General features: G+C 54.2%; 57 protein-coding genes and 3 pseudogenes (2 of these 60 only partly in view). 25 read left to right on the top strand and 35 right to left on the bottom strand.

Annotated elements, in window-relative coordinates:
- The 3 genes from AC3WJP_RS13235 to AC3WJP_RS13225 all read right to left on the bottom strand — a co-directional run.
- Positions 1-268: the 5' portion of a hypothetical protein gene (locus AC3WJP_RS13235; RefSeq protein WP_493721758.1), read on the bottom strand. Its footprint begins 236 nt before the window's first position; 268 of the gene's 504 nt are visible here — the first part of the coding sequence; the start codon lies at positions 266-268; its stop codon lies off the left edge, out of view.
- Between the two features lie 23 nt (positions 269-291).
- Positions 292-546, bottom strand: a complete 255-nt coding sequence (locus AC3WJP_RS13230; RefSeq protein WP_493721757.1) for a hypothetical protein — start codon at positions 544-546, stop codon at positions 292-294.
- A gap of 863 nt (positions 547-1,409) precedes the next feature.
- Positions 1,410-1,538, bottom strand: coding sequence for a DUF2256 domain-containing protein (locus tag AC3WJP_RS13225; protein WP_493721756.1), 129 nt, complete (start codon positions 1,536-1,538; stop codon positions 1,410-1,412).
- 119 nt (positions 1,539-1,657) lie between these two features.
- Between AC3WJP_RS13225 and AC3WJP_RS13220 the strand changes: the two genes are divergently transcribed.
- Together AC3WJP_RS13220 and AC3WJP_RS13215 are read left to right on the top strand one after the other, a co-directional pair.
- Positions 1,658-1,996, top strand: a complete 339-nt coding sequence (locus AC3WJP_RS13220) for a DUF7693 family protein (protein WP_493721755.1) — start codon at positions 1,658-1,660, stop codon at positions 1,994-1,996.
- 473 nt (positions 1,997-2,469) lie between these two features.
- Positions 2,470-2,976 carry a hypothetical protein gene (locus AC3WJP_RS13215; RefSeq protein ID WP_493721754.1) on the top strand — a complete coding sequence of 169 codons (507 nt, stop codon included), beginning with the start codon at positions 2,470-2,472 and terminating at the stop codon, positions 2,974-2,976.
- A gap of 145 nt (positions 2,977-3,121) precedes the next feature.
- Here the strand turns inward: AC3WJP_RS13215 and AC3WJP_RS13210 are convergent, their stop codons facing one another.
- The 4 genes from AC3WJP_RS13210 to AC3WJP_RS13195 all read right to left on the bottom strand — a co-directional run bounded on the left by AC3WJP_RS13210 (position 3,122) and on the right by AC3WJP_RS13195 (position 5,773).
- Positions 3,122-3,715: a hypothetical protein gene (locus AC3WJP_RS13210; RefSeq protein ID WP_493721753.1), complete on the bottom strand. Its 594-nt coding sequence runs from the start codon at positions 3,713-3,715 to the stop codon at positions 3,122-3,124.
- Positions 3,708-4,616: a DUF4747 family protein gene (locus AC3WJP_RS13205; protein ID WP_493721752.1), complete on the bottom strand. Its 909-nt coding sequence runs from the start codon at positions 4,614-4,616 to the stop codon at positions 3,708-3,710. Before AC3WJP_RS13205 ends, AC3WJP_RS13210 begins: the two co-directional genes overlap by 8 nt.
- Before the next feature lie 166 nt (positions 4,617-4,782).
- Positions 4,783-5,259 (bottom strand): hypothetical protein, encoded by a 477-nt coding sequence (locus AC3WJP_RS13200; RefSeq protein WP_493721751.1) that lies wholly within the window; start codon positions 5,257-5,259, stop codon positions 4,783-4,785.
- Between the two features lie 259 nt (positions 5,260-5,518).
- Entirely contained in the window at positions 5,519-5,773 is a 255-nt protein-coding gene (locus AC3WJP_RS13195; protein WP_493721750.1) for a hypothetical protein, read from the bottom strand.
- A gap of 357 nt (positions 5,774-6,130) precedes the next feature.
- Here AC3WJP_RS13195 and AC3WJP_RS13190 point away from each other — a divergent pair, with 357 nt between their 5' ends.
- Positions 6,131-6,592, top strand: coding sequence for a PA2169 family four-helix-bundle protein (locus AC3WJP_RS13190; RefSeq protein ID WP_493721749.1), 462 nt, complete (start codon positions 6,131-6,133; stop codon positions 6,590-6,592).
- A gap of 366 nt (positions 6,593-6,958) precedes the next feature.
- Positions 6,959-7,798, top strand: a complete 840-nt coding sequence (locus AC3WJP_RS13185; RefSeq protein WP_493721748.1) for a sugar phosphate isomerase/epimerase family protein — start codon at positions 6,959-6,961, stop codon at positions 7,796-7,798.
- Positions 7,799-7,839: 41 nt separating this feature from the next.
- Here the strand turns inward: AC3WJP_RS13185 and aroD are convergent, their stop codons facing one another.
- Positions 7,840-9,444 (bottom strand): type I 3-dehydroquinate dehydratase, encoded by a 1,605-nt coding sequence (aroD, locus tag AC3WJP_RS13180; protein ID WP_493721747.1) that lies wholly within the window; start codon positions 9,442-9,444, stop codon positions 7,840-7,842.
- Between the two features lie 261 nt (positions 9,445-9,705).
- Here aroD and AC3WJP_RS13175 point away from each other — a divergent pair, with 261 nt between their 5' ends.
- Both AC3WJP_RS13175 and AC3WJP_RS13170 read left to right on the top strand, forming a co-directional pair.
- The gene (locus AC3WJP_RS13175; RefSeq protein ID WP_493721746.1) at positions 9,706-10,203 is read left to right on the top strand and encodes an SRPBCC family protein; all 498 of its coding nucleotides are present in this window, start codon (positions 9,706-9,708) and stop codon (positions 10,201-10,203) included.
- Between the two features lie 251 nt (positions 10,204-10,454).
- Entirely contained in the window at positions 10,455-10,913 is a 459-nt protein-coding gene (locus tag AC3WJP_RS13170) for an Hsp20 family protein (RefSeq protein WP_493721745.1), read from the top strand.
- Between the two features lie 261 nt (positions 10,914-11,174).
- On the opposite strand, the gene AC3WJP_RS13165 is transcribed toward AC3WJP_RS13170, so the two are convergent.
- Both AC3WJP_RS13165 and AC3WJP_RS13160 read right to left on the bottom strand, forming a co-directional pair.
- On the bottom strand, positions 11,175-11,540 hold the full coding sequence (locus tag AC3WJP_RS13165; RefSeq protein ID WP_493721744.1) for a histone-like nucleoid-structuring protein, MvaT/MvaU family: 366 nt from the start codon (positions 11,538-11,540) through the stop codon (positions 11,175-11,177).
- A gap of 38 nt (positions 11,541-11,578) precedes the next feature.
- Complete coding sequence (locus tag AC3WJP_RS13160) at positions 11,579-11,893, bottom strand: RcnB family protein (protein ID WP_493721743.1); 315 nt, start codon at positions 11,891-11,893, stop codon at positions 11,579-11,581.
- Positions 11,894-12,524: 631 nt separating this feature from the next.
- On the opposite strand from AC3WJP_RS13160, the gene AC3WJP_RS13155 reads away from it, so the two are divergent.
- A complete protein-coding gene (locus AC3WJP_RS13155; protein ID WP_493721805.1) occupies positions 12,525-13,385 on the top strand; it encodes an SDR family oxidoreductase in 861 nt (286 codons plus the stop codon).
- 37 nt (positions 13,386-13,422) lie between these two features.
- A complete protein-coding gene (locus AC3WJP_RS13150) occupies positions 13,423-14,499 on the top strand; it encodes an aldo/keto reductase (RefSeq protein WP_493721742.1) in 1,077 nt (358 codons plus the stop codon).
- Between the two features lie 20 nt (positions 14,500-14,519).
- On the opposite strand, the gene AC3WJP_RS13145 is transcribed toward AC3WJP_RS13150, so the two are convergent.
- From AC3WJP_RS13145 to AC3WJP_RS13125, 5 genes are all read right to left on the bottom strand, one after another.
- The gene (locus AC3WJP_RS13145) at positions 14,520-15,032 is read right to left on the bottom strand and encodes a phosphate-starvation-inducible PsiE family protein (protein ID WP_493721804.1); all 513 of its coding nucleotides are present in this window, start codon (positions 15,030-15,032) and stop codon (positions 14,520-14,522) included.
- A gap of 153 nt (positions 15,033-15,185) precedes the next feature.
- A complete protein-coding gene (locus AC3WJP_RS13140) occupies positions 15,186-15,611 on the bottom strand; it encodes an HhH-GDP family DNA glycosylase (RefSeq protein ID WP_493721741.1) in 426 nt (141 codons plus the stop codon).
- A 119-nt stretch (positions 15,612-15,730) separates the two neighbouring features.
- The gene (locus AC3WJP_RS13135; RefSeq protein ID WP_493721740.1) at positions 15,731-16,105 is read right to left on the bottom strand and encodes a termination factor Rho; all 375 of its coding nucleotides are present in this window, start codon (positions 16,103-16,105) and stop codon (positions 15,731-15,733) included.
- Between the two features lie 319 nt (positions 16,106-16,424).
- Positions 16,425-17,522 carry an alpha/beta hydrolase gene (locus tag AC3WJP_RS13130; RefSeq protein WP_493721739.1) on the bottom strand — a complete coding sequence of 366 codons (1,098 nt, stop codon included), beginning with the start codon at positions 17,520-17,522 and terminating at the stop codon, positions 16,425-16,427.
- Between the two features lie 73 nt (positions 17,523-17,595).
- Positions 17,596-18,735 carry a glutathione-independent formaldehyde dehydrogenase gene (locus AC3WJP_RS13125; RefSeq protein ID WP_493721738.1) on the bottom strand — a complete coding sequence of 380 codons (1,140 nt, stop codon included), beginning with the start codon at positions 18,733-18,735 and terminating at the stop codon, positions 17,596-17,598.
- 389 nt (positions 18,736-19,124) lie between these two features.
- Here AC3WJP_RS13125 and AC3WJP_RS13120 point away from each other — a divergent pair.
- Positions 19,125-19,449: pseudogene (locus AC3WJP_RS13120) on the top strand (SDR family oxidoreductase); the annotation flags it as partial.
- 41 nt (positions 19,450-19,490) lie between these two features.
- On the opposite strand, the gene AC3WJP_RS13115 reads toward AC3WJP_RS13120, so the two are convergent.
- Positions 19,491-21,248 (bottom strand): glycoside hydrolase family 15 protein, encoded by a 1,758-nt coding sequence (locus AC3WJP_RS13115; RefSeq protein WP_493721803.1) that lies wholly within the window; start codon positions 21,246-21,248, stop codon positions 19,491-19,493.
- 303 nt (positions 21,249-21,551) lie between these two features.
- Between AC3WJP_RS13115 and AC3WJP_RS13110 the strand changes: the two genes are divergently transcribed.
- The 3 genes from AC3WJP_RS13110 to AC3WJP_RS13100 all read left to right on the top strand — a co-directional run bounded on the left by AC3WJP_RS13110 (position 21,552) and on the right by AC3WJP_RS13100 (position 25,762).
- On the top strand, positions 21,552-22,451 hold the full coding sequence (locus AC3WJP_RS13110) for an SDR family oxidoreductase (protein WP_493721737.1): 900 nt from the start codon (positions 21,552-21,554) through the stop codon (positions 22,449-22,451).
- A gap of 783 nt (positions 22,452-23,234) precedes the next feature.
- The gene (locus AC3WJP_RS13105) at positions 23,235-23,510 is read left to right on the top strand and encodes a response regulator (protein ID WP_493721802.1); all 276 of its coding nucleotides are present in this window, start codon (positions 23,235-23,237) and stop codon (positions 23,508-23,510) included.
- A 350-nt stretch (positions 23,511-23,860) separates the two neighbouring features.
- Entirely contained in the window at positions 23,861-25,762 is a 1,902-nt protein-coding gene (locus AC3WJP_RS13100; protein ID WP_493721736.1) for a GAF domain-containing hybrid sensor histidine kinase/response regulator, read from the top strand.
- 21 nt (positions 25,763-25,783) lie between these two features.
- On the opposite strand, the gene AC3WJP_RS13095 is transcribed toward AC3WJP_RS13100, so the two are convergent.
- The gene (locus tag AC3WJP_RS13095; RefSeq protein ID WP_493721735.1) at positions 25,784-26,929 is read right to left on the bottom strand and encodes a sensor histidine kinase; all 1,146 of its coding nucleotides are present in this window, start codon (positions 26,927-26,929) and stop codon (positions 25,784-25,786) included.
- A gap of 503 nt (positions 26,930-27,432) precedes the next feature.
- Between AC3WJP_RS13095 and AC3WJP_RS13090 the strand changes: the two genes are divergently transcribed.
- The gene (locus AC3WJP_RS13090) at positions 27,433-27,831 is read left to right on the top strand and encodes a response regulator (protein ID WP_493721734.1); all 399 of its coding nucleotides are present in this window, start codon (positions 27,433-27,435) and stop codon (positions 27,829-27,831) included.
- A gap of 111 nt (positions 27,832-27,942) precedes the next feature.
- On the opposite strand, the gene AC3WJP_RS13085 is transcribed toward AC3WJP_RS13090, so the two are convergent.
- Together AC3WJP_RS13085 and AC3WJP_RS13080 are read right to left on the bottom strand one after the other, a co-directional pair.
- Positions 27,943-29,493 carry a sensor histidine kinase gene (locus tag AC3WJP_RS13085; RefSeq protein WP_493721733.1) on the bottom strand — a complete coding sequence of 517 codons (1,551 nt, stop codon included), beginning with the start codon at positions 29,491-29,493 and terminating at the stop codon, positions 27,943-27,945.
- 239 nt (positions 29,494-29,732) lie between these two features.
- Positions 29,733-31,781 carry a hybrid sensor histidine kinase/response regulator gene (locus AC3WJP_RS13080; RefSeq protein ID WP_493721732.1) on the bottom strand — a complete coding sequence of 683 codons (2,049 nt, stop codon included), beginning with the start codon at positions 31,779-31,781 and terminating at the stop codon, positions 29,733-29,735.
- A 405-nt stretch (positions 31,782-32,186) separates the two neighbouring features.
- On the opposite strand from AC3WJP_RS13080, the gene AC3WJP_RS13075 reads away from it, so the two are divergent.
- Positions 32,187-32,573, top strand: a complete 387-nt coding sequence (locus AC3WJP_RS13075) for a response regulator (RefSeq protein ID WP_493721731.1) — start codon at positions 32,187-32,189, stop codon at positions 32,571-32,573.
- 248 nt (positions 32,574-32,821) lie between these two features.
- Here AC3WJP_RS13075 and AC3WJP_RS13070 read toward each other — a convergent pair whose 3' ends face one another.
- The 3 genes from AC3WJP_RS13070 to AC3WJP_RS13060 form a co-directional block, all read right to left on the bottom strand.
- On the bottom strand, positions 32,822-33,103 hold the full coding sequence (locus AC3WJP_RS13070; protein ID WP_493721801.1) for a hypothetical protein: 282 nt from the start codon (positions 33,101-33,103) through the stop codon (positions 32,822-32,824).
- Positions 33,104-33,367: 264 nt separating this feature from the next.
- Positions 33,368-33,592, bottom strand: coding sequence for a DUF2188 domain-containing protein (locus tag AC3WJP_RS13065; RefSeq protein WP_493721730.1), 225 nt, complete (start codon positions 33,590-33,592; stop codon positions 33,368-33,370).
- A 230-nt stretch (positions 33,593-33,822) separates the two neighbouring features.
- Positions 33,823-34,113 (bottom strand): hypothetical protein, encoded by a 291-nt coding sequence (locus AC3WJP_RS13060; RefSeq protein ID WP_493721729.1) that lies wholly within the window; start codon positions 34,111-34,113, stop codon positions 33,823-33,825.
- Between the two features lie 644 nt (positions 34,114-34,757).
- Here AC3WJP_RS13060 and AC3WJP_RS13055 point away from each other — a divergent pair.
- Entirely contained in the window at positions 34,758-34,994 is a 237-nt protein-coding gene (locus AC3WJP_RS13055; protein ID WP_493721728.1) for a DUF6555 family protein, read from the top strand.
- Positions 34,995-35,052: 58 nt separating this feature from the next.
- Positions 35,053-35,256 (top strand): hypothetical protein, encoded by a 204-nt coding sequence (locus tag AC3WJP_RS13050; protein ID WP_493721727.1) that lies wholly within the window; start codon positions 35,053-35,055, stop codon positions 35,254-35,256.
- A 67-nt stretch (positions 35,257-35,323) separates the two neighbouring features.
- Here the strand turns inward: AC3WJP_RS13050 and umuC are convergent, their stop codons facing one another.
- The 6 genes from umuC to AC3WJP_RS13020 form a co-directional block, all read right to left on the bottom strand.
- Positions 35,324-36,607, bottom strand: a complete 1,284-nt coding sequence (gene umuC / locus AC3WJP_RS13045; protein WP_493721726.1) for a translesion error-prone DNA polymerase V subunit UmuC — start codon at positions 36,605-36,607, stop codon at positions 35,324-35,326.
- Positions 36,591-37,022 (bottom strand): LexA family protein, encoded by a 432-nt coding sequence (locus AC3WJP_RS13040; protein WP_493721725.1) that lies wholly within the window; start codon positions 37,020-37,022, stop codon positions 36,591-36,593. Before AC3WJP_RS13040 ends, umuC begins: the two co-directional genes overlap by 17 nt.
- A gap of 353 nt (positions 37,023-37,375) precedes the next feature.
- The gene (locus AC3WJP_RS13035; RefSeq protein WP_493721724.1) at positions 37,376-38,311 is read right to left on the bottom strand and encodes an ankyrin repeat domain-containing protein; all 936 of its coding nucleotides are present in this window, start codon (positions 38,309-38,311) and stop codon (positions 37,376-37,378) included.
- 130 nt (positions 38,312-38,441) lie between these two features.
- The gene (locus AC3WJP_RS13030; RefSeq protein WP_493721723.1) at positions 38,442-41,564 is read right to left on the bottom strand and encodes a type I restriction endonuclease subunit R; all 3,123 of its coding nucleotides are present in this window, start codon (positions 41,562-41,564) and stop codon (positions 38,442-38,444) included.
- Positions 41,565-41,675: 111 nt separating this feature from the next.
- Positions 41,676-42,887 (bottom strand): restriction endonuclease subunit S, encoded by a 1,212-nt coding sequence (locus tag AC3WJP_RS13025; protein WP_493721722.1) that lies wholly within the window; start codon positions 42,885-42,887, stop codon positions 41,676-41,678.
- Between the two features lie 94 nt (positions 42,888-42,981).
- Positions 42,982-44,712, bottom strand: a complete 1,731-nt coding sequence (locus tag AC3WJP_RS13020) for a class I SAM-dependent DNA methyltransferase (RefSeq protein ID WP_493721721.1) — start codon at positions 44,710-44,712, stop codon at positions 42,982-42,984.
- A 1,008-nt stretch (positions 44,713-45,720) separates the two neighbouring features.
- Between AC3WJP_RS13020 and AC3WJP_RS13015 the strand changes: the two genes are divergently transcribed.
- A complete protein-coding gene (locus AC3WJP_RS13015) occupies positions 45,721-46,089 on the top strand; it encodes a histone-like nucleoid-structuring protein, MvaT/MvaU family (RefSeq protein WP_493721720.1) in 369 nt (122 codons plus the stop codon).
- A gap of 85 nt (positions 46,090-46,174) precedes the next feature.
- On the top strand, positions 46,175-46,435 hold the full coding sequence (locus AC3WJP_RS13010) for a hypothetical protein (RefSeq protein WP_493721719.1): 261 nt from the start codon (positions 46,175-46,177) through the stop codon (positions 46,433-46,435).
- Between the two features lie 439 nt (positions 46,436-46,874).
- Here AC3WJP_RS13010 and AC3WJP_RS13005 read toward each other — a convergent pair whose 3' ends face one another.
- Positions 46,875-47,549: a YEATS-associated helix-containing protein gene (locus AC3WJP_RS13005; protein WP_493721718.1), complete on the bottom strand. Its 675-nt coding sequence runs from the start codon at positions 47,547-47,549 to the stop codon at positions 46,875-46,877.
- A gap of 696 nt (positions 47,550-48,245) precedes the next feature.
- On the opposite strand from AC3WJP_RS13005, the pseudogene AC3WJP_RS13000 reads away from it, so the two are divergent.
- Both AC3WJP_RS13000 and AC3WJP_RS12995 read left to right on the top strand, forming a co-directional pair.
- A pseudogene (locus AC3WJP_RS13000) lies at positions 48,246-48,475 on the top strand (IS3 family transposase); the annotation flags it as partial.
- A gap of 314 nt (positions 48,476-48,789) precedes the next feature.
- On the top strand, positions 48,790-49,338 hold the full coding sequence (locus AC3WJP_RS12995; protein ID WP_493721717.1) for a hypothetical protein: 549 nt from the start codon (positions 48,790-48,792) through the stop codon (positions 49,336-49,338).
- A 348-nt stretch (positions 49,339-49,686) separates the two neighbouring features.
- Here AC3WJP_RS12995 and AC3WJP_RS12990 read toward each other — a convergent pair.
- Positions 49,687-49,971, bottom strand: a pseudogene (locus AC3WJP_RS12990) (hypothetical protein); the annotation flags it as partial.
- Between the two features lie 265 nt (positions 49,972-50,236).
- On the opposite strand from AC3WJP_RS12990, the gene AC3WJP_RS12985 reads away from it, so the two are divergent.
- Positions 50,237-50,569, top strand: a complete 333-nt coding sequence (locus AC3WJP_RS12985) for a hypothetical protein (protein ID WP_493721716.1) — start codon at positions 50,237-50,239, stop codon at positions 50,567-50,569.
- 340 nt (positions 50,570-50,909) lie between these two features.
- Positions 50,910-51,173 (top strand): hypothetical protein, encoded by a 264-nt coding sequence (locus AC3WJP_RS12980; protein ID WP_493721715.1) that lies wholly within the window; start codon positions 50,910-50,912, stop codon positions 51,171-51,173.
- A gap of 92 nt (positions 51,174-51,265) precedes the next feature.
- On the opposite strand, the gene AC3WJP_RS12975 is transcribed toward AC3WJP_RS12980, so the two are convergent.
- From AC3WJP_RS12975 to AC3WJP_RS12955, 5 genes are all read right to left on the bottom strand, one after another.
- Positions 51,266-51,436 (bottom strand): hypothetical protein, encoded by a 171-nt coding sequence (locus AC3WJP_RS12975; RefSeq protein ID WP_493721714.1) that lies wholly within the window; start codon positions 51,434-51,436, stop codon positions 51,266-51,268.
- Positions 51,433-51,723 carry a hypothetical protein gene (locus tag AC3WJP_RS12970; protein WP_493721713.1) on the bottom strand — a complete coding sequence of 97 codons (291 nt, stop codon included), beginning with the start codon at positions 51,721-51,723 and terminating at the stop codon, positions 51,433-51,435. Before AC3WJP_RS12970 ends, AC3WJP_RS12975 begins: the two co-directional genes overlap by 4 nt.
- Before the next feature lie 46 nt (positions 51,724-51,769).
- On the bottom strand, positions 51,770-52,165 hold the full coding sequence (locus tag AC3WJP_RS12965) for a hypothetical protein (protein WP_493721712.1): 396 nt from the start codon (positions 52,163-52,165) through the stop codon (positions 51,770-51,772).
- 87 nt (positions 52,166-52,252) lie between these two features.
- Complete coding sequence (locus AC3WJP_RS12960; protein ID WP_493721711.1) at positions 52,253-52,699, bottom strand: hypothetical protein; 447 nt, start codon at positions 52,697-52,699, stop codon at positions 52,253-52,255.
- A gap of 58 nt (positions 52,700-52,757) precedes the next feature.
- Positions 52,758-53,153 carry a DUF6957 family protein gene (locus AC3WJP_RS12955; RefSeq protein ID WP_493721710.1) on the bottom strand — a complete coding sequence of 132 codons (396 nt, stop codon included), beginning with the start codon at positions 53,151-53,153 and terminating at the stop codon, positions 52,758-52,760.
- Between the two features lie 252 nt (positions 53,154-53,405).
- Here AC3WJP_RS12955 and AC3WJP_RS12950 point away from each other — a divergent pair, with 252 nt between their 5' ends.
- The 3 genes from AC3WJP_RS12950 to AC3WJP_RS12940 form a co-directional block, all read left to right on the top strand.
- Positions 53,406-53,879, top strand: a complete 474-nt coding sequence (locus tag AC3WJP_RS12950; protein ID WP_493721709.1) for a helix-turn-helix domain-containing protein — start codon at positions 53,406-53,408, stop codon at positions 53,877-53,879.
- Positions 53,880-53,976: 97 nt separating this feature from the next.
- Entirely contained in the window at positions 53,977-54,342 is a 366-nt protein-coding gene (locus AC3WJP_RS12945) for a hypothetical protein (protein WP_493721708.1), read from the top strand.
- 140 nt (positions 54,343-54,482) lie between these two features.
- Positions 54,483-54,707 carry the 5' portion of a hypothetical protein gene (locus AC3WJP_RS12940; RefSeq protein ID WP_493721707.1) on the top strand. Its footprint extends 144 nt past the window's final position, so only the first 225 of its 369 coding nucleotides appear in the window; it begins with the start codon at positions 54,483-54,485; its stop codon lies beyond the right edge, outside the window.

Here is a 54,707-nt window from a genome sequence, read left to right as displayed (position 1 = left end):
GCGCATCAGAGCAAATCTCCAGTGAGCCATCGAGGCCGTTCAAGAAGGTCTTCAGCGCTACCTGAGCATCGATGAGAGAGACCCCGTGAGCTCGCAGGTCGAGCTGCGGGAGGACGTTCCCGATGACGAAGTCACTGCAGTCCTCGACTTGATACGTGTCTGTGAGCTCCACATAGAACTCGTCGTCGGCTTCTGATACCAACGCCAACGAGATCAGCTTGGTGCTTTGGTTTAGCTGAGTGAACTCGCAGTCTAGAAAAAGCTTCATTGCCGGAACCTTTTGGCTTCAAATCACACGTCGAAATCTGCAGAGGTGCCAGTTGCCAGCGGGTGGGTGTCGTAGGCTGCATCAGCTTGGTCGAGCAGGTTCACCAGAGAGGTTTCCGAAATCACGTATAGGTCGGCGGCAGCTGAAATGTAAGCAGTTGCCGCACCATAGCGGAATATCACATTCTGGGCTGTGTCGGCGCTGGTGATGGCGTCGATCCGTAAAAGCGACATTCTTGTAACGAACTCCGTGCTTCCAAGTGTTTCAATCGAGTCCACGGGTGCTCCTTCCGACCAAGCCTTGGGGTGCTAAGAATAGCCTCAGGTTACGGGGCGGTGCATCGCAAAAAACCGCCATCGGCTGAGTCGCTAGAGTTGTTTGGTCAGACTCGGTGATCTGAGCAAAGGGGTAACTGATGGATGAATCACGACGAGTGGAGGGTCGCGTCGATCAGGAAACACACCATCCTGAAATCCTCCTGATCAGTGGATGGCCCGGCGATGGACACAGAAAAGATCATCATCGCGGCAAAAGTGAGACCACATAGGCGCCGGATCAAATGTTAACCGCGCCGGCGGTGAACGTCGAAGGTTCAGCCTCTGATCCTAGGGAGCATGGCTGAATTCGGTTTCGCCGCTACACTCAGCCAACCCTATTTGGTCTGGCCTGCGAAAATGCATGATGATCAGCTTCCTTCAATTCCTGGCAACGTGCCCATTGATGAATGGAAAGCTGCTTGGGCTATCGACCATGACATGCTTCACTGCACTGAGTGCTTGGCGGGTCAGTTCGTCCACTTGTCGAATCACGATTTCACCCACGACCAGGAATGCTCACTGTTCGGGTTTGGGCAGAGGCCATGGGAAGACCTCGCGCGGTTCATAGCTGATTCACGCTACACATGGAGCGAGTGATGCCAATGCCATTGAGCCCTAAATGGACAGATTTATGGGTGCTAGCCGGCGACATGCTGAATTGTGCCGAATGCCGCGCCCCGCAGTTTATGCAGCAGCGCAACATGGATTTCATTCACGTAAAGGGCTGCTCGAGAGAAGGCCCTGGTCAGCGGCCATACATGGAGCTACTCGCGATCCTGCAAGCTGATCAAAAATCGTGGAAGTAGCTAACAACGACGACGGTATCATTTCTGACGTCTACAGCGCTCAGAGCAATACCGAACTTCATCCCAGCACCGAGCCCATTTCTTGCGCCAAGTGAATGGCCTGCCGCAGGTTGAGCAGTCTTTGACAGGTAATTGGCTCTTCTTCATTGATGCCTCCATAGCAAACTACGTTTTGGACTATCAAATGGATCACCATGGCGCTGACCTACAGGAGCCTTCTCTGACGTTGTATGCTTGATCAACGATCCGTTAACTAGGCTTAGGACATGACAGCAGGTACTGAGCCTGAAAGCTCTTCCGGTCGCCTCACGGCAAGGGAAGTATGCCAGGTACTTCGGGAAGTCGTCTTCGAGCGCCTGACAATGACCAAAGTCGGTGGCCAAACTTGGGACAAGGTCTATGCGTGCCACTTTGTCGTCGATGTCGAGGGCTGGCGTATCACTCTGTACAACGATTGTGATGAGCTTGATTACTGCGAAGAGTGCACTAGCCCGGATGGCCGGCGCTGGCGCTTTGATCCTGGTGCTCGATTCGGAACAGACCCGGTCGCGCTGCTGAGCACCTGGGAACACCAGACCCTTGAGCGGCTCCTGAAAGCAGTGTGAGATGGCCGGCTCGGTGCGTGCCCATCCGGGACGGCTGTCGTGAACCAAGCCTCGCCGTGCCGACGAGTCTTGGCCCTCCGGGCTTTCATCCTCACGCCTGGCGCGCTCCGCTTTCCTGCGATACCCCGCATAGCCATTGCTCTCCCATGAAGCCCGGCTCATCTCTGTACCACCTAGGTTGTGGTGACGATTGCCTGTTGGCCATAGAATCCATGGTGTACGACGGGCTGGCCAACACCGACGGCGCGACTACCGACGAATCCGAAATGTGGACACCTGACCAGGCCACCTACGCAAGCTTCGCTGTTAGATGCCGGAATTTAGTTGCAAACAACCAGGCAGAGACTGACATCGAATTCGTGCGTGAACGCTAGGTTGATGGCGTGCCGACCGCACTGGCCGTGGAAGAATTGATCGTCCGCAGACGAGGCCTCAAAGTTGCTTCAGAGTAAGCAGAAAAATGGGAAGGTGGCATGACGACGAACATTTCCGGGCTCAGCGTTGGCGAGCAAATCGCTTACCTGAGAGAGGCGCTGGAACTGCAGGTCATTGTGGTATCAGACGTAGTGCATTGGGCAGATGACCAGATAGGTAGCCAGACGGATCCTGCCTACGAGCTGATAGACCTCGCTCTGAAGACCGGCTCAAACCGGTACGACACTGCAAGTCAGTTACTTCGAGTCGGGATGCCGTCCCTAAGCCGCGCGGAGGTATTGCCCTACGTGCTCGCCGAATCGCACAAGAGGCTCATTGCAGATCCGGCTTTTGGAAAGACCCTAGCGGAAGGCCTGTATCATTCCTGGTTCAAGTTCAACTATGACTTCCCTGAGAATTTGAACCTGTGTGGCTACTTCGAGGATGCTAACGCCCTGGCTGAGAGCGGTGCAGTTGGAAAGATTGACCAGATCGATAGAGAGCTGCTTGAGTTTACTGCCCAGTTTCAAGGCTGTGATCGATTCGGGAGCATGCCTGGCCTATAGCGTTCTGTAATCCGCAAATACCAAGATAGTGGTATTATTGGAGCGATTTTACCAGGCGACGGATTAATACTTTAATAGCTCATTCGTATCTCGGAATATAATAACCAAATATTCCGCCAGTTTTTTTGTGACGGGCTACAGCTAATTATGGTTTAGAATCGCTATCGTCGGCGGCCGCCATAAACTCATCGAACCAGCGGCTGGCTGTAAATATGGCGAAGGTAGCTGCAAGCATGGAAAAAACTGCATACACAAACAACAGGAAGCCAACGAACCAAAGTACCGGTCTTCCAATACTGACAATCTCGTAAAAAATATGCGGCATTCCCGGGACTACAAAAAATGTCGATTTTGCCACCAATGCATAGGCCAAGGCCAAAACTTGCACTACTACGAAATGGACGAATGCCGCTATCATTAACAGAAACGGTGACGGATCTTCATCTGATCCCCCAGCTATTACAGAGCTGAACTTTGAATCCATACCCAGAAACACAGCGAGCCCGGCAAGAGTGAACCCCAACATGGTCGGAACAGCGGATATTACGATATCCCACCATCCTGGTGACACCCAGATATAGAAGCACGCGATACTTAATATCACGGAAAAAAAGAAGTAAAGAGAGGACGCAACTGCTGTGACACCTCCATACAACTTCCAATAGGCTTCCCATAGCCTGAAAGTTTCGCCATAGGATTTTCTCAGCCTTGAAAAGGCCGACGAAACTAGATTAACCATTTAACATGTCCTCTCTCATGGTTCGTGCCGCATCTTCAAGCGCGTCTTGTTGGGTTTGGACGTTAGGGTTATAGGTCACCGGCTCAGCCAGGGGGGTTGCTATCGTGGACTCGGTGACTATTTCTCCGCTCTCATTTCGGCCCCTAACTTCGACCTTACCGTTGGAAGCAGCAATTTTGGCAATGGCCATTAATTCAGTGTCCGGCTTCAGCCCCCCGTCATTCTCTTCTGTGTAAATGACTGTTTGTTTTTTAGCGTTTAGCTTTTGCAATCTTGCTTTAAATTTTGCATCTAGCCCAGACAGATCATCGGGGTTTGGTTTGCTAAGTTCCATCTCGATGCGTGACAACCTAGGCAAAGAAAAGAGTTCCTGCACTGTTCCTATTTGCGGTTCAATAGTAACTGTCAGCCGTCCCGAATTAGCCAGCTTCGAGTGCTCTGATACTCGCTCGAAAAACTTTTTGAGCATCAAAGCGGAAAGCGAGTCAGATCCAGACTTAGAAATGAAAAACAGGCGATGCCCTTTTGGGAAAAATACAAATGAGTATTTTTTGAAGTGCGGCTTAAGGTTTTCAGGGATTTTCACTGAGCCAACTTCGTTCCGTGTGGCGGCAGTCATTGCCTCGATATTGAACCAGTCAGCGGTTGCGTCAAGATTGAGGTACTTATAGAACTCACCAACATAGACGTCGTCCCTTTGGCCTTTGATAAAAGACCCTACTAACAGAACATCATCCCCTCTTACCTTTACAGCCAGCCCTTCTTTTTTCAGGGTTGTCAGATAATCTACATATGCATTGGCCTTATGGGGATGGAGTACGATATTTATGCAGCCAACGTAAAAGCGCTTATCTCTTTCGTAGCCATGCCCGCTTTCTACTACGTATTTATCCTTTGCCATCGCGCCATGATCCTTATGTTTGATTCTCAGGAAGCATGTCAGATCTAATGACTAATTGCACCACTCACGATGCAAAGCGCTTAGGCACAGCTTGTCTCCGTAGCAGTCATCCTGCCCGACGAAGGCTCAGATGCAAATCCGCTCAACGCTGCTCTCAGCTGTCGATTCAGAAACTCAGATTCAGAGCCAGATATCGGATGGTGGCAGCTTTGAGTTCGTTCGCGTCAGCAAGCGCCCGGTGTCTGCACACGGAGGATAATGATCGGTAGATATGTCCAGCCGCATACCGCCCAACGAAGCTCTCCAATGGCAACAAGGCAAATGAAGGATCTACCCCCGCAGCTTCGTAAAGCGTGTCTAGCCAGAAGCAATCCTGCGGTGAGCCAGAGCAAAGCGTAACGCCTTCGAATCGTGCGTTCAGCTCAGCAGCAATCAGACTCGGCTCCAAGCCGTCAGCCAGCAATGTCTCTCTTGAGATCCCATGCATGTCTTGTGCATCGAATGACCAATGAGTCCAGTAATAAACCGGACGGATCAATGCCTGGTACTCGAAGTCGGTGGACACGACGGCGATCTCGATGGGGTAGCTGTCTGGAGCGATTCCAGACGCCTCGAAATCGACAAACCACTTCGGACATTCCAACTGCTTTGGCCTCCGAATCAGTCGACGTCACCTGGGACGACGAGGCGTAACGGAGTGGGAAAGCGTGCGGCCACCTGATGCGGTGCTGCGCGCCCTTGAGATGAGCTAGATCCAGTCTTCTTCGCGAATACGCATGGGGTACACCTCGAGTTGGTTTACACCTCAAGCTAGCTCATATGCCATGCGTGGTCAACGGAGCGATAGAGCTGGCTGATCGCGAGCAGGTTGAACTCACCAAGCGCGGCTATCGCTCGCGAAGTCATTCACCGCGCCAGGCAACGATCCCGGAAGTCACAGTGAGCTCTGCGATCCCCTGCGCGATAAATTCAGCATTCTGATTCAGGGTATCGAGCGCTCCATTGATGTTGCCCGCGATGTCCTCTGAGCCACGTTGGCGTATCCACAATGAGACCTCTTCCAGGGCGGCTTGGAGCGCCATCTGATTAGTGTCCAGCTTGGATATTAGCTGAGTAATGAGCTGTACTTGGGTCATCAGGTGGGCATCCAAAAACATTGGCAAGCGCTCAGTATGGCTAACTGAGCGTGGTTTACCCGTCACTCAATAAATTGATTACGCCCTGCCAACCCCGCAAAAACAATTTGCAGGCAAGCCGCCGCGAGCAGCATCCACATTGATACCTGCCAGGTGCCGAAGAGTCCGTGGAGCCATTCCGCCAGAATTGGGGCAATTGACCCGAGCCCTACTCGCAGTTACACATGATCGCATCAGCGGTCATCCCCGTGCGCACGCCTCACGAAAACTTTGAACCATCGTCCTCATTCGCTTACCCAACCAGAGCGGGTGCACTGAGCGCCACGCATTGGCTGCCTCCTGGGCCTGAGCCAGGCCGTCCACTACGAGATTATGAAAATGACCGACGTTCATAAAGAAACCATCAAGGTACTGAATGACCTCATCGAGACCTCGAAAGATGGTGAGGCTGGCTTCAAAGATTTGGCTGAACATACCAAGAACGAGCATCTGCGTTCGGTGTTCACGAGCCGAGCCGCTGATACAGCTAGTGCCGCCGCTGAACTGCAGGGCCTGGTACGTAACCTCGGCGGTGACCCGGAGACCACCACCAGCGTGAGCGGCGATCTGCACCGCCGCTGGGTCGATCTGAAGTCAGCAGTGACTGGGAAGGACGATGCTGCACTTCTGAATGAAGCCGAGCGAGGTGAAGATGTGGCCAAGAAGAGCTACAGCAAGGCTCTGGAAAATAAAGATCTGACAGCGGATATCCGTGCGGTGGTGCAGAAGCAATACGAAGGCGTGCTGCGTAACCACGACCAGATCAAAGCGCTACGTGACCAGGCGCGCGCTCAGAAGTGAGTGAACGGCCCAGGCGCCATTTGGTTGCTTGGGCCAGTCTTCTGATGCCCCATTTCATACCTGATGATCCTACCCACAGTTGCTGAACGGTATATCTCCTTTCCGACTCGCTCCTTCGATCCAGACCTCAGCAAGCACCTCGCGGCTAGCTAACGATACGCTCGCATCCCCCCTCAGCCGAACAAGGCCTATCGCTCCTCAGCAAAGGCTCACATCCCGGTAATGGTTCCTGAACTTCCTATCAGCGATCCGACGCGTTGCAACCCTCGCGTACGTTAGAAATAGCCCAACAAATTTAATACACCTGAACCAACGTGCGGGCCATAGCTACTAATCGCTAGATCCCGATAGAAGATAGGAATGCTCATGCAGAATTTAGCGATCAGCCAAATCACCACTGCTCCGCTGACCATCATCGAAGACCTCGAGCTCTGCCATCGGCTTGGATGTCCGATGGAGATAGCGGAGAAGAAACTCTCTAAAGACCAATCCGAGGCTCACGATCAGCTTGCGATGATCCGGGAGAGTTCAGTCCGCATCACCTCTATACAGCCGCGCAACCTCACAATCTTCCCCTCGGCATCCGCACCTGAACCCTGCGACCCTGAGCAGCGATTGGCAGAACTCATCACGTCTGTGGAGCTTTTCGCCCCATTCTTTCCTGGGCTGGCGTTGATCACTAACACCGGAGCAGAAGACGGCAACGAGGGGAAGGTCTGGGATGAGTGCATTAGGCACTACCAAACCCTTGCAGCACACGCCGCAGGGCTAAGCATGCGCATCGCGCTTGAAGCGCTTGGCCCCTCGCTGATGAATCAGAACTCGATCCTATTCACCTATGGGCAAGCACAAGAAATGGCAACTGCGGTTGATCACCTAAATTTTGGCGTTTGTCTCGATATCTATAACAGCTGGCAGGACGCCAATCTGACGGAGAGCATCACGTCAAACCCGCCGCCTTTTATCGTTCAGATAGCTGACTGGCGCCGGCCTCACTCGTTACACGACCGTCTGGCCTTGGGCGACGGCAAGATCCCTCTAGCGGCAATCCTGCAGGCCATTGTCAACACCGGCTACAGCGACGACTTTGTCTTGGAGATATTCTCGCAAGGGGTGCCGGACTCACTCTGGCAAGACAAAGCCACCATCACAAACGCGATCCAGCGAAGCGTACAAAGCTTTCAGGAGCTGAGTGCCGAGCGATAGAAGCTGGTATGCCCTCGAGATACGCAGATAAAGTGCCTGAACTATCTGCGGACACCCTGATCGATAATTTGCAGCACCTGCTTCACTGATTTAGCACCGAGCTGCCCCGGGGCTGATGGTGACCCTACGCTGGCATACGTTAAGGCCGACCCGGTTAGCTCTCCCACCAGTCTGGTGGGGATGCCAAGTGGCCCCATGGCCATTGTCAGCAAAGGCTTTCGGGCATGGAGGGTCTTCATTTGGACGCTGGCGGACATGAGCGTTATCACGTCGGTAGGCGATTGAGGCATGGTCGCGATCTTCAAGATATCAGCCCCCAGCAGTTGCTGGCGTAGAAGCCGGCCCATGATCACATCCTGGCTGGGAGTGACCTTGAACTCATGGTTAGAGAGGATGACGGCTACCCCTTTTCGCCGCGCGATGCTGATGACATCAACGATCTGCGACTCCGGCTTCATCATCTCGATATCGATGAGATCGGCTGAACCGCCACGAAGTATTGCGCGGTAGAGATCGAAGTAATCCATCTCCGCCAACTCACGCTTCCCGCCCTCGGTCTTGCTGCGGAAGGTGACGAGCAATGGCTTGCCCATCAGGGCGTTAGATACCTGACTGACCAGTCCAACGATCTCGGCATTTGAAAGCTCCGGATGCAGGTAATCCAGGCGAAACTCAGCCATATCAACGTCTGCTGACTCTCGAATTGCTTCCGCCTGGTCGCTTACTTCATCGCGCGTCCTGCCGGTGATCGAGGCCACGACCTTTGGAGCTCCAGTACCAATTTCCAGGCCCTTGATTCGGAGGACATCAACAGTTTGTGGATCCGTATCTTCACTACGATCTCGATATGAGCGCCACTGCACAACGCTCGCCCGGATTTCGTGATCTAGCGCCGCGCAGTCCATTTCGGAGCTGGGCGGAGTGCTCGGGGTAAGGTGGGACAGCACGGGCTCAATGGCTATCTCACCTTTGAACCCGCTGCTCAGGAGGACATCGTGCTGAGCCTTGAAATCAATGTGGCCACTTCCGACTCCTCCGCGTCCTGAGTCAGAAATATGATAGATGGCGAGGCTGTCGATGTTGTCCCTCAAGGCATCAAGGGGGCATCGCTCATCGATGTTCATATGGAAGCTGTCGAGGATCATGCCCATGTTTTGGCCGCCGATTTCTCGCATCAGATCGCGACATTCTGCAGCGGTATGAATCAACGGGACTTCGTAGTGGTTGCAGACCTCGTAGAGCGTCCTGACACCGCGATCCTGAGCATAGGCGTCAACGGCTTTGCAGCAGGAAACCAAGCGTTTTCGGGCTGCATCCTTGTTTTGGCAATTGCGCGTCCACAGCGAGAGGCCGTGCAACGTCACCTGTTCTGAACCGGCCTCGACGGCAAAGTCGACAACCTTTTTGTAAAACTCGATGGCACCGGCTTCGGAAGCCTCCGATGGGCTTGTTGGGGCCGCATTAATGGGGTCAATTGCAATGATCTTCAGCCCGGCAGCCTTTGCCTGATCTCGCAAATCTTGAGGTTTTACGTCTCTATGATCACCAGCGTATTGAATACCGTCCAGGCCAAGCTCAATCGCCTTTTTGGTCACCTCAACTGCGTCGGTGATGCCCAATGTCCATGTGACCACGCTGATACCCATAGAGACCTCCGGTAGCGAACATACTGATCTAGACGCCTGGAACTGGCGCATGGGTCTTCGAGACCCATAGAGCTCGAGGGGTTCCATCCGAAGCAACGACGACTACGGCTATGCTCGAAGCCATTGCCCATCAGTGAAGCTGGCTCTATAGGTGTCACACGCCTTACGAAAAACAGTGCCCTTCAACCACCTTGATGAGTCGTGAGAACTTTGACCTTTAGCGCCCCGTCTAATAACGAAATCGAACAAAGGAATGAGCTCGTGTCGTCCATCAATTTCGCTGCGGTTATCGGTGCAGACCCCTTTGAGGTATGGCATCAACTACGACAGTTTGGCGCCATCGACAAGTGGCATCCAGACGTCAGGGACTGTGTGATCCAAGGCGGTAAGCTGTCCGGCGACGGGGGCTCTCTTCGAACACTCAATCTACGTAACGGTGAGGTGGTGCATGAGCGCCTCCTAGCCATCGATAACAATAAGATGGCCATGAGCTATGGATTAAGCAGCCCAAGGCTTTTGGTAGAGAATTTCTTTGCTCACCTTCAGATCATCCCTGCAGCAGATGGCATGAATAGCGCCGTCACCTGGAAGGCACGCTTTGATGTCTGTGATCCGAAGGCGATGGTGAATTACGAGTCCGCCATCGGAGAGTTCATCCTCAATGGCATCCAAGGGTTAGCCGACCATTTGGGGGCCACGGTGCAGTTCGCGACGGATTCACGACCGCAAATCGCTAGAGCGAAATGCACGACCACATAGAGTGAGGCGATGAGCGCAAATTCGCCTGCGCAGAGGTTCATTTGCGGTAGCAGCTTTTAGCGAACGCTGGTTGTTCAAGTCCACCGTGGCGACTGCTTCATATGCCGCCCAAGTAGGGCGCGGCCGTCTTGTTGAAAAAAATTTCCAACCGATCTCTTGAAAACGCTTTTCCTCGCTCCTAGATATTTTTCACGCGATGCCGAAGTCGGGTCGCGTGTTAATCACTTGGAGAAACCTCAGGAGATTTTGCAATGGCTACTACTCTCTCGCTAGCCCCACTCTTCCGTCAGTCTGTGGGCTTTGATCGTTTCAACGACTTGTTCGAATCGGCGCTCCGTAGCGAGGCCGGGAATACCTATCCGCCACACAACGTTGAGAAGCATGGCGATGATGAATATCGCATCGTTATCGCCGCCGCTGGCTTGACCGAAGCGGACATGGACATTCAAGTCGAGAAAGGCGTTCTTACGGTCGCCGGCGGCAAGCGCGAAACAGATGGCGAGGTAACCTACCTGCACCAAGGCATCGCCCAGCGGGCCTTCCGATTGTCGTTCCGCTTGGCCGACCACATCGAAGTCCAAGGTGCTTCTCTGAGCAACGGCCTTCTCAGTGTGAACCTGCTTCGGGTAGTACCCGAGGAAGCCAAGCCTCGGCGCATCGAGATTGGCGGCACTGGCAAGCCTGATCTCAAAGCAGTCGGCATGCAGTAAGTAATGAGGGGCGCCTGCAGGGCGCCCCTTCTATCTGCGGAGTCGACGCCGCATGCTCAAACGAAAAGGCGGATGCCCATTCCAGATGGACATCCGCCTGATCGCGCATATTTGACACAGGCTCTTCTAGAGCCAGTCCTCTTCGCGAAAATTCATATTGGCACCCCCTGATCGGAATGGGCCCTGGACGGGCGATACCCTGAAGCTAGCGCACGTTTTCTGTCCGGTCAACGGATGGGGCACGACCTAGTGACGACCGGCCTACGACCTCTTCACCCAGCTCTCCACTTCTTCGTGGCCAAACTGAGCTTTCCAAGCCCCCAGCAGCTTATTGTTTCCGCCCTTGCTTTCAACGATTTCACCCGTCAAAGGATTGCGGTAGACCTTCACCTGGCGCGTACGCCGCACTAGCTCTTGGGCCGCCGCCGTATCGGTCTTACCGACCGTGCGGTCTAGCAGAGAAACAACGTCGCCCAGTTGTTTCTGGTACTTGGCCAGGAGGTCATGCAGCTTCGTTTCAAACTCAATTTCCGCCTCGAGTCCGGGATCACCTTTCAGAACCTCAAGACGGCTTTGGTGCTGTGCTATTTGCTGCTCGAGCTGGCGGTATTCTGAGATACGGGACATGGTGCCTCCTTAAAGCGCGGCCGAGTCGGCGGCTGCCGTCACTTCTGAACCGAGGACTTCAGGATCAGCGTCTTGGCCGTCCCATTGGGGATGTTCACCAGTACGTACTTATCTTGGATCTCTACCCACTGCGAGTTTTCATCTGGGGCTGTCAGATGGCGCTTCTGCCAGTCTTTGAGCGCCATAGCCTCGCGCTTGTACTCATCCGGCACCTTGTCCCCCTCCTTGATCTCAACCATTCCAGCACCGGGTCGGTCGAGGTTTACGCTGGGCTCGTCTGCGGAGAACGCGGGAATACTAAAGATGCATAGGGATGCGATTAGAAGACGTGGAAGCAGGTTATTGTAGGTCATGGTGAGCTCCTTCGTTCCGTTGCCGCCAGCCTCGGGATTGGATGGCGGAGGATGCATAGCGGCAGTTATTTTTCCTCTTCACTATTTCCCTGCTGCATCTGCACCGACGCTTTACTGCTATCCGTGTTTGCTTTGGTCTTGTTGTCATCATTCTGGAAGCAACCTTGCAGCGCGAAGAGGCAGCAGAGGGTCACGCACGCGTATAAAGTTTTCATCAGCAAGGTCTCCAATTTCGCTGCTGGAACATTGCCCTCAAATGCGGCAACCGTTTCTAGTGGACTTCAGCGAATGTCGGCCGGTTCGGTCTTTCTACGGGCACCTATTAAAATCGCACGCATATGTAACCTGCTGTCCCAGCAGACAGCCGGGTGCTTTGGCCCTAGGCACATCCGATTGAACTCACCTTCGCCAACCATCGTCTAGCGTAAAGGCCCGTTCTAGAGCCTCTGCACGGGTATTTCCATTCCCTAGACGACAAGGTACGCGTATGGACACTGACGACTTCAAGCCTTCCCGCCGCCATGTACTGCAAGGCGCCGCCGTTGCTGCTGCTCTGGGCGTTGCTCCCGCTGCAATGGCCCAAACCAGCACCACCACTGCGTCACCAACGCTTCTGCAAAATCCCCAGAACATGGGGTACCCGAAGCCGCCGTTCATTGAGCAAAAGCAGCCATGGCCAGGGCTGGCAGGCAAGATGAACCCTCGTCCAGATCACGGGGAAACCAGCTATCGCGGTAGCGGACAACTCACAGGCCGCCGTGCGCTCATCACAGGTGGCGACTCCGGCTTGGGCAGGGCCGCAGCTATCGCTTTCGCGCGCGAAGGCGCCGATGTGGCGATCAACTATCTGCCCGATGAAGAGCCCGATGCTCGCGAGGTCATCCAGCTCATTCGCGACGCAGGCCGAAAGGCTGTGGCATTGCCCGGCGACCTGCGCGACGCCGAGTTTTGCCGACGCCTGGTGCAGGATGCTCACACCGCCCTTGGCGGCCTGGACATTCTCGTCAACTGCGCCGGTCGCCAGCACAGCTACGACTCGATCCTGGACATCCCTGACGAGCAGTTCGACTGGACGCTTAAAACCAACCTCTACGCTCTGTTCTGGCTGTCCAAAGCAGCGGTGGCCGTAATGCCCGAAGGCTCGGCCATCGTCAATACCACGTCGGTCAATGCCTATGACCCGTCGAAGAATATCATCGACTATTCGTTGACCAAGGCCGGGATCGCCAACTTCACCAAGGGCTTGGCCAAGCAGGTTATCGACCGGGGTATCCGTGTGAATGCTATTGCTCCTGGGCCCTTCTGGACTGCACTGCAAGTCAGCGGCGGGCAGACGATGGAAAAGCTCAAGCAGTTCGGCAGCGACACGCCACTGAAGCGCCCGGGCCAACCTGCAGAGATCGCCGGGTTGTACGTGCAGCTAGCTTCAGCGCAATCGAGCTATGTCACAGGGCAGGTATTCGGCGCCAGCGGTGGGGCCGGCCAACCTTGATCCACGTTTGCTGCACGCCATTAAATTTGGAGGTCACATGCAATATCGACAGCTAGGCGACTCAGGCCTGCTCGTATCAGAAATAGTCCTAGGCACCGTTCCGTTTGGTGGCCGCGCCGAATTTGCCAAGTGCGGCGCGGTGGATGTCCCGACGGCCCAGCGCATGTTCGACATCGCTTTCGAATCCGGGGTAAACATGGTCGACACCGCCGACCTTTATTCCCATGGCCTCGCGGAAGAAGTGGTGGGCCAGGCGCTCGGTGAAAAGCGCAGTGACATCCTCTTGGCCTCCAAAGGACGTAGCCCGGTGGACAAGAACCCGAACAACTCCGGGTCATCGCGTTATCACCTGATTCGCGCGTGCGAGGCCAGCCTCAAGCGTCTTCGTACCGACCACCTGGATCTGTACCAGCTTCATAACTGGGATGGCCTCACGCCGGTTGAAGAAACCCTAGAGGCTCTGACTCACCTGGTCAGTTCAGGAAAGATCCGCTACTTCGGCACCAGCAATTTCACAGCCTGGCAAATGATGAAAACCTTGGGCAAAGCCGAGCTGAACGGCTTTCTGAAACCTATCACCCAGCAGATCTACTACACGCCCGAGTCGCGCGAAGCTGAGTATGAGTTACTGCCGCTGGCTCTGGATCAATCGGTGGGCACTCTGGTCTGGGCACCATTGGGAGAAGGCCTGCTGACGGGAACGACTCGTCGCGGGCAGAAGCCATCCGAAGCGCATCGCCAAGGTACCGATTGGCCGGAACCCTATGTTCATGATCAAGAGCGTGCGCTGGACATCATTGAAACGCTGGCAGCCGTCGGCGATGAACACGGTGTGTCCGTTGCCCGGGTTTGCCTCGCTTGGCTAAAGGATCGGCCTGGGATTACGTCGTTGATTGTGGGCGCTCGGACTGAGGAGCATCTGCGTGACAACCTGGCTGCAGTGGATCTGAAGCTGAGCCCCGAGCAGAAAGCGCGCATTGAAGCGGTCACCCGTCGACAGCCTCTTTACCCATACTGGCATCGCTTCACGGCAGGGATAGATCGCTTTGATGCGGCCGAACAGCCCTTCCTTGCCGAGCACCAAAAAACGATGGATGCTCGCAAGGACAAATAGCTGGTTGAGCGGGCCTCGAGTTAGTGAGGCCCGTGTCCCATGCCTGAGGGCTCGTCACTTGAGTTGGGCCTTCCAAGCATCATGCACACCGCCCCCAGCACCAGGGTGGCGAAGCCTAATGCGGCGATGGTTGTCGCCGAAGTGGTGGCGATATCAAGAATCACAAATTTTCGACTTAATGCCAGTAGAGCGATCAGGAGCACTGTGCGTACCTGCACGATACTGTCTTTCCTGAAGGCCGGACGGACAATTGAATGCTTGAACTCCATCGCAATCAGCACAGTGAATATTGAGCCAAAGAGCATCTGGAAGACGGCATGATCCAAGGGATCAATGGCACCGCTCGCCAGGAGGGTCAGCACCCGCCGACAAAGCTGAAGCATTGCCATGATGATCACTGCGGCGATTATCACGCCTAATGCGATAACGATGATCTGCTCAAACCGCTCGTAGGCGTTCATGAGTGACCATTGGGCTCGAAGGTTACCGAAGGTTGAATTCCGGACGTTGGTATCGCGCGCTTTTTGTTCCATGACCATTCGCTCCAAGGTGGTCTGTGAGACGACAAATGATGATCCTCTCTCAGTAAGGATCAACACCTTTTTTATGGGCAACAACGCTGATTTCAAGAGATTCACCTCACCAGCAGTTGCCCATGCCATTTCGACTGATAGCTCGCCTGGTCTTCACCCAGGCCACGCTTCTCGGATAAAGATTTCGGCCGTCTTAGGGCCAATCCCATCAAACGCCTGAAGGCGCACAGCGAGCTCGAGCTGATCGGCGCTTTCTCCCATGAGCTTCCTGACCTCGCCACCATAGTCTTTATTGATGCCGGCGCATAGCGCAGTCAGCCGAGTTGCCGTTGACTCATCGTAGCGGGCGTATCGCCCCTCTCCCAGCATCGATACCAGTTGCCGATGGGAACACGCAGACATTTTCTGCACTGTGTCTACCTGGTGTTTTTCGATGATCACTTGGTACGCCGCCTTGGCAATATGCTGCTGAATCCGTTTGCCGAACAGGAAGCTCGCAATCAGCCAGGCAAATAAATCCTTCTCGTGACGGCTTGCAGGATCAAGGCCTAGCTCCTGGGCGCCTATTTGATGTTGCATGGAATACCTCCTAACACGTGTATCGGGGCAAATGTCACCAAATCCGAACGCATCCCGGCAGTTGATTAGAGGCCCGCTACGTGGGCGGCGCAGTGCCGCCGCAGCGCAATGCAAGCACCCTACTGCCGCAATGCGCTGACCAGTTCGGCCTTCGACATTGTTGATCGTCCTGGAATATTTCGACTGCGCGCTTCCGTCAACAGGCTGGCTTTGGTCTGCGTTTCGAGGGAAGCCGAAGAGTCACGAGAGTGCCCCTGACGGGTCTTAGCCGCTCGCTTAGCAGTATCTGATTGAGCTTTATGCTTTCTGGAGACCGGCGTATTTTGCCCCGAGCCTCCGGATTTCTCGCCTCCGCCCGACTGTTTGTTCACGGTGGCCCAAGCTCGTCCCTCGGCTTGCGCCTTGGGCACCCCCTTTTGCTCATAGGATTCTTCGATTCGCTCAGCTTTGCGTTTCTGTTCTTCGGTGTATTTGTCTTTGCTTCCACGGGCCATGGCACCTACCTCCTCGCTTATTTGTATTGCTTACTAACATTGGGAATGTACGCGGCAAAAATGGCTCAAAGAAGTTAGTGGAAGCGATGGGCGAACAGCTAAGCCCAAGGTACCCGACACAACCAATGTAAATCCCCTCGAGCCAGAATCGTCGAGCGTAAAATAACGTCTTGAAGCCGCTTGTGCGGTATTGGGGGGTATCGCGCAACTGTTCCAGAGAGACTGGACATGCTGAGTTCAATTGGTACGCAGGCTGACATTGGAGGCGAAAGGCTCAGCGCGTATAGCTGAGCCATTCGACAAAGCGCCCATTAGAACTCTATTTCGCCAGATCGGCCTTGATGCGTTCACCTGCATAGGTCTGTGCTTCTTCAGCCTTTTGAACCACCGCAGCAGTGCCGAAAAACTCATGCGTCACACCGCTATAAACTTTTCGCTCAACGCTGTCGCCCGCCCCACGCAGAGCTAGCTCCAGCTGCGCCCCGTCATCACGTAACGGATCAATTTCCGCGTTGATGATGGTCACTGGCGGTAGGCCCTTGAGATCCGCATGCACCAGGTCTATACGGGGATCCTTGGCGTCTGCAGGACTTTTCGTCACGTGGGCAATAAACCACAACATCATCGGACGATTCAGAGGAATCGCATCAGCATACTTGAGATAGGACTCGGTTTCGGTACTGGACTGGGCTACCGGATACACAGCGAGGACGTGTTTAGGCGCGGTTAGTCCAGCCTTGTGGACGGCTACGGCAGTAGCGACCGCAAGGTTGCCCCCGGCGCTTTCACCAGCCAAGGCAAGACGCTTTGGATCGCCATTCAGTGCCCCGGCATTACTCGTCAACCAACGATAGGCGGCCACTGCGTCATCGTGCGCCGCAGGGAATTTGTTCTCTGGCGCCAGGCGGTAATCCACAGATACAACGATGGCATTGGCCTCTTTGGATAACCCGCGCGCGCCGCCGTCGTAAACCTTGCGATCCGCGAACACCCAGCCACCACCGTGAAAATAGAGAATGACTGGGAACGGGCCCGCCCCCTCGGGGGTGTATACCGTAGCGGGTAAAGAACCCGCTGCCCCGGGCACAGTGGTATCGCGGGTAGTAACACCAGGCACGAGTACGGTCGGCACGCTGTCTCTTTTCTGATCTGCCAAAACTCCCTTCACAGCATCGGCAATCGTCGGCTGAAGCCGCGCCTCAGTAGGCGTCGTTTTTTCTACAGCCTTGGCATCAAAACTTGCATATTTGTTCAGCACCTTCTGCATGTCCGAATCAGTGCGGAACATGCTTTTAGTCCCGCTCACAGCGAGCTCGGAGACAGAATGCTTTTCAGGGTCTCGTGCACACCCGGCCAGCAAGACGACGGCAGCAACAGCGGAGGCAAGCAACAGCATTTTGTTGTTAGATTTGATCATGTGTAGCTCCAAATAATCGTGGAAAAATCCGCCGTTAAGAACCCTCCTTTCCGGCCGATCCTTCCGAAAGAAATCATGCAGCAGGTTTGAGGATGACCTTTGTCCATCCTTCATCACGTGCGTCGAAATGCTTGTAGGCTTCAGGGCCTTGCTCAAGTTTTAGACTGTGAGAAATGATCTGCGAAGGGGATGCACGCCCGTGGTGAATAAGCTCGGCTAGGCGGCGGTTATAGGCTTTTACATTGGCTTGGCCGGTGCGCAACTGCTGCCCTTTAAACCAAAACGCGCCGAAGTCGAATGCCATCTTGCCTTCCTTCGCGAGCTCGTTTTTGGCACCAGGATCCTGCGGTACGAAAACTCCGACGGCGCCAATGCCACCCGTTGCCTTGGTCGAAGCAACAAGGTTGTTCATCGTGAGGTGGTTGGCCTCATGGCCATGGTTATCGCAGCACTGATAACCCACGCATTCACAGCCACGGTCAGTGCCCTTGCCGTGCGTAAGGTTGAGAATTTGATCAACCGCTTCCTGTTCGAGGAAGTTGATTGGGGTGGCTCCTAGCTTTGCGGCGAGCGCCAATCGATCCGGGTGGTTATCCACTACAAACACCTGGGACGCGCCCTTGATCATGGCCGAATGAGCAGCCATCAAGCCAACTGGGCCAGCGCCGTAGATGGCAATACTTTCGCCAGGGAGTAACCCGGCCAACTCAGTGGCATGCCACCCTGTTGGAAAAATGTCGGAAAGCATGACGTAGTCATCTTCCTTTTCCTGGGCATCTTCGGGGAGTACGAGGCAGTTAAAGTCGGCATAGGGGACACGCAGCAACTCAGCTTGGCCACCCTGATAGGGGCCCATCTCCGCAAAGCCATAGGCGGCACCAGCGCTGCCAGGATTGGCCGTCAAGCAAAACCCAGTAAGACCTTTTTCACAGTTCTCGCAGAAGCCACAGCCAATATTGAATGGCAGGCAGACCCGATCACCTATCTTGACCCGATCAACTCCAGCTCCAACCGCGATCACTTCTCCCAGATTCTCGTGGCCGAACACTCGGCCAGTCTCGAATGAGGTGCGCCCTTCGTACATATGCAAATCCGAGCCGCATATGTTCGTCGTGGTGACGCGCACAACAGCGTCAGTAGGTTTCTCGATTCTCGCGTCCGGGACATTTTGAATGCTGACGTCACGAGGGCCGTTATAGACGATTGCTTTCATTTCGTTCTCCTGGCGGGGCATGAATATTTCGCGTTGTGACGCAATATCAGTCCGGGAAGCCATGATCTTCGTTCAAGGAATATCAAATGGGAACGGACGAATGGGCTGTATCTTTTGTGCCATCGCCGATGAGGCGAGGGGGATAAGCCCTTGCCGAAAAATCTTGAATCGCTCGTCAATAAGCTCAATCGGAACCCTATGTAGCACCATTCATATGCAGGAACGCGATCATGAAAACTTATCCACTCCCTCCGTGTGACGACCAACCGCCACTTGCCCTGGCGGCCAGCAAAAGATGCACTCTGTTCCCGGCTGTGGCGAAGAGAGCTACGTCGGGAGTGGCCCGCCGGGTAGAGAAATGGCATTGATCACCGGTGCCAATAGCGGAATCGGTCGATTCAGATATCCCGACGCCGTCGGTGCTGGCCTACAGCACTAGCAAAGGCGCCATGGCCAATTCCACTGCCGGATTGGCCCAACTGCTCGATGAAAATGGGATTCCCATGAACAACGTGGCACGGGGCCCTCCTGGATACCGATGATCGTCCCCACCCTGTCGAGCGACGAGGTCAAATCTTCGGATCTCAGACTCCGCTCAAACGGCCGGGGCAACCGGTGGAGGTCGCCCCGATTCATGTGCTCTTCGCCTCTGATGAGTCCAGTTATGTATCTGGATCGCGGCTGGGCGTAACTGACGGTGAACCGATGCTGTAGAAGCCCGTTTAACGCTTGCGCGGTCGACCGACGGCAACGGGCTACAACGTTTGTTTGTCGCAACTAAACAATGTGGTTGCTGCACCTAGCAAGGCTAAATGGGTGAGGCCCTGAGGTAGATTTCCAAGATAGCTGCCGTCTTGGGGGTCAACCATTTCTGAATAGATCCCTACGCCTCGATCCAAACCGGCCACGGCCTCCAGGAACATTTCCTGCCCCTTCGACGCTTGCCCTGACAGCGCCAACGCTTCCGCTATCCAAAAGGTACATGCGAGGAAACATCCCTCTTCTTGATCTACGCCAGTATAGCGATAGTGGAATGCCCCATTCTTAAGCTCCGCATCCAATGCCTTCAGGGTGGCGCGCAGGCGCTCCGGGCGGGGAAGGCCGAAACGGACGGCCAATGCTATGGATGCATCCAATCCGTCGCTACCAGGATAGAACATGTAGGCTTGGCGAGACTTGCTCCAGCAGTGCTGATCGATCCACTCCAAAATTCGTCCACGCTCTCTATCCCATCGGTCGCAGCAGGTGGTTGGAAGGTGTCCATCGTTGGCCAACTCCACGGCCCGGCTCAGCGCTTGCCAGCAGCTGATCTTGGACATTGTGTAGTGCTGCTTTTCTGGAAGCTCCCACATTCCGCAATCCTTCTGCTGCCAGCCATCGGCGCAAACATCCGCAAGCTTCGACAGAATCATGGCGCTACGTGAATCCAGGATATTGCCCGTGCTCACGAACAATCGCGCAGTTTCAAAAATATCTCCGTATACCCCATGTTGAAACTGTTCTGCGGCGTCGTTCCCAATACGCACCGGAGAGTGTTTATAGCCGGGCAACTCAATGAATTTCGATACGGACGCCAACCCCCCATCCAGGGTGTAGCAGACATGAGGGCCATGCTCACCAAGGCGGTTGATGAGCCAGGTGAATGCCGCTTTGGCTTCCGGCTGGGCACCAATGCTCAGGAACGCGCCAATGGTGTAGCCCGCGTCACGCATCCAGGCAAACCGGTAGTCGTAGTTTTTATCACCACCGATACGCTCCGGTAACGACGTGGTCGCGGCAGCCATGATCGAGCCGCTCGACGAAGACAAGAGCAGTTTCAAGGTCAGAGCGCTGCGAGCCACCCGCTCTCTGTGTGGCCCCTCATAGACCAAACCCTTTGTCCATTGGCACCACTCCCGATCAGAGCCATCGATACGCTGATCAATAAGCGCAAGTGAAGGCCTTACCAGCGGCTCGTCCTGGCCTGCGATAATCGCAAGCACCTCTCTCTGCCCTTGGGTTATGCGAACAGTCGCACTAACGCCCAAATCATCCTCATGTTCAATATGGATGGCGTCGCCATGGAGGAACATGCCCAGCACGCGATCTACATGGAAGACTCGTCCATTGCCCGAGCTCGAAAGATAAGGGCGCACGGTGCCGGCCCGAGTGCCGAAGCGAATGTCGATCTTGAATTCAACGTCCCCCTCACGCCCTTCTAATCGCCTTGCAAGCTCAGCCCAGGGCAGCCGCCCCGCAGGGCCGCTATTGAGCGACTCGACCAAACTCGCCTCGCCACTATCGGTGATAAAGACCGATTCGAAGACATTGCTGTCAGGCATGTATCGACGTTCCACCCTGTAGTCAGCGGTCGGAGTAATGGAAAAAAAGCCACCTTCATTAGGAGAAAGGAGTCGGTCGAACAAGGGAGGCGAATCCATGTTGGGAACACACCACCAGTCGATGGAACCGTCCCAGCCCGTCAGCGCTACGGATCGTCCGTCTCCCAAAGCCGCGTAAGCTTCGAGAGGCAAATAACCTTGCTGGTCGCGCCGGGGAATGCCTGATTGGCGGAGAACACCTTGGGACTTATCCATACAACTCCAATGATCGTGGCAGCTCTCAGATCATCCGAGCGCTCGCAGAACCCTAATCCATTCAGCTAACGACTCCGTGCACGCCCACTTCGTTCTACAAATCACTCCAAATCGGCTGCCAGAAAGCAAAGCTATAGAAAAATGGAACGTTGCCCTTCGACGGCCTCTCAATTTTTACGTCGGTTTGAAACTGCGCAGAACGCGCAGCTTTTTTCATAGTTCAAGCGAGGGTAAGTCCGGATGGCTACCGAAAACCAATTCACTATGCAGAACCCCCTGACCCAATATCCTCGACCGGAATTTCCGAAGCAGCCGCAGTCTGCTCCTGGCACCGTGCACAAGATGCAGCCAGCCGCCGACCACGGTGAAACCAGCTACAAAGGCCTAGGGCGCATGGTCGGGCGCAAAGCACTGATCACCGGCGCCGACTCTGGCATCGGCCGCGCTGCCGCCATTGCTTACGCCCGAGAAGGTGCGGATATCGTACTCAACTACCTGCCGGAGGAAGAGTCCGACGCGCAGGAGGTGGTAAAATTGATTGAAGCGGAAGGTCGTAAAGCTATCACCGTGCCGGGTGACCTGAAGGATGAGGAATTCTGCAAATCTCTCATCACCAAGACCTTGGAAGCGCTGGGCGGTCTGGATGTACTGGTCAACGTTGCCGGCAAGCAGACGGCTGTCGAGGACATTCAAGAACTCACCACCAAACAGTTCGACGCAACTTTCAAGACCAATGTCTACGCCTTGTTCTGGCTATGCAAAGCGGCCTTACCGCACCTACCGGCGGGCGCGACGATTATCAATACCGCGTCGATCCAGGCGTATCAGCCGTCCGCGATGCTGGTGGATTATGCACCGACCAAATCTGCCATCGTCGCTTTCACCAAGGCGTTAGCAAAACAGGTCATCAGCAAAGGGATCCGAGTGAATGCCGTAGCGCCAGGGCCATTCTGGACGCCACTACAATCGAGTGGCGGGCAGCCGCAGGACAAAATTCCGGAATTCGGTTCTGAAACGCCCATGGGCCGCCCAGGGCAGCCGGCAGAATGCGCGTCTATTTATGTGTTCTTGGCAACTCAGGAATCCAGCTACATCACGGCAGAAGTATTTGGTGTCACCGGCGGCAATCCACTGCCCTAATCCTGCCCCTCCAAGCCCGGAATCTCGCATGGATGAGCCCGGGCTTTTTGTGGGGATCACGCTCCAGAGACTCTATTCGGATGCGCGCCACTCGGCAAAAACTTCAGGTAGCGCGCTTCGCGTTCAATGCACGATGGCATACCACGTTGGTGATACCTCGAGCTTCGGCGATCTTAACGATTTCGCCATAATCCGCTGGCCAGCCCTGAGCTTCGGATTCCGAGACTGCTCCAAACCTGAGCAGCACGTAACGCAATGCTGCATCTGGGGTCAAATGATCTACCTCCACGGTGCTGACGTATCGCCTCATCTTCCTGCTATAGCAAACCGTATAAGCCATCACGCGCCGCCTCCCAGCGTAGAAAAACGTGAAGAACGTTAGGGTATTACTCGGGTATTCAATGCCGCTGAGGCATCTGATCGCCTGTAGTGCTATCTGTGATATAGCAAGAACGCTGCCATCTGATTACAAGCACACCGCATTACAGCAGAGTCCTGCGCAGCAGCCTGGCGGCTTCCGACAGCGTCTGGGCTGTGGTCGCTAAGTAGGTGGGTTTCCGCTCGGTATCGGCAAATCCCCCGCGCGGGGCAAAAACGAAAAAACCCGCCTAAGCGGGTTGTTTTTACATACCAATACCATTCCAACTTCTTGTCGGCGGCTATCCGGGCCTGGTCGGTCTTCCATAACCCCCACAGGCATCCTTCATCTGCGGTTGGTGATCCAAATTTAAAGGTGTAGCGGTTGCTGGTAAAGGCCGGTTCTACGACACTTGATGTAAGCTCCTGGCCATAGCGGTAAAGATTGTCGACGCAGGGCTTATCTACTACATACTTGAGACTGAGCACTTCAATGTCGTCCCGGTGGAAACAGCTAACGACGCCTCGCGGCATCTCCAAAACCACCAAGGAAAGATTGATCTCACTTTCTCAGATATCCACATGCCTGGAGGTCTGAATGGGGTTGAGCTAGTGAACATGGCCGATAGGCGATGGCCACATATTCCTGTCATCCTATCCTCTGGAGCAAGCCGTTTACTGCGCGCCAATCTTCGTCGCTAAGCCTTGACACTCGCGTGAGATCGGTGTTTTTTTTGCAGGCGTGCCTTGGCAGTTAGGCTTTGATAGGCCTCTGAGGTTTAGTGATCAATCATACGTTGGGGGACTGAAGCCCCGGTTTGGCGATGAGCGGTACCGACCAGCTACAGATGCTATGCAATTCCAGTAGCAGAGCCAATTCCGTGCGGTTAGCATTGGATGTCCGTATCCAGCTGGGGGAAGGCTGTAGTGTTGCCTTCGCCTGATATTTCTCGGCTTGGATCTCATCCAAGGTCTGGGTTTGATCGACCAAAGCGACGCCCGCCGGCATACCCTGCCATGGCGTAAGTTCGACTTCAGTACATGGAGATACCATGCCGAGCCCGAGTGCAGTCCCGATAGAGACGCCAGCTAGCGCCCCCCCCTTGATTGCGACCAACCACGTATCCGATATAGAACTGCTGCACAGCATCAGTGTTGCCCTCATAGCAGAACATGATCGCGAGACGCTCTACGGAAAGATTGTAGAAGCAGCAGTGGCTATCACCGGCTCCCAATTTGGCACGATGCAGTTGCTTTGTCCTGACGACCATAGCTCGGGCCATGGTGGTGAGCTCAAACTCCTATGCTCTCGTGGATTGCCGTCTGAAGCTGTGGGATTTTGGCAATGGGTTAATCCCAAGGCCCTGAGCAGCTGCACCCAAGCGTTGAAATTCGGTAAGCGTGCGCTCATACCCGATTTTGAACAATGGCCTGAAATTGCTGGCACCGAAGACTTGATGGCTTTTCGTCGTGCAGGCATACGCTCCGCGCAGACAACCCCATTGCTGGCACGGGACGGCCAGCTTTTGGGCATGATCTCGACCCATTGGAGCTTTCCCCATCACCCATCGGAGCGCGACCTCAGGCTACTCGACATCCTAGCTCGGCAGGCGGCTGACCTCTTAGAACGTGTCAGCGATGAGGAGACGCTACGCACGCGCGAGCACGAGTTGGAGGCCATGTGTCGAAAGTTGCTGATCAGCGAGGAGCGTCAACGCCAAACGGAATCCAGACTCATCAGTCTGAATGAGACGTTGGAAGAACGCGTTTCGGCGCGCACTGATGAGCTGATGCACGCCGAAGGGAAGCTACGCCAGGCTCAGAAGATGGAAGCCGTTGGCCAACTCACTGGGGGTCTCGCTCACGACTTCAATAACCTGCTTGCGGGGATCTCTGGCGCGTTGGAGCTGATGGAGCGCCGCATCTCGCAAGGACGGATAAGCGAAGTCGGTAAATACATGGCAGCCGCTCAAAGTGCTTCGAAGCGCGCGAGTTCGCTTACCCATCGGTTACTCGCGTTCTCCCGGCAGCAGACTCTCGATCCGCGCCCTGTATGTGTCAACTCGCTTCTCTATGGAATGGTCGATTTGGTGCAACGCACTGTCGGGCCCGGGATTCGTATCGAAGCTAAAGGCGGCGACGATTTATGGCCAGCATTTGTGGATGTCAGCCAGTTGGAAAATGCTTTGTTGAATCTGTGCATTAATGCGCGCGATGCCATGCCACGTGGAGGTAGGATCACGCTAGAGACGTCAAATCAATGCGTTGACGCGGCGGCTTCCCAGACACTGGAGATCGCGGAAGGCGATTACCTATGCATGTGCGTGACGGATACGGGCGCCGGCATGCCTCCCGAGGTTATGGCCCGCGCATTCGAACCGTTTTTCACCACCAAGCCGATTGGTGAGGGCACGGGGCTTGGCCTCTCGATGATTTTTGGCTTTGCCCAGCAATCAGGTGGTCAAGTCCGGATACGTTCGAAGATAGGCGAAGGCACCTCGGTGTGCATGTACCTGCCAAGGCACTACGGTGATATAACGCCTGATTCAGCCGTCGGGTTATCTCCGAAATCAGAGATGACACGCAAAGCAGAAACAGTGCTGCTGGTGGACGATGAGCCCACAGTTCGGATGCTTCTCGCAGATTCTCTCATTGAGCTTGGCTATACCGTCATAGAGGCAGCTGACAGCTCTGCGGGCCTAAAACTCCTAAGCTCTGATATGCACTTCGATTTGCTGATCACGGACGTAGGTTTACCCGGCGGGATGAATGGACGGCAAATGGCCGATATAGGCTCGGCACTAAGACCAGGCCTAAAAACGTTGTACATCACAGGTTATGCGGAAAGCGCTGCTCTCGGCCATTCGCTACTCAAGCCCGGGATGGACGTGTTGGCCAAGCCATTTCCAGTTCAAGCATTGGAGCTACGTGTACGTGAGATGTTATCCGAATAGTGATCCTTAATGCAGGGTTTCTCATTTTTTTTGCTCTAGATGTATGCAGCTACGGGAAGCAAACGTCACCTTGCACTGAGCACCAGGACGCAAGTTAGCAAACTCCACTGTGGCCCCGATTTGCATGGCCAGTGATGAAATGATCCTCATGCCTAATGACCTGTGCTTTCTCTCCTCGAATCCTTTTGGGAGTCCCAAACCGGCATCCGACACCGTCAGAATGATCTCTCGATCCAATGCTTTGAACTCGATTACTACGGCACCCGCAGTTGTACCAGGGTAGGCATACTTCAATGAGTTAGTGATCAACTCGTTCAAGATCAGTGCCAACGGAATGGCCGTATCCATAGGCAGCATTAGTGATGAAAGGCGTGAAGTGAATGTCACCCCCTTAGGGGAGGTGGCCTTGACTCCCGCAATGACTTCACTTAGATAGGCTGCTGAATCAACAGCATCCACTTTATCGCCATGGTACAGCTTTTCATGCACGGCAGCCACGCTCATGATTCGCCGCGCCGTATCTAGCAATGCACTACGCGCGCCCTCGTCTGCCACCTGCCGAATTTGAAGTTGAATCAAGCTCACGATCAAATGAAGATTGTTCTTAGTTCGGTGATTTACTTCGGCCAGAAGCATTTCTTGCTGTTGAAGGAGCCTGGTCTTGTGCTTCAGTGATTTGCGAAGCTCCATCTGAGCCATCACCTGAGCCGCCAGTGTGCGCAGTGCGAGCCTTTGATCATCGGTCAACTCTCGCGGTTTTTTATCCAGGATGCACAACGTGCCGATGCCAACACCCTCCGGCGTTTCCAGAAGGCACCCCGCGTAGAATCGCAACCCCTCGGATGCATTGACTAACGGGTTCTCGCACGTCCGGGGGTCGTCACGCAGGTCACGAATGACGGTGACACCCGGCTGCAAAAGTACGTGCTTGCAGATCGAGACATCGATATCTGTCTCCCTGATACCCAGACCTACCTCCGCTTTGAACCACTGGCGGTGTGCCTCGATCAGGTTGACTACCGAAATGGGCGCATCACAGATCTTGGCAGTAAGCCTTACCAGATCATCGAAGTCTGATTCCCTTGGGGTGTCTAGGATGTCATAACTATGGAGCGCGGCTACCCTGGCACTGGAATCATGCGGCTCGAAGTCTTGGCTCTGAAGCATTAGTCCTTCCTTCAATAGGGAGCGCCACCGGGCAATCTGATTGGCGCGCGAAAGGTAGGTAGACACACGGCTCAGGCAAAACGTGCCAGCCAGAGTACGATTATGCTATCGCGCAGCACCAAAAAGGCAAAAGACCACTTGCAGGGGGGCTATGCGGCAGACGTGTTGCTCCGAATAATCGCCCCAGATTTCGATATGGCCAGCTCGCCGGGATCCATTGGCGCTGGGCCACAATGTGGCTATCTAGCCCCGATTAAGGGAAACCAGTGTCCCAGCTCCCTCAACACAGTCAACCCGGAGGCGATCTTGACGACGTGCGCAACGATTAGGTAGACATGAAAAGCGGTATAGCAGCAGATTAGCGGCGCATCGTCTTAACTACATGCGAGCTACCGATTTTTATCTTCTGAACGGCTCAACTATTTTATGAATTACCAGTCGAGGATCGGTTCAATAGATTATGTGCGTGTGAATCACGCAGTTTTTGCATATGAGAACTCCTTATGGCTTCTATCTCGCACCCTCCAAACCCCGCCGTTCAGACAATTCTGGTTGTCGAGGACGAAGCGGTGATCAATGATCTGCTATGCGACGTGCTGGAAGGCGAGGGATTTGATGTCGTGGCTACAGCCAATGCCGATGACGCTCTGAAACATCTCGTTCAGGCATCATCTGGCGTTTCGCTGATACTGACTGATATCAACATGCCAGGCGCCATCAATGGCGCAGAACTGGCCAACCATGCCATCAAGACGTGGCCGGCCATTCCCATCATTGTCATGTCGGGTCTAGAGAATCTACAGAGCATGAGTATAAGCGCGGATGTCGTATTCATGCGCAAGCCATTCGGCATGACAGAAATGGTGCGCAAGGTTCAGAGGGCATTGATTAGTCGAGGGTGAGGCCGATACGTACCATAAGTCAAAGAGGTGGAACGGCAAAACGGCCGAGCCGAATAGCGCTACCTTGGAGGCGGGATAGCTACCACCGATGGATTGAGCGGGGGCACCCTTTCAGCCTAGCTTGAAGCGGACGTGGATTGTGCTGGTCTGTACCGATCTGTCGACCGTAACGGCGTCCTTCCCATAGCCAGAGTAACTTTTGACCAACCTCATCCCCAATCCGGTACCGCTGGCTTTAGGGTAGGAATCTGGGAAGCCATCTCCCTCATCGGACACGGTGATCAGAGCGTGATCATTTGCATTTTTTACGGCGACGGTGATCGTGCCCTTCCCATACTTCAGAGAGTTTGTGATCAGCTCGGAAATGATTAGCCCGAGAGGTGCCATACGTTCTGGCGATAGATTAAAAGAGTCTAAGCTCAACGCGATTCTTCTTTCACCAAATGCTTTGCCGATATCAGAAAGCAATGCTTCAAGATAATCTACTGCGTCAACGGTTTGCGCGCTCGAGCTTTTATATAGCCGCTCGTGTACGTTGGCTATAGTAACCACGCGGGCTGCAGCGGTCTGAAGCTGAAATTTGACCGCATCTTCCAGCGCAAGGTTAGCCTGCAGCAGCAAGGTATTAACCAGATGCAGGCTGTTCTTCACTCGATGATGGATCTCCTCAAGATGCAGATCCGTGGCACTCAGCTTGTTGTTTTGCAATTCAATGAGCGATGCCAGCTGCGCCTCGTGCTTGTGGCGTTCAGTGATATCCCGGGATACCGCGATGATTTTTTCAACCTTATTGGCTGTTCCAAAGATAGGTGCCACCGTTACGTCCCACCACCGAGGTTCGCCTTTTGCGGTAGGGCAATAGGACTCGAACCTTACAGACTCCCCGGCTGATACCTGGCGCAGTGCGTTGATGACCGCGCCTTTTGATTCCTCTGGCCATAACTGCACCCATGGCAATCCGTAAACCTCATCACGGTTATCGATCTCCATTTGGCACAGGCCCTTCTCGTTGAAGAACTCGAGCTCACCGTCGGCAGACATGATTTTCACGCAGTCTGGACTCGAGTTAAGAATACTCTCGGAATATAGACTGTGGCCCAGCGAGTCCCCTTGTATGGCTATACGTTCCACTGCCATGGCAATGATATTGGCGATCCCTTCCATGAACACAACATCAGTCTCGATGAAGTCTTCGCCGTCGCTGCTGTCGGCCTCCAGAACCCCATAGGGTGTGCTGGTACCCCGAATAGGGACATTGATGGCCCGTTCGATCCCATACTTCTCAAGAAGCGATGGTGTTCGGAATCGATGCTCCTGGCCCAAGTGATTAGAAATAACAGGGCGCTCAGTCGCATAGGCATAACCCGCAGGACTGCTATCATCTGCACCCACCGTGGCCACACCAATGTCTGATAAATCCCAACCTACGCCATAGGCCAAGAGAAAATCAGCCCCTTCCGGGCGCGGTCTGAGGATCTTTGCAAATCGGGTGTGCATCCCTTGAGCGACAACGGCACATGCTTGCCGTAAAAACGCCTCAATGTCATCCGTCCTCAGAGACCTGACGCCGAACTCAACAACCAGCTCGTGCTGTTTCCGAAGCCGGCTGGGAGAAATCTGCAGGGCTGTCCGAACCGTTTCATCCGGTGACATTTCTTGCATTTGGCATGTTCCAAAGGAAAGGTGGCGGGGGATCACGCTTGATGGTGTCCATCACAGATGCCCTATACATTTTCCAGGCAGATGTACAAGTTAACACAACCACAATCTACACAACTGCTAGACCTGGGCACTGCATCCTTGTGAACATCTTGATCCATTAGGCGTTGGAACATAGAAACAGACGCCAAGGTCGTGAGGTAGACAGGTTTGACAGGTCAAGTGGATTTAGAGCCACCATCTCACCGTCTATTGACCAACACGTTCACACGGGACGTTAGCGCCTCTAAAGCAAAGGGCTTGGTAAGAACCTCGGTGAAGGGCTCCAGATGGCTGTTCTCCAGTGCATTGCTCTGGGCGTATCCGGTTATGAACAGAACAGGCAAGCCGGGTCGGCACTTCCGCCCAACCTCCGCCATTTGCCGGCCATTCATTCCCCCGGGAAGGCCTACATCTGAAACCAACATATCGATGCGCACGTCAGACTCCAGCAATAGTAAACCCGCTTTGCTATCGATTGCTTCGAGGACGGTATATCCCAGGCCGGTGAGCACCTCGGTAACGAGCATGCGAATGGATGGCTCATCTTCAACGATTAAAATAGTCTGACCGGCTTTGCCATGAAGGGTATGAGGGAAAGCTTCATCCCTCGAGTTCGGCGCCGCGTGATGTCGGGGCAGATAGAGGGAGACCGTAGTGCCTTTGCCTTCTTGCGAGTCTATCTTGACGCTCCCACCCGACTGCTTGGCGAAACCGTAAACCATGGACAATCCGAGGCCGGTGCCCGCTCCCAATGGTTTGGTGGTGAAGAACGGTTCAAACGCCTTCGCGACGATATCCGGTGCCATCCCTAACCCAGAGTCGGTGACCGATATCAGGACGTAATCACCTGAATCAAGATTTAGATCCGCAATCATTTGGGCGTCACTGTGCATATTTGACGTCTGGATCGTGATGTTACCGCCGCTTGGCAATGCGTCACGGGAATTGATGCAGAGGTTTACCAGAGCGTTCTCAAACTGCGCAGGGTCAACAAGCGCACTCCATGAGTCTGCCGCGAACTGAGCCCTTACATTGATAGCTGGCCCTACGGATCGGCTGACCAACTCCTCCATGCCACCGATCAAAGCCTTGAGATCAGTAGGAACAGGGGCAAGGGTCTGCCGACGAGAAAATGCAAGCAAGCGGTGAGTTAGCGCTGCCGCCCGCTGGGCGGCATTCTGAGCAACCCCTAGGTAACGCTCGACATCGCTCAAACGCCCTTGACTGAGCCGCAACCTTATCAGCTCATGACTTCCGCTAATCCCAGCAAGCAGATTGTTGAAGTCGTGGGCGACTCCACCACTCAATTGACCTACGGCTTCCATTTTTTGAGATTGCCGAAGCGCCGCTTCCGCCGCCTCGCGCTCCCTCACCGCTAAGGCCACTCGATCCTCAAGGGTATGGTTCAAGTCCTTGAGCGCAATTTCGGCGTTTTTCCGGTCAGTTACATCTACTGAAGATCCGATCAAACCGATGACCTGCCCCTCTTTATCAAGGAGTGGAGCTTTCACGGAGAGCCAAGTAGTGGCAGTGCCGTCAGGCATATCCACCTGCTCCTCGACCTGCTCGCTTATGCCTGTACGCATAATGCGCTGATCATTCTCCATGACGAGCCTGGCTTGATCCCCATCGTTGAGGAATTCGATGTCGGTCTTACCCAAGTAAAATAGAGGCGGCTTGCCTATCAGATCGGTTGCGCCTTGATTAGCTACCAACATCCGCCCATCCAAATCTTTGGCATACACCACACCCGGTACAGCGGCTATAAAGGTCTGGAGCAGCGCCGAGACGCGATCACGTTCCGCTTCGGCCACCCGACGCGCTTGAATGTCCAACAGAACGCCCGGGAAGCGAATCGCCTGGCCATCTTCCGCTAGTTCCGCGCGCCCGTTGGCCTCTATCCAGCGATACACACCATCATGCTGCATTACCCGATAATCACACCGGTATGGCCCACCTCGCGCCATTGCTTCGTATATAGCCTCCTGAACTCTCTCGCGGTCGTCTGGGTGTATAGATTCCGTGACTTTGTGCAGAGGAAGCCCGCTCAGGCACTCCTGAAATGACAGCCCAAATGAGCGTGCAAAGCGCTCGTCGGCCACAAAATGGTCATTGGGGATATCCCAAACCCACGTCCCAATGATTGCCCCTGCGTCGAGAGCCAGCTGTAACCGCTCTGTCGCCGCGTTGGCAGCCAATTCTGGCTGGTTCGGTGTCTCCGCGTGGCGGTGTTCTGGGAGATGAGTCATGGGTAGGGCACTTAACTCTCGCGACGGCGTGCAAAGTTTGACGGAAATGACTGAGGCTTACACCACAGATCGCTCGGGAGGACATTACCCGGGCTTTGTGCCACTTCTCAGCCTCCATCCGATGCTCTGACCGCATGCGCGGCGTAGCCGTTCCACAAAATGGCGAAAATGCAGGCCGATTGCCAGCATACAGCAGGACGATTTGCAAAAGCTTTAGTGTTCATCCGACATGGATCAAGGGTGTGGAGATCCGCTTCAAACCGCGAGACTGGCGAATTGTAACGCCACCCAGGGTCATAAAGCAGACTTGGAGCCCCCGGCGACTTCCGCTCGAAGCATTTATCATTCAAGCTCTGAAGTCGGAGCATTGAGCAGTTTGGTAGGAACTCTACATGGAATTTGCGAATGGTCAGTGATCCTGACGACTTGGGTTTACTCAACGGGCCTGTAGTCATAATCGAAGATGATGATTTGATGCGAAGTCTTCTGCTGGAGGTTTTCACCGAGCTTGGCGGCGACTGCAAGGCTTTCATCACCGCTGATGATGCGTTGATTCACCTGCTCCAGGCCAGTCAAGCTCCAACGCTCATCGTCACCGACTACACCCTTCCCGGTCAGCTGGATGGACGAGAACTTGCGCTGATGGCCAATCAACGATGGCCAGCGGTGCCTATCTTATTGATCTCAGGCTATGGCTCAGAGATCGCTGGCGGCCTACCAGAGCGCATCGCCTTCCTGCAGAAGCCATGGTCGGTTGAGCAACTGGTGAGACTCGTTCGTCAGACCGGATGAGCCCAACTTCTAATGAAGGAGTGAAACCCCGCGCCTCTAGCAGACCTGCCAGAGCGGCAGTTGAAGCATGGCTACTTGGTCTGCGGGAACTCGACATTGGATCGCGCGCAGGCATTGATTCCCGCCATTCAGAATGATCTCGTAGCCGTGGGTATTTTCGGTGGAATTGCTATACAGCCGGTCTGGACAAGGGCTCCGGTGCTCAAAATCGCGCTCGCGTCGGAAGCAAAATCAACCAATAATCCCACCTAAGGAGAGTAGCCTGCACGCTGCCGTGTCACGACGTGGGCATCCTCCCAATGGACATTACCGCTTTGGACATCGCTGCCTTGGCGGGACTGGCCGGCCAGGTGCATGCTTCCAAAGGCCAGCACACCGGGTCGAGAATCTCCGTCACCCATGATTTCTACAGGGCACATGCCAAAGTTGACCGAATTGATGCCGCCCAGTGCGACGACCTGAAGCTTGCCATCCTCATTGATGGTTTTCACAGCCATCGCTATTTCATCCAGATGGGCCATAACCAACATTGCCGACGTTGATTCACTGCACGAATTAGCGCCACGCAGTAGCGCGATCAAGTTCCCGGCGTCATCAACTCACGTCTTACGGCAGTATTTTTTTCAGTCTTCATGAACGATCACGCGTACCTCATCTTCTTCGCTCCCTGGGTAGCGAGCGTAGAGAAGTCATTCGAGTAGATCGGTGCCAGTCATGCAGGTCGCTATGTCTGTCCGGCTGAGAGTATGATCAAAGCGGCTGACCGGGGTGAGCCGCCCGTATGGCCACAGGCATCAGCCCTTGGTTTTTTGGGGGTCTGCACTTCTAGGATAGGTACGTTCCTCCTGGATCCTCCCGTCCTCTTTGTGGATTTTGAGAGACGCCGTCTTCCCATCCAGAAATTCAGCTGCAACAGCGGTGATGTCAGCTTTGGTGGATGCTGTTTTGGAAGCTCGGGTGGCTCCTTCTTTTTTCAGCTCCCAACCAGTGTCGGTTTTGGTGATGTGATAGTTGTCCATGTCGCTCTCCTCTGAATGTGATATAGCCAAGCGGCTTATTGAAATGAGCTCCTAGCGGGGCTATCAGTTCATCCGGATTACGCAGTCAATGGATTTTTATGGACGCGGACTGCGAGTCAGTGAGCAGACTGGGTAACTACAGGCTAGTCATTCGGCAGCGAAATCCCGGGCAATAAAAAACCCGCCGTGGCGGGTGATTTCGCATCATGCCGTCGGTGATCCTGTTCGGATCAAGCCAGGCTTCGGATGCGTGCTGAGAACTCGGTGACCTGCTGAGGCGAAAGGCATTCAAGGCTACCGAAATGTTCCAGATGCTGAATCATCACCTCATGACTACCGTCTTGCCCAGCAACAATACGGCGGCAGGTCTTCTCTAGGATTAGCCTTGCTAGCTCCGGATTGTCGATTTTCGAGGCATCAAACGCCAAGGCAACGGCACTAGCCAAATCACCCAAATCCGGATTAGCGCGATGCAAGGCTCGCAAAGCATTGAGTTGGCGAGCAGTTATGGGTAACGACACAGGCCCTCCTGGGCGTCAGAGGTGTAGACCATGACTGCGACAACACCCGCAGCCCTCACGGTCTTCTTGGAAATTTACCTACCTGTTCGAACCAAATGTCCCGCAACTGACCTTTGAGCAGGAGGCTGGACGGCTCGTCAATGATATGGGCGTCGGTCAACGTCTGGACATAGCCGGAACAGAACTAGAAGTGCAATTCCCCCATAGCGGTGTCTTGGCTATCACAAAGATCCTTTCGTTCTGCGCGCCAACAGCCATGAACACCCTCGGCCAATCCCAAAGGCAAGCCTGTGTGATCGGCACGCAGAGCTAATTCTTCACAGAACATAGTAGTTTACAGTGTCTGGCTGAGTCGGGCGAAAATCGATCCAAGTTGCTATGGTACCCCAGAGGGCACGGTCGAGGTGTTCGCCGCGCCACATAAAGCCGAACCTTGCAGTTCACGTCCAGGTGAATAAAGGTATCCAGCCGCTCCATCCTCGTTCTACCTGTTCGCATAAAGGTGTAAGCGACGTGTAGAGACGTAACGGATCGAGTTCGCGGGAGTAGGATGGTCTGAGGTGCTTCTCATCCAGCAACGCCAACTGAATTATTTCTGGCAGTGGAAATCTGTTACCTCAGCCAAGCTCCCAGGGTAGCCACAAATGAACAGCCAGATCTACACAGTCGACTACCTCATTCATGGTGAAGCCAAAAGCTTCGTAATCCGTGCAGAGAAAATGGATAACACAGAGGCGTGGCACTGGGCCAGCTGCGATGCGGGGTTCGGGCACATACCGCGCAACTCTCGAGACAAAACACGAAAGACGTCAAAGCCAATGGCGGAGCGTTTTGGAATTTCGGAGGTGACATGGCGGGGCTCTGACTTACCGGTTGGATGATCGGTTTATACCCGCATCTGACGTCCTGATGGTCAATCAATCTCGCTGAAGGAATCCCATGTCGATCATCGAATTTCTACGATGGCTGGCTATGGCGATCACCGTACTTGCCGCGAGGTTCATGGGATCAGTCCGAGCGCCTCGGCAGGTGATCGCATTCTGGTGTTTCACCGCAGGGAATGCGCTCTGGCTCTGGGTGCGGCGCGCGTTGAATGAACGCGCTGGCCGCCATGACTACCCGTTTGCCTATCCCTTATCTTAAGAGGGAACGGTGTCCAGTCTTTCATGGGGCTCGTTCATGAACTCGGTGGTTAAATCTATTCAGCCAGCTATTTGCAGTAAACCGTCCAAAGCTGATCCACGCGCGTCGTAAAGCTCTGGCTCATCATCTCCCGACGCATCCCCCAGTCCGGATCCACCGGTACGCTGGCCAACCTCACAGTGCCGCGACCCCATCGTCCGTTAATAGCATCCAAGACACCCATGACCTTTTCCGTCGCAACCGGCTGTGAAGCGGCAAACAGGTCATCGGTGTACTCGCCTTTCTGGCACAGGCCTAGCAACAGCACCTCAGCTTTGCTGTATTTGAAACCGTCTCGGAAGACATGGCCCACCGCTTCAACAGCGGCCTTTGTCATCAAACGAACGTCATCAGTTGGGTACGGAAGCTCGACGATGACGCCATTGGCGTACTTGGCTTCCTCTGGATTGAACATGCCCGTCCGGATGCTCACCCGGATCTTCTTGCAGAGTGATTTCTGAGCGCGGAGTTTTTCTGTGGCGCGCATCATGTACGTGGCCACGGCTTCCCGGATTGGCGCCAACTCAGTCAGACGCTTGCCGAACATTCGGCTGCAGCAGATCTCTTGCTTGGGTGGGTCGGGTTCATCAAGCTCCAAGCAGGGCGTGCCTGCAAGCTCTCGAGCTGTCTTCTCGATGACCACGCTGAACTTCTTCCTGAGCATCCAAGCATCCGCATGAGCTAGATCCCAAGCTGTCCTGATACCCATGCCCTCCAGATGAGCTGTCATCTTGCGGCCAACACCCCATACATCACTGGCCGGGCACTTCTTCAGCACCCATTCCCGTTTCACCTTGTCTCGAAGATCAACGACGCCACCGCTCTGGGCTTGCCACTTCTTTGCCGCGTGGTTTGCGAGTTTGCTCAGCGTTTTGGTACCCGCGATGCCTACACCTACCGGAATACCAGTGTGGCGATAGACCGAGGATCGGATTACTCTACCAAGGCGCTCAAGGTCGCCTTGAACGCCAGTCAAATCAGCGAATGCCTCATCGATGCTGTAGACCTCAACTGCCGGCACCAACGACTCGATGACGCTCATCACGCGTTGGCTCATGTCGCCATAGAGCGCGTAATTCGAGGAAAAGGCCTTGATGCCCTCGCGGCGCAGAACGTCTCGGATTTGGAAGTAAGGTGCCCCCATTTTCACATGGGGCTTGGCGTCTGCCGACCGGGCTATGACACACCCATCGTTGTTGCTGAGGACTACGATTGGGGTATGGCGAAGGTCTGGTCGGAACACCCGCTCACAGCTTGCATAGAAGCTGTTGCAGTCGATCAGCGCAAAGACGGGCTCATGATTGCTTTTCATGGCTGCGCACGCTGAAGGTCACGACGCCCCATACCTGGAGTTCCTCTCCCTCAAGGATGTACCGCGATGGATACTTCGAATTCTCAGACTTCAGCACAATCTGGCCATGCTCTTTCGCTAGGCGTTTGCACACAGGCTCCGAATCGACAGCGGCGATCACGATGTGGCCAGGCTCAGCTTCCAGCGCCCGGTTCACGATTGCAATGTCACCACAGAAGATCCCCGCGCCGATCATGCTGTCCCCTTCAATCCGCACGAGGTACATGTGTGGCGCTCGGAGATCCAACAGCTCGTCGAGTGAGATCTTCTGCTCAAGGTGGTCGGCGGCGGGTGACGGAAAGCCCGCAGGCACTCGGTAGGAATAGAGCGGGAGATGAACGCCGCAGGAGGCCAATGGGCCGAGGATCGTGACCATGATGCAGAATTCGCAGATACTGTATGAACATACAGTTAACGATGAACGACGATTTTGGTCAATCGGTTTCCCTGCCTGCGCGACAGAAGACTGCCATCAGGCACTGGCATTCTCGGCGTGATCAATAGCTATCTGGGCGACCGCCTAGGAGGTACCAGTTCTGCTCAGTGGCTATGCAATGCTGTTGCAGCCCGTCAAAAGGGTCGTTGAAGGCCCGGTTCTCGTGGGTATGCTCGAAAGGCCTGCCACGGAATGCTTTTAATGCCATCGTCGATACTCCCTATGCGATAGTTATCCATGGACTGGAGGGCTGGGTTACCGCACCGGGATGGCGAGCGTTGAGCGCCTCAACACTACTCGCCCCATGCCGAAATCAACCATGATCCTCTGCGTTCAATCAGCGGGATAAAGGTGCTTCTCCAAAACTCAGAAGATACCATTCCGCTGCTCATACCCCCTCTTGCCAGACGGGGGACGTAAACCTCGGCACTACTGTCCATTGACTGGCCAACCAATGCCTCATAAGCGGAGCGTATCACCTGCTCCAGCGCGCCCTTTTTTTCCGGCACAGGGACGTGACAGAGCGCCTGGCGCAGTTCGACCCACAGAAAAAGATCACCCCGCAACCCCCACTGTTCCGGAGCTGGTTCGAATAAATGCGCTACGCTGGCCCAGATGCGCTCCAGCGGGTAAGTCGCCTGACGTCGCAAAGCGTCATGTACCAGAGGTGTCAGCGTGCGCCCCCAAAAATCACTATTGGTTTGCATACAGAAGTATTCCGAGAGATCAAATTCACGTTCCGTGACACCTGATGTACTTAATCCGCTGATAGCAGCGACAAGTATGTTAAATCGCTCTTGTAGGTCACGGACAGAGGCAAAGCGTGGCTCGATCACGAGCGACTCAACGATCCTGTTGAAGACAAATTGATTTCCATCGTAGGCTCCGAACAAACTTGGCGTATCGCTGACAACCTTTCTCACCGCCCTAGACAGAGATGGCTTCGGGACGCTTAGTAGGTAATGCAAATCTAAGCGCGTCGGGTGCTTTTCTAGCGAGATTTCCTGAGGTGTCTGGAATCTACTCGCCGTGGTGATTGATGGATCGGCCCCCAATACCAACAGCCTGTGTATGACTGGCAAGGGAGCGCCATGCCACGCCGCTTGGTGAAGCGGCGTGTAACCCTTGGGTTGTTTCGAGAAATTCACGAGGTCAGGCTGCGCCTCAACTATGGACAACAGGCCACTCCAATCACCGCTGTAAGCCAACTCTGAAACTTGCTGCTGCATGTTTACTCGCTCTATGGAAAGCCCAACACAGTCACTTGAAGGAGGATCATGGCGGAAAGCGCCTGGCACCTAGGAGTGTTAACCGCCTTGGCTGACGTGCCACGTAACCGGGTTTCCCGTCCACAATCGTTTATAGCCATGCCTCGCAAAGGGTTTCGGCTTGGTTGAGTATCAGCTGTGCGGCTTCCTCGGCCTGATCCGGCGGGTATTTGTATTTTCGCAGGATCCGACGCACCAATATTCGAAGTTTGGCCCGCACACTTTCCCGGCTACTCCAGTCGACACTGACGTTAGCCCTTAAGCTGGCAGTCAGCTCATGGGCAATTTTAGCGAGAATCTCATCGCCCAGTTCGCGTACAGAGGCTTCGTTATTGGCCAATGCGTCGTAGAACGCCAGCTCGTCATCGTTAAGTCCCAACGCGTCACCACGCTGACTCGCAGCTGCGAACTTCTTAGCCATCTCGATCAGCTCTTCGATGACTTGGGCCGTTTCGATAGAGCGGTTCTGGTAGCGTTTGATCACATTAGCTAGGAGCTCGGAAAACTTCTTTTCCTGAGCAAGGTTGGTGCTGTAGCGACTCTTGATCTCGCCTTCGAGCAAACGCTCCAGCAGCTCGACCGCCAGGTTCTTCTCGGGCAGGTTGCGTACCTCAGCGAGAAACGCGTCGTCGAGCAGGCCGATGTTGGGCTTATCCAGGCCTACGGCTTCAAAGATGTCCACTACCTCGCCGGAGACCACGGCATTACCAATGATCTGGCGGATTGCCAACTCGCGCTCTTCGTCAGTCTTTTTCTGCTGGCTGACTTCACGCTTGATCAGGATCACCTTGATGGCCTGGAAGAAGGCCACCTCCTCGCGAACGGCCTTGACTTCATCCAGCGTGCAGCAAAGGGTGAATGCCTTACTCATGGCCAGCGCGTTATCGGCAAAACGCTTCTTGCCATCTTCCAAGCCCAAGATATGGTTGGCAGCTCCGGCAAGCAGCTTGTGTCCGCCAGTGAGGAAATCGCTGCAGTCGAAGCCATGCAACAGGCTGCGCAGGACGTCGAGTTTTTCCTCCAGCACCGAATAGGCCTCATGAGCGTCTACGGTGGGCCGGCCCTTGCCCTTGCTGCCGGTGTATTCTTTGAGTGCGGCTTTTAGCTCATTGGCTATGCCGATGTAGTCCACCACCAGCCCGCCCTGCTTATCCTTGAATACGCGGTTGACCCGAGCGATGGCCTGCATCAGGTTATGACCCTTCATGGGTTTGTCGACGTACAAGGTGTGGACGCACGGCGCATCGAAACCGGTCAACCACATGTCACGGACGATCACCAGCTTGAGCGGATCGAGTGGATCCTTGAAACGTTTTTCCAAGCGTTTTTTGAGCTGGCCGGAATAGATGTGCGGACGCAGCAAAGCCTTGTCTGAGGCACTACCGGTCATGATCACTTTGATCGCACCTTTCTCCGGATCTTCATCGTGCCATTCCGGACGCAGGGCAACAATCTCGTTGTAGAGATGCAAGCAAATCTCGCGGCTCATGGCCACGACCATGGCTTTGCCGGGCATCTGACCCACGCTCACCATGCCCTGGTTACGTTCCTCGAAATGTTTGACCAGGTCAGCGGCGACGCTATGAACGCGTGGTTCTGCACCGACCACTTTTTCCAAGGCAGCCCAGCGGCTTTTCAGGCGCGACTGCTGGTCGTCTTCTTCGTCTTCGGCCAGTTCATCCACCTGATCGTCAATCGCGGGAAGCTCATTGTCCTTCAACGACAGTTTGGCCAAGCGCGACTCATAATAAATGGCGACAGTGGCACCATCTTCAGTCGCCTGCTGCATGTCATAGACGTGAATGTATTCACCGAAGACTGAGCGGGTATCGCGATCTTCGCTGGACACTGGGGTGCCGGTAAAAGCCACAAATGTAGCGTTCGGCAGTGCGTCGCGCAGGTGTTGGGCATAACCAACCTGATAACGGGTCTGACCCTCTCCGGGCTGAGCTCCCTCCGAGGCCTTCAGTTCGGCGCCAAAACCATACTGGGTACGGTGGGCTTCGTCGGCAATAACCACGATGTTCGAGCGGTCGGACAGCACCGGAAAGGTGTCTTCATCTACTCCCGGCATAAACTTCTGAATGGTGGCAAAGACGATGCCGCCACTGGGCCGATTGGCCAACTTGCTGCGCAAGTCACCCCGGGACTCCACTTGGACGGGCTGTTCGCGCAGCAGATCCTGGGACAGCGAGAACACCCCGAACAACTGGCCATCCAGGTCGTTACGGTCAGTGATAACCACAATGGTCGGGTTTTCCATTGCCGCTTCCTGCATCACTCGCGCGGCAAAACAAGTCATGGTGATGCTCTTGCCAGAACCCTGGGTATGCCAAACCACCCCGCCTTTATGCGTGCCACCGGGACGCGAGGCGCTGACCACCTGCTGGATGGCAGCGCGCACGGCGTGAAACTGGTGATAGCCGGCAATTTTCTTCACCAGCCGTCCGTCATCCTCGAATAGCACGAAGTAGCGCAGGTAATCGAGCAGCATGTTCGGTGCCAAGGCACCGCGCACCAAGGTCTCTAGTTCGTTGAACTGACCCAGCGGGTCGACAGCCTGGCCATCGATGGTGCGCCAGTTCATGAAGCGTTCGGCATCAGCTGACAAGGAGCCCATGCGCGCTTCGCTGCCATCAGCGATCACCAGGATTTCGTTGTACTGAAACAGATCCGGGATCTGTTCCTTGTAGGTCTGGATCTGGTCAAAGGCTTTGCCCAGGTCAGCCTTAATATCCGCTGGATTCTTCAGTTCCAGCAGCACCAACGGCAGACCGTTGACGAACAGGATGATGTCCGGCCGCCGGGTGTGTTTCGGCCCCTGAATGCTGAACTGATTGATGGCCAGCCAATCGTTGGCTTTAACCTCGACCCAGTCGATAAGGCGGACAAAATCACCGCGTGTTTCGCCGTCTTTCTGATACTGCACCGGTACACCGCTGACCAATAGACGATGGAACAGGCGATTGGCCGATAGCTGTACAGGCAGGGAAAGTTCGAGCACCTGCTTGAGCGCATCTTCACGCGCGACCAGCGGTACCTTTGGGTTGAGCTTGGCCATGGCGCTGCGCAAGCGCTCGATCAAGACCACATGACGGTAGTTGTCACGCTCAGGGCTTTCGGCGTCATAGGCAATATCTGGCCCATACAAGTGGATATAGCCCACCTCTGCCAACCAGCCGAGAGTTTCCTGTTCCAATTGGTCTTCGGTCATTCCATTTCACTTCCTGTGCACATTAACCGGCCAAGGTTGCTCGCTGTAGTGTCTGGTTAAGCTGAGCTAGCCCGTAGGCGTATCCCTCAGTATAAGCAGCTGATTTACTGCTTATGCACAAACCTTCTCGATGATCGTCTCAGCTTTCGATAGGCGCAATTGACCGGAGATCAGGCGCGGCAGTAGGGTATCGCGGAGTTGAGTAAGTGTTTTGGCTTGCTCGGCATTAGCCGAAATTTTCTGTTGGATCCCACTAACTATATTTTCGAAGGCATCCGAAATTTCATCAACAGGAACAGCTACGGGGTACCGCCCAAGGACATCATTCTGCACTCGCTGCCGTCCACTCGTGCCGGACATGCTCTGAATTGCATGCTCACGAAACGCAGGGTGCCGAGCCAACAAATAGCCGTGATAAGGCGGTAGTGGTGCTTTTGGGCGCAGCACTACAAACTCAGTCGAGCCCCACCCGGTCTGACTGGCCGATAGGAAATCGACGAAAGCGGATTTGCCATTTTCAAGGCAAGGTGTGATACGAGCGAGAAGAGTATCTCCGTTGATGAATTTGGTTCCAGAACCCATCTGTCGTTCAACTACGCCGCTGATAATATGGCCTCGCGTACCGACACTTGCCATGTCAAGATAGGGCGCCACTTCGCCCTTCTTAAGCTTACGTGAAGGATTGACTTCATAAGCAACTTCTAAAGGTAATAGTCGCCACCCCATAGGTACGACCCCCAGCACCGACTCCTCAAAGCTATCTGGAAACAGCGCCGCTGTGGCCTCATCCATTCCTTTTGGCGCCAGCCCTTCCGCCTTGGCGCGTACCGGATCAAAATCGACGAACCACGATTTGAAAAGTGCTTGGGCGACAGCTTCCAGGGTGGAGTTGGTTTCGCGAAGGAGGCTGATTCGGTCGTCGAGAGCACCAAGAAAACCAGCTATCATTTCCTGAATATCAAGTGGCGGCAGCGGAATTTTGAATTTGAAACAATCGCCAACTCGAATATGACTTACTACAGATCCAGAACCTTCATGACTGCCAAACTGATGCTGAAGCGAAGGAGACTGAAATGTATAATGCAGAAAACGCGGGTGAAGTATTCGCGGGTTTGCTCGGTACTGCATCACTCTTTGGCCAAGAAAGAGTCCTTGAGGGATATTAACAAATCCTACCTCGCCGATAGGAGCCTCCCTGGTCAGTAGCACGTCGCCATACTGCAACTTTGCCCGCCTTGTCCATTTCTCGTATGTTTTATAATCAACAAACCGACAACTTTCAAGGTTAACGCGACCATCCCGAATGTTTGTCGTACGAATCATTCGGTATGGCGTTGCGTATGGCACAACCGGGGCTGTTTTGTTGACGCAGTCAACAATCAACTCGCACACTTGCTCAACAGTAACAGATGGCCACTCAGATCTCATAGCCCAACCCCTCTAATTTCTTTCGGATCAACTGATCGAGCTTTGCACCCTTGGCTATCTGCTCACCAAGCAAAGCTGCGAGGTTCTGCAATTTGTCGGCAAAGGCATCGTCGTCATCCTCGACGGCCTCAGCGCCAACATAGCGACCAGGGGTCAGCACATGGCCATGCTCAGCGATTTCAGCCAGGGGCACGCTGCGGCAGAAGCCGGCCATGTCGTTGTATTCCTCAACCTCCCCACCGGCGTCCAGCGGCAAGCCCCGCCAGTTGGCCACCGTTTGCGCTATTCGCTCTATGTCTCTGTCCGACAGTTCGATTTGCACCCGGCTAATGCGAGTGCCGAGCTTGCGCGCATCAATAAACAACACCTCGCCTGGACGTTTGATCTTCTGCTTGGCCAAAAACCACAAGCAAGCTGGAATCTGCGTGTTGAAGAATAGTTGGCCTGGCAGCGCAACCATCACCTCGACCACATCACCTTCAACCATAGCTTTGCGAATATCGCCTTCATTGTTCTGGCTAGAGCTCATCGAGCCGTTGGCTAGGACGATACCGGCACGGCCATCGGACTTGAGGTGGAACAGCATGTGCTGCAGCCAGGCAAAATTAGCGTTGCTTGGCGGCGGGGTGCCATAAACCCAACGCGGATCGCCCTCAAGGCTGCCATGCCACCAGTCACTGACGTTGAACGGCGGATTGGCCAGCACAAAATCGGCGCGCAGGTCACTGTGCTGGCTGCGCACAAAGCTGTCAGCCGGCTCCTTGCCCAAGTTGAAGTCAAGACCACGAATGGCCAGGTTCATCGCCGCCAAGCGCCAGGTGGTCGGATTGGACTCCTGCCCGTAGATCGACACGTCACCGAGTTTGCCGCCATGAGCCTCGATGAATTTTTCCGATTGCACGAACATGCCGCCCGAGCCGCAGCAAGGGTCGTAGACTTTGCCGTGGTGCGGATTGAGCACCGCGACCAGGGTCTTGACGATGCTCGCTGGGGTGTAGAACTGTCCGCCGCGCTTGCCTTCGGCGCTGGCAAATTGGCCGAGGAAATATTCATAGACCTGACCGAGCAGGTCGCGTGCCTGGTGAGCATCACCACCAAAGCCAATGACGGAAATCAGATCCACCAACTCGCCGAGCTTGCCATCCGGCAGCTGGGCGCGGGCATAGCGTTTATCCAGGATGTTTTTCAGCGACGGGTTTTCCGCTTCAATCTCGGCCAAGGCCTCATCGATGCGTTTGCCGATGTCGACCTGCTTGGCGTTGGCCCGGATGGCCTCCCAACGTGCCGCTTCCGGTACCCAGAACACATTCACTTCTTTGTAGTAGTCCCGTTCTTCTAGCTCTTCGGCCAAAAGCTCGGGATCGTCGCTGCCCAGGTAATAGTCATCAACGGCATCGGTAAAACGACGCTCCAGCTCAGCGCGGCGACCAGCGAAGCTGTCGGAGATGTACTTGAGAAAAATTAGACCGAGCACGATGTGCTTGTATTCGGCGGCGTCCATATTGGCGCGCAGCTTGTCGGCAGTGGCCCACAACGTTTTTTCCAGATCCTGCAGGGTGCTGCTCGTGCTGCTTACAGCGGCTTTGCGGCCTGGCTTCTTTTTCTGCGGTTCGGGCTCGGCTTCTGGCGTGGTGTCAATTGTTCCAAAACGCGCACGGGCTTGGATGAGTGCCTGCTCAGCTAGGCTGGACACGTGGTCAGCCTTCTTTTGATCCGTCATAAAGACATTCCTGAAATATTCGCGGCGCGATGATCCGCCAAAGGAACCCAGCTCTAGCACCGGGGTATAGATGGCACCATGATAGCGTGAGGCTTTCACATCGTCAGGGCTTTGAAGACAAAATGGGGTTTCCGTATTGCGTGATAGCAGCGCAGAGAGCGGCAGCCGCCCATAGCATCATGAAGAAAGAGCAAGCTACCTGGCCATGGTACCGGCTTGCTTCTACCAGTACGCCAAAGTCCTTTCTCTGCGGCAGCTGGCCCATTCGGCGATCATAGGATCGAGGTCTAGCTCTCATCCTTGAAGTCGCACTACGCAGCATTTCGCTGTTAAAAAGCCCAAGGGCATCGCCGCGCCAAGCATGGGCCCGATCAGCAGTCTGGCTCCGCCTCTGAGTCTAGATTGATCGACATCACTAGCGCCCGCCGATAGCGCAGAGGGGCAGCGCTCAGTTGCAGATTACAAAATCGATCAGCCCCTGCGATCAAGGCTCCCATCCGTTCTCGACGAACTGGTATATACGCTATTAATCGCGATTCGGTGGCGCTCAAGGAGCCAATACTCGTGGCCGGAGCAACGTCTTGTGAAAGCCTTGGATCTGCTGAAAGCTGGCATTCGACGTCGGGATATTTGAACCCCTTTGGGTACATCACCTTACCTTTGAGGGTGAGGATCATGTACTCGCTATAGCTACCTTCGTCAGCTCTTGAATAGTAGGACGAAGCTAGGCCGAACGACCACGACACGTCCCACCCATGAATCTTGATTTGGTAGAGCACTCGTTGAGACTCTTGGCTTGGCCGACCTCGTTTAGACTTTGGTTTCGGCTTGATCGCAGAGGGCATCGGAACCTCCAACTTTGCCAGGCAGCAGTCGTAGCCAGATAATCTGATTACCTCTGAGAGCATAGCGTCAGTGTAAAAAAATCGATTAGCGAACGCCATACTTACAGCTTTGGCTGGTGCTAGAATCGTTCGAGAAACAAACAACTCGATACTTGGAGCTCCAATGTCAAAACTCGCTGAATTCCGCCAACTCGAACGCCATCTCGCCGAGCAACTAGCGGCGCTTGAAGCAATGAAAGGTGACAAAGGCCTCGAGCAAGAGATCGAATTTGAGAGCAAATTGCGCACTCTGCTCGGCGAGTACAACAAAGGCTTGAAGGACATCGTGTCGATCCTGGATCCTCAAGGCGGTGTCAAGCCAGGCAAAGCCGCCGCCGCGCCAGTGAAGGGCACTCGTAAGCCCCGTGCCATGAAGCTGTACAAGAATCCGCATTCCGGTGAGGTTGTTGAAACCAAAGGCGGGAATCACAAAATTTTGAAGGAATGGAAGGTTGATTACGGATCGGACACCGTTGAGTCTTGGGTGTCCTGACCCCAGGTAATCGAGAATAAACAGCTCATAGCGAGCCCATTTTTGGTTTGTGAAGTTATCAACGGTGTACCGTGAGGTGGCATGCATGGCAGACAGACGTAGCAAAAGAGTACAAGACGTCGAAAAGGCAACGAATGAAGCCTTGGCGCGTTATAGAAAAATGAGCAGCAAGCCCGTTGACTCGGGCCCGGACGTACGAATAGGTTTTGGTATGGCCCCGACCTACACTACGAACCGCATTGTGAAAGAGGTCGTTATTGATGCCAACACAGCGCCCGATGCCGTAAAATCAGAAGATAAGAGTGCTTTATACACCGCAGGGTGGTCGCTGAATCAGGAACCGTAGTTGTCCATCTATTAATCGTTAAAAGATACAGGCGCATCAAGGTCAACCTTCGCGCTTTCGCACAGCTTAACCAACCAACTTTCGGCCGCTCGGGACTGGGCATGATGTCTTGCTCGGTCATATCGAGCATCCACACCACCGCTGGGTTCATCATTTCAAGCCTTCCCCGTTACCGGTGTGACGCCTCCGGCACAGGGCCGGCGTGAACCGAGTCACGGCTGCGCCGCGTTTCAGCTCTCCGGGCGCTCATCCCGCACGTCTGCGCGCTCCGCTTGCTTGAGGCTGCGGCACACTCTTCGGTCGCAGCGCACGGAGAGGCTGAATGCGCCGAGGAGCCCACAAATGGTAGGCTAGGCTCTGCAAAAATAGCTATCGACTTAGCCATGCTCCACGGAGGGCCATCTTCATCATGTCGCCTCATACTCTTGCATCCATTTTCTCAGGCCGGTGCTAGACGCGTTTTTAATTCCATAGCTCCTTTCTTTCCCGAGCCAGTCAGATACCATCTTTTTTGGTTTTTGGCATTTACCCCACGTCTTACAAAATTCATTTCCTGTAGAGCACTCAAAGCTTCGTTGACAAGTTCAGGTTTTAACTCAAGCTCTTGAGCTAGACCTGTAGCCGACCTCATTGTGTAAGGCCCATCAAGGAGGTGGATCAGAACTAGCTTGGTTGTATGGTCTAACCCGGCGAAAAACTCTTTATCCTTCGAACTCAGTGGCCCAGCCTCTGGCTCCATCGAGCTCTCAGTCGCTTCCAAGGCCGACTCCGCTTTGGTCTGCACTGCTTCAACTTTCTCCTTCACCTCTCTAAGCTCTTTAATTACATTAGCACTCATTAGGCGAATGAATTTCTGGGCGGAGATCGATGCTATGAGGCAGAACCCAATGAGGATGAGATATTTGGTAGAGTCAAGCTCACTACTGCTCAGGATCTCTTGAAGCAAAGTGCTCGATATCGTGTTGAAAAACAGGGGAACCATAAGCGCAGCGCAGATGCCTAGCAAAACGTTTTTCCCTACGTTCCATCCCCAGCTTCCACCGTAAAGCAAATGGCCAGCGAAACCTCCAACTGCGCCAGTGCCAACGAGCGTCCATAAAACCAATGCGAGCATTTTGCCCTCCTTTGCGAGATTTTCGATTTGTAGCGGCTTATTGACATAATGCTTGAAGCCCTGATCCTGATACAACCCATCGAATGGATTGAGTGATGGAGTCAGTCAAGGAAAAAAATGCCGGTTATAGCGAACCGCGTGCCGCGAAGGGGCCGTGACCTGAGCCACGAACCAGTCGAACTCGGCCTTACGGCGCCCATCTCAGCTAGTGGTTGCTCACAGGCTGAGGCGCTGCTGACATGCGTGCAGCACGCTACTCCGGCACAGCAAAGTGCACTCGCCTCTCGATATGCCGCAACAGTAAACGGCGTATCTTTAGAGCGAGAAAAAAAGCTCTCCTGGCCATTTTTTCTAGCGAAAGTCGCCCGATCCCCCCGAACTCACCCCGCTATCCATAGAGCCCCAGAGCTGGTCAAACCAACGTTGAGAAGGGCATGGCTGTCATAAACCGGCGTTTAGCAAAGCCAAGTCCCGACCATTATGGCTTTCATCCTGCGTGTCACGCGCTCCGCTTGACAACTTAGCCTATCTGCCCGGCTTACCCAGTGCGTGCTCTCGAGATCACTCTGTGGGCTGACAAACGCTGTATAGCTTGAAATTGAAGTCACTTAACTACTATTGGCAACTGGCCATCAGTCGTGTAGCTTCAAACGTCATCACGGAGGAAAGCCAGTGAACTCGGACAAATTTATTTTGGTGAGCCGACGCGGAAACTGCCACGACAAAGCGCCAATGGAACGGTTATTTCGTAGCTTGAAAACGGAATGGGTACCGGCAGTGGGCTACATGAGCGCTGCCCTGGCCGAACAGGATATCGGTCGATTGCTGTTGCAGCGATACAATTGGCAACGGCAGCATCAGTTCAACGAAGGCCTAGCGCCGCCGTAGCTGAAGAAAAACTTAAAGCAGTGTCCGGGATCAGTTGACCACTACATTGACCAGTCAGGCTGGTTGGAGAGTAAACTGATTTGGGGGGATGGTGGTAGAAGGCCATCTACCGACATAGGTCTACATTGGTACAGCCCCCCAACATGACGCAAATGATCAGCTCGTCTTCTCCCCGCTGCATAGGTATAAGGTTGCCAAGCGGAAAGAACAAGCTCCTGTGAGGATCACCCCTGTCGGGGTCGATGCAATAAATTACTAAGGAAGATACATGAGCTGTACGTGTGATCAGGATCACCAATCCACTACCCCGTCGAACGCCTCAAATGCATCGCAGGATCCGCAGACGTCCCAGTTGAATCCTTTCAACGAGGCTGCTTCAGTTGGTGTTGATGACACCACGGCTCGTGCTAAGAAAAGGAGCGAAAACTACAGGTTGATCCTGGCTTTTGCAGTGTTTTTGGGGGCGATGTCCATCATTGCCACTGCCGTGTACGTAAATCCAGGGGTTTACAAGCTCGACGAGCAGACTGTGGCTTTTCTCAGTCAGGCATTCAACGCAGGGGTACTGCTCACGATACCATTCTTGCTAGGTGCCGTAGGTGCAGGAACTCGCTTGCTCCTTTCAGAAGTACGCATTGTGGATAAACTGCCTTTGGTAGGAGGGTCGGCTTTCATGGCCTGCTTTTCTTGGATAAGCATAAAGAGCGGAGTATTGGTGTCTCTCGTAGCGCCACATCTAGTTCCACGCGGGGTTGATATGAAGGATGCACTGAGCACCCCTAATAGCTTTTACACTATGTCATTGGTGGCAATATTAGTAGGTATGTTTTCTACCAATCTTTACTTGTTCATAACCCAGCGCGTGGAGCAGTTATCTAAACAACCGCCTAACGGAAAATAGCCGCATAGCTAAGCATTGGTGACCTGACGCAGAGCCTTGATGTTCGAATACGGATCATACGAATGCAAATACAGGTGGCGAAACGGAGTTTCCAAGCGTAGTTCACCCGTCGCTGCTTGAGCAGGCTAGCTCTGGGTGGCGACTCTGTGTCCGCTCCGAACGCCGTGTCGCGCAACCAAGAGACTTCAATCGGCAACGTCAGTGCAATGTTGCCGTGGCCAAAGTTCTTCTGACTGGCTCGTTTTTGCAGTGAAGCACAGTTCCTGAGCTTGCATTCACCGTCCAAAACGCCCAAAGATTGTTAGATACCTAACCCACCACATGTCGAATCTGACTTGAAGAAAGTTATTACAGAATGCGGGGAGTGAAGTGTGGCTGCCCTGATGCCAGGCGCTGGTAGTCTCTTAAACTTTTACGCCCATTGCCCCTCTGAAACGTTGCGAGCACATACCGCGAATTAACGGATGTCATCACCCAGAATTGGCCTTCGCGCTCGACTTTCAATACGTCAGAAGTGCGAATCAAATGGCCGTCTCCGAACCGCCCGTATTGGTCTTTTCGCTTGTGGCCGAAACCACACCGATGCCTGCACGAGTTGATGGAAACACTGCAGAGATAGGCGGTCACTGACACATAGGGTAAACCCTAGGATTCCGTAACCGCTGTATGAGCAAGCGGAGCGCGCAGGCCAGGATGGTCGAAGGAGTGAAGATGGAAGCCCGGAGGGCCAAGACACGAAGTGGCTTGGTTCACGACAGCTGACCGCAACGCGGCACGCCCTAGTATGCCGGCGCTACCAGTTTCTTTAGGCTGGGGCCCAAGACCACAATTCTGATGTGCAGCTAACCGTGCTGTTAGATTGGCGTATGCCCCAAACCGTCAACTCCTGAGACAGCGCATGAACCAAGAATTAGCTGAAGAAGAGATGCGTCGTGCCCTGTTCGGCAGCGCTGAAGTCTGCGCGCCAACCCTCCCCCCTGCCGTTCAGGAACCGGTTCCAGAAGTGGTGATCCTGCCGGTTAGCAAACCCCTGGTGAAGAAGAAAGCCTTGAAAGCGTTCACTCCGAGACTGAAGGTCACGCTCCGGGTCGGCAATGAGTATGAAGGCCAGACGTTTGAGATGATTCATGAGGTTGACACCTTGAGCCCCCTGCTGGCAGAACAGGAGGCCACCAAGGCAGCTAGGAAAAAATACAGGTACGTAGAAGTGATCTCAGTTAAATCGATGTAGCCCACTTGGGTTATTCATTTAGCTACACCCAAGCTGAGTCACCGTTGCCAGAGCGGCAAAGCACACCCTCCCCAATTCATCCTATCCTACAAAATTTACAAGGCTTGAATCGAGAGCCTCAGCGATCAGGGTTGATAAATCAAAAGCGGGCGACTTGATACCAGTTTTTCACTTTGCGATTATTCCTCACAAGTGATACTTCGAAAGTCTCACTGGTGAGGAATGATTCGAGGATTATTTTTGCTGACCTCTTGAACTCTTTCAAAATTTCGTCAAGAATCACGACGTGCACGACGCCCAACATTAGTTAACCAGGAAAACACTACGCCTTGGGGCAGTCATGAAATTTCTTGTAAGTTACGTTAGCTTTGATATCACTGTGAAATCAATGACTCTGGGCGACAGTTCGACGATGAGTACGATCAAGCACGAAATCATCGACACTCAGGCCTACGCATACCTGGGATGCAGTTCCATCAGGGATATCGAAGCTGCTTATGAAGGCTGGAAAAATTACGTGGAAAGCGATGATGAAATCACTTCGCCGAAGCAGAAAATCAAGGTTTTGATGGTTGAACCCATCCAAGTACCTTGGGCCGCCTGATGGCATAAAAAAATATCCACCGCCCGCTGTGACGCACGACGGTGGATACCATCCGACCGAATACTAAGGTCATCTGATCTGCCCCCACATAATCACTCATCCTCGGCCAACAACGGCGCATCAATGTCGTACTCGACATTTTTGACCAGCTCAAGGGCTCGAGTAAGCAGCTCTTGATCTACCTGCTTAACTATCCCAAGCTGAATGAGATCCTCACAACTAACAGATCCTAAAAAATCGATATGAACATCGCTAGGTGTCATGGGAAATCTTCCGCTTCTTCACCGAGCTCGAAATCCCCGGTACCGCCTAGGTAGATGTTACGACACGGCATTTTCGTAATTATCCCCTGTGCCAGGAGCATCCTAGGGATCTCATGCATAAGCCCAGAAATTTCCCATGGTTCTTCGACAGTGGCCTTGGCCTCGTCGACGAATGCCTCTAGATCAAAATCTCGAGCGACGATGAATGGCCCTGTTCTGCCGTACCCTTCATAAATGCCCGACGCAATGCAGATCACCTCGCCTGCTTTCATGACCATGCTCGGCATGTCGTCTCCGGATTTCTGGTATGCGTCGTCTTCGGCGACCGAGCCTCTACTGCAGCCGGTGCGGTGATGGATGGTGCTGCCCTTCTGAGTGCCGCAGAAAATCACGGAGGCTCGAGCGCCCGTTCCCCCGCTGGAACGTTGCGATGACATACCGAGAATTCTCAGTGGTCATAACCCAGAATCGTCCTTCACGTTTGACGGAAACTACCTCCGACGTTCGGATCAGATGACCGTCTTCGAAGAGGCCATTGGACTCTCGCCGGACATGATCGAACACAACACCGACGCCAGTACGTGCTGTAATAAAGACACCGCAGAGGTACGCGGTAACAGGCTTCGAAAAGCTATGTGCCTTCGCTCGGATCAACCGCTGCAAGTCAAAATCTGAGTGGCGCCTGCTATAAAAATTTAGATCAATGTTATTCGCCGTCTCTGCTTTCATTCGTTCTCGCTCCATTGTCATCGAGCTAAACCAAGAATCTGCCACGGAATCATCACTTCTGATTGCGTGCGCAAATCTGGGTATGCCTCAAGCTGTTTTGATCATGCTCGCCAGGTAAATCGGGCGGAGGTTTGTCAGCAAATCAGGGCGGAATCCCGGGCGATGCGAGTTGTGATAAACAGCGCCACTCTCCACTTCGAGCACACAGGCTTCGCAGCCATCGCTGTCCATCCCGATGGTGACCTTCGCGAGCGGCTCCATGCTCCACGTGCCCTTGGCGTTCATATACGACGGCGTCACCACTTGGACGTCGGTGATAGAAATATGGGAGTCCTGAGCGACCAACAGGTGTTGGAGCTTTTGCTCCCCATCAATCATGCATACGAGCTCAGTGCTCCGGCCATTTTCCTCAGCGCGAACGGTAACGTGGTACCAGTGCGTTTTGAGCAGGCGTGATACGGAGTGCCACTGAGCTACCCCCTCGCCGAACATACCTGGCATCCCGATCAGGTCAGCGTCTTGTGTTCTGAACATGTGTTGCCTCATGCGCTGGGTCGACATCACGGCCCAGTAATTAATCAGTCGATTAACATCAACAGATGGAGAAAATTGCCTCAATGGAGGATGGCTGACGGCGGCCTGCGCCAAGCAATAGGTACACGGTGTTTCGAGTGGCGAACATGAAGCCCTTATCAAAAGAGGTTGCCATCCCAGATCGCACCCAGTGGCCAGTCTCGAACCGACGCTGTTCGTCGTGCATGACGTTCTGAGCAAACAGAAACACAGGCAGACAACCCAGTGCCGCGATCTTTTCTCGTTCGGCATCGGTGACAATTGCATCGAGGATCACCCACTCCTTTACGACGCAGAGAGGCATCCATTTGCAATGATTCCTGGCCTCGATCAGAGCCTCTTCCAAGCTGAGCTCACAGCCCATCAGATCGACGCCACCGTCGTCCAATAGCCCATCATTTATAGGGCCGTTCATCCCATTCCTTATGCCACTGTGGTCATGCTCAGCCCCACTAGCGACTGAGCGGATGCGCCATCGATTTTTGGATGGCAATAATCCAGAACGATCCACTGCGGATAGCCGGCTCTCCTATTTACGCGGGTCGGCCTTGGTAGCTATGGAGCGGGTCGAGGCCTTCGTAGGTAACATCCGTTCGGATGAGGACTATAGTCCGCGTTTCAGAACAGCGCAATATGGCTCCATCCTCGCATTGGTTGAGGATGTCGAATGTCATTAAATGAAGCGCTTGCCGTGGTAGTTCGGGGTGTGCGCAAAAGCAAGGGTCTCTCGCAGGAGGACTTGAACACCGTTGACCGATCCTATCTAGGTAGGATCGAGCGTGGGCGGGCCCAGGTGACGGTAGAAGTGCTGAACCGCATTGCTATCGAGCTAGGGGTCGACGTCGGACTACTGATCATCTTGGCGACTTCCGTGCTGGAGGATGAGCCGAGCCAAGTAACAATTCGAAGAATTGACAGGCAGCTCTCGCAGCTGGATCAGGGAGGGACGTACTCGAGCATCAACGAGATGCTGGAGGCGAAGAGACCACCTTCTGGCCGGGATCGGAAAGCCAATGCTGCAGAGAACCTAGCCATCGCCCAACGAATGAGATCAAAGGGCGCTTCGCTAGCAGAGATTGGGAAAGCACTGGGGTTGGCCAAGTCGACCATTCACGCCTATCTCAAGCGAGACGCTTTTTGAGATCTAAGGGTTGTGTGAAATAGAGCATGGACAAACGCGCAGTGTTTTCGCTAGGTCTGCCGGCCAGCTTGAGCCACCTGCAGGCAGCTCTGTATCCATGACCAGAAGCCGCATGACGATTTTGCAGGAAGCTCTCCTCTGGAAGACTGCACTTAGATTCCTTGGGCCATCAAATTTGTATCAGACGGTCGTCGAACTCTGGCGCGAGGCAGGGGTGCCGGCGAGGCCCACTGTGGAATGTCTCACCAATGACATGGTCGGCGATGAGGTAATGAACATCCTGAGAATCGCCCAGGCCCAAGTCGGAGCCATGGTGCCTGGCAGAGAGGTGGTGCCGGACACATGCGCTTTGTATAGCCGTAATGCGGGCGAGCTTGCCGATGGCCTGCTGGGAAGGTTGCCCGTGCGGGAACTGCCATTGAGCTTGAGGGACTTCCGGCTTGAGAGTGATCTCGGGATATAGACCCATCCTAGGATCGCCTTCGTATCCCCATGGGCGAGCGCGATGATGGTCTAGGGATCGTCGCAGAAGGCTCCAGAGGCTTGATGGCTTTTGGCCTTGTCGCCGGTTAGTATCTTGTCTTTGCTTGCTCAAGGACGAATATGAAAAAGCTTATTATGGCTATTGGCGTGTGTATCGCGCTGTCTGGCTGCGCCACCTCTCATTTCACCGCTGGCCGGGATTTCTCGTCGGCCAATGTCTCCAGCATAACCAAAGGAAAAACCACAACGACTGAGTTGAAGTCGATGTTCGGTGAGCCATACGCCAAGAGCGCTGTCAGTGAAACTGACGAGAAATGGGTCTACACGTACACGAACGGCTCCGCT

This window comes from Pseudomonas sp. GW821-FHT01A09, assembly GCF_058986725.1.
The sequence above is the reverse complement of the archived record's forward strand: the minus strand, read 5'-3'. Positions and strand labels throughout refer to the sequence as shown.

What these genes read in the sequence shown, in the direction of transcription:
- AC3WJP_RS13225 (WP_493721756.1), bottom strand. Translation starts at nt 1,538, where the DNA reads ATGAAGAAGAGCCAATTACCTGTCAAAGACTGCTCAACCTGCGGCAGG.
- AC3WJP_RS13220 (WP_493721755.1), top strand. Translation starts at nt 1,658, where the DNA reads ATGACAGCAGGTACTGAGCCTGAAAGCTCTTCCGGTCGCCTCACGGCA.
- AC3WJP_RS13215 (WP_493721754.1), top strand. Translation starts at nt 2,470, where the DNA reads ATGACGACGAACATTTCCGGGCTCAGCGTTGGCGAGCAAATCGCTTAC.
- AC3WJP_RS13210 (WP_493721753.1), bottom strand. Translation starts at nt 3,715, where the DNA reads ATGGTTAATCTAGTTTCGTCGGCCTTTTCAAGGCTGAGAAAATCCTAT.
- AC3WJP_RS13205 (WP_493721752.1), bottom strand. Translation starts at nt 4,616, where the DNA reads ATGGCAAAGGATAAATACGTAGTAGAAAGCGGGCATGGCTACGAAAGA.
- AC3WJP_RS13195 (WP_493721750.1), bottom strand. Translation starts at nt 5,773, where the DNA reads ATGTTTTTGGATGCCCACCTGATGACCCAAGTACAGCTCATTACTCAG.
- AC3WJP_RS13190 (WP_493721749.1), top strand. Translation starts at nt 6,131, where the DNA reads ATGACCGACGTTCATAAAGAAACCATCAAGGTACTGAATGACCTCATC.
- AC3WJP_RS13185 (WP_493721748.1), top strand. Translation starts at nt 6,959, where the DNA reads ATGCAGAATTTAGCGATCAGCCAAATCACCACTGCTCCGCTGACCATC.
- aroD (WP_493721747.1), bottom strand. Translation starts at nt 9,444, where the DNA reads ATGGGTATCAGCGTGGTCACATGGACATTGGGCATCACCGACGCAGTT.
- AC3WJP_RS13170 (WP_493721745.1), top strand. Translation starts at nt 10,455, where the DNA reads ATGGCTACTACTCTCTCGCTAGCCCCACTCTTCCGTCAGTCTGTGGGC.
- AC3WJP_RS13165 (WP_493721744.1), bottom strand. Translation starts at nt 11,540, where the DNA reads ATGTCCCGTATCTCAGAATACCGCCAGCTCGAGCAGCAAATAGCACAG.
- AC3WJP_RS13160 (WP_493721743.1), bottom strand. Translation starts at nt 11,893, where the DNA reads ATGACCTACAATAACCTGCTTCCACGTCTTCTAATCGCATCCCTATGC.
- AC3WJP_RS13155 (WP_493721805.1), top strand. Translation starts at nt 12,525, where the DNA reads ATGGGGTACCCGAAGCCGCCGTTCATTGAGCAAAAGCAGCCATGGCCA.
- AC3WJP_RS13150 (WP_493721742.1), top strand. Translation starts at nt 13,423, where the DNA reads ATGCAATATCGACAGCTAGGCGACTCAGGCCTGCTCGTATCAGAAATA.
- AC3WJP_RS13145 (WP_493721804.1), bottom strand. Translation starts at nt 15,032, where the DNA reads ATGGAACAAAAAGCGCGCGATACCAACGTCCGGAATTCAACCTTCGGT.
- AC3WJP_RS13140 (WP_493721741.1), bottom strand. Translation starts at nt 15,611, where the DNA reads ATGCAACATCAAATAGGCGCCCAGGAGCTAGGCCTTGATCCTGCAAGC.
- AC3WJP_RS13135 (WP_493721740.1), bottom strand. Translation starts at nt 16,105, where the DNA reads ATGGCCCGTGGAAGCAAAGACAAATACACCGAAGAACAGAAACGCAAA.
- AC3WJP_RS13130 (WP_493721739.1), bottom strand. Translation starts at nt 17,522, where the DNA reads ATGATCAAATCTAACAACAAAATGCTGTTGCTTGCCTCCGCTGTTGCT.
- AC3WJP_RS13125 (WP_493721738.1), bottom strand. Translation starts at nt 18,735, where the DNA reads ATGAAAGCAATCGTCTATAACGGCCCTCGTGACGTCAGCATTCAAAAT.
- AC3WJP_RS13110 (WP_493721737.1), top strand. Translation starts at nt 21,552, where the DNA reads ATGGCTACCGAAAACCAATTCACTATGCAGAACCCCCTGACCCAATAT.
- AC3WJP_RS13100 (WP_493721736.1), top strand. Translation starts at nt 23,861, where the DNA reads ATGCCGAGCCCGAGTGCAGTCCCGATAGAGACGCCAGCTAGCGCCCCC.
- AC3WJP_RS13095 (WP_493721735.1), bottom strand. Translation starts at nt 26,929, where the DNA reads ATGCTTCAGAGCCAAGACTTCGAGCCGCATGATTCCAGTGCCAGGGTA.
- AC3WJP_RS13090 (WP_493721734.1), top strand. Translation starts at nt 27,433, where the DNA reads ATGGCTTCTATCTCGCACCCTCCAAACCCCGCCGTTCAGACAATTCTG.
- AC3WJP_RS13085 (WP_493721733.1), bottom strand. Translation starts at nt 29,493, where the DNA reads ATGCAAGAAATGTCACCGGATGAAACGGTTCGGACAGCCCTGCAGATT.
- AC3WJP_RS13080 (WP_493721732.1), bottom strand. Translation starts at nt 31,781, where the DNA reads ATGACTCATCTCCCAGAACACCGCCACGCGGAGACACCGAACCAGCCA.
- AC3WJP_RS13075 (WP_493721731.1), top strand. Translation starts at nt 32,187, where the DNA reads ATGGTCAGTGATCCTGACGACTTGGGTTTACTCAACGGGCCTGTAGTC.
- AC3WJP_RS13070 (WP_493721801.1), bottom strand. Translation starts at nt 33,103, where the DNA reads ATGTTGGTTATGGCCCATCTGGATGAAATAGCGATGGCTGTGAAAACC.
- AC3WJP_RS13065 (WP_493721730.1), bottom strand. Translation starts at nt 33,592, where the DNA reads ATGGACAACTATCACATCACCAAAACCGACACTGGTTGGGAGCTGAAA.
- AC3WJP_RS13055 (WP_493721728.1), top strand. Translation starts at nt 34,758, where the DNA reads ATGAACAGCCAGATCTACACAGTCGACTACCTCATTCATGGTGAAGCC.
- AC3WJP_RS13050 (WP_493721727.1), top strand. Translation starts at nt 35,053, where the DNA reads ATGTCGATCATCGAATTTCTACGATGGCTGGCTATGGCGATCACCGTA.
- umuC (WP_493721726.1), bottom strand. Translation starts at nt 36,607, where the DNA reads ATGAAAAGCAATCATGAGCCCGTCTTTGCGCTGATCGACTGCAACAGC.
- AC3WJP_RS13040 (WP_493721725.1), bottom strand. Translation starts at nt 37,022, where the DNA reads ATGGTCACGATCCTCGGCCCATTGGCCTCCTGCGGCGTTCATCTCCCG.
- AC3WJP_RS13035 (WP_493721724.1), bottom strand. Translation starts at nt 38,311, where the DNA reads ATGCAGCAGCAAGTTTCAGAGTTGGCTTACAGCGGTGATTGGAGTGGC.
- AC3WJP_RS13030 (WP_493721723.1), bottom strand. Translation starts at nt 41,564, where the DNA reads ATGACCGAAGACCAATTGGAACAGGAAACTCTCGGCTGGTTGGCAGAG.
- AC3WJP_RS13025 (WP_493721722.1), bottom strand. Translation starts at nt 42,887, where the DNA reads ATGATTCGTACGACAAACATTCGGGATGGTCGCGTTAACCTTGAAAGT.
- AC3WJP_RS13020 (WP_493721721.1), bottom strand. Translation starts at nt 44,712, where the DNA reads ATGACGGATCAAAAGAAGGCTGACCACGTGTCCAGCCTAGCTGAGCAG.
- AC3WJP_RS13015 (WP_493721720.1), top strand. Translation starts at nt 45,721, where the DNA reads ATGTCAAAACTCGCTGAATTCCGCCAACTCGAACGCCATCTCGCCGAG.
- AC3WJP_RS13010 (WP_493721719.1), top strand. Translation starts at nt 46,175, where the DNA reads ATGGCAGACAGACGTAGCAAAAGAGTACAAGACGTCGAAAAGGCAACG.
- AC3WJP_RS13005 (WP_493721718.1), bottom strand. Translation starts at nt 47,549, where the DNA reads ATGCTCGCATTGGTTTTATGGACGCTCGTTGGCACTGGCGCAGTTGGA.
- AC3WJP_RS12985 (WP_493721716.1), top strand. Translation starts at nt 50,237, where the DNA reads ATGAACCAAGAATTAGCTGAAGAAGAGATGCGTCGTGCCCTGTTCGGC.
- AC3WJP_RS12980 (WP_493721715.1), top strand. Translation starts at nt 50,910, where the DNA reads ATGAAATTTCTTGTAAGTTACGTTAGCTTTGATATCACTGTGAAATCA.
- AC3WJP_RS12975 (WP_493721714.1), bottom strand. Translation starts at nt 51,436, where the DNA reads ATGACACCTAGCGATGTTCATATCGATTTTTTAGGATCTGTTAGTTGT.
- AC3WJP_RS12970 (WP_493721713.1), bottom strand. Translation starts at nt 51,723, where the DNA reads ATGCCGAGCATGGTCATGAAAGCAGGCGAGGTGATCTGCATTGCGTCG.
- AC3WJP_RS12965 (WP_493721712.1), bottom strand. Translation starts at nt 52,165, where the DNA reads ATGAAAGCAGAGACGGCGAATAACATTGATCTAAATTTTTATAGCAGG.
- AC3WJP_RS12960 (WP_493721711.1), bottom strand. Translation starts at nt 52,699, where the DNA reads ATGTTCAGAACACAAGACGCTGACCTGATCGGGATGCCAGGTATGTTC.
- AC3WJP_RS12955 (WP_493721710.1), bottom strand. Translation starts at nt 53,153, where the DNA reads ATGAACGGCCCTATAAATGATGGGCTATTGGACGACGGTGGCGTCGAT.
- AC3WJP_RS12950 (WP_493721709.1), top strand. Translation starts at nt 53,406, where the DNA reads ATGTCATTAAATGAAGCGCTTGCCGTGGTAGTTCGGGGTGTGCGCAAA.
- AC3WJP_RS12945 (WP_493721708.1), top strand. Translation starts at nt 53,977, where the DNA reads ATGACCAGAAGCCGCATGACGATTTTGCAGGAAGCTCTCCTCTGGAAG.